Below are 51,416 nucleotides of genomic sequence, written 5' to 3'. Positions count from 1 at the left end.
CGGCGATGTCCGGCATGCCTTCAGCAAGCACGGCGGCAATTTAGGCACCGACGGCTCGGTCGCGTTCATGTTCCGCAAATGCGGGGTGATCAGCTTCGCCGCCGGCTGCGATGAAGATGCCATTACCGAAGCCGCGATCGAGGCCGGCGCCGACGATGTGGTGGTCTATCCCGAGGACGGTGCAATCGACGTCATCACCGCACCCGAGGCCTTCGAGGCCGTGAATCGGGCCATGGCCGCGGCCGGCCTGAAGTCCGAGGAAGCGGGTGTGACCTACCGCGCCGACAACGACGTGAAAGTCGGCGGCGAGGTAGCCGAGCAGGTGATCAAGCTGCTCGACATGCTGGAAGACCTCGACGACGTGCAAAACGTGTATTCCAACGCCGAACTCGATTCCTGATACGTGAGCATCCGCATTCTCGGCATTGATCCGGGGTCGCAGCGCACCGGCGTCGGCATCATCGATGTCGATGCCTCGGGACGGATTGTCCACGTCCACCACCAGCCGATCAGGCTGCTGGTCGCCGAGAATTTCGCGCTACGGCTGAAAGTCCTGCTCGACGAGCTGGATGCCTTGATCACCCGCTTCGCACCGCAGGAAGTGGCGATTGAAAAGGTGTTCATGGCGCGCAACCCCGATTCCGCGCTGAAACTCGGTCAGGCCCGTGGCGCGGCGATGTGCGCGGCGGTGCTGCGCGATCTGCCGATCCACGAATACGCCGCCAAGGAAGTGAAGCTGGCGGTGGTCGGCAAGGGCGGCGCCGACAAGCAGCAGGTACAATACATGATGGCTTTGCTTCTCAATCTGAACGGAAAGATCCAGGCCGACGCCGCCGATGCGCTGGCGGTCGCGGTCACCCATGCGCATGTGCGCGCCACGGCCGGCCGCATCGGCATACCGGCGCGTCAGGTCTGGAGCCGGAAATGATCGGTCGTCTGCGCGGAACGCTGGTCAGCAAGCATGCGCCCTGGATCGTGCTAGAAGTCGGCGGCGTCGGCTACGAGCTGGAAGTGCCGATGTCGACCTATTACGACCTGCCGGCAATCGGGGAAGCGCTGACGCTGGTGACCCATTACGCCGTCCGCGAGGATGCCGTGGCCCTGTACGGGTTCGCGACCGAGGCCGAGCGCCGGCTGTTCCGCGATGTCCAGAAGGTATCCGGCATCGGCGCCAAAATCGCGCTGGCCGTGCTATCCGGCAGCGGCGTCGATGAATTCGCGCATATGCTGCAGGCCGGCGACATCGCCGCGCTGACCAAAATCCCCGGCATCGGCAAGAAGACCGCCGAGCGCATGATCGTCGAGCTGCGCGAGCGCAGCCAGGCCATGGTCTCGGCGCCGGGTGCCGGAAGCCGGGGCGGCATGCCGGCCGACGCCGTTACCGAAGCCGGCATCGCGCTGCAGCAGCTGGGTTACAAGCCGGCCGAGGTTTCCCGTATGCTGAAAGACGCACAACCCAAAGACAGCGCCGAGGACCTGATCCGGATGGCGCTGAAAACCGCATTCAGGGGATGACATGTCCGCACACGCGCATGCCGGAACGAAAGCCTCCAAAAACGCCTTGATGTTCGGCGCCATCGGCGTGGTATTCGGCGATATCGGCACCAGCCCGCTGTACACGCTGAAAGAAGCGTTCGGCGAACATTACGGATTGGCCGCCAACCAGGCCAATATCCTCGGCATCCTGTCGCTGGTGTTCTGGGCGATGATCCTGGTGGTTACCGTGAAATACGTGATGATCATCACCCGCGCCGACAACCGCGGCGAGGGCGGCATCCTGTCGCTGATGTCGGTGGTCAACCGGGCGCTGCCGATCGCCTCGCCGCTGACCTATGCCGTCGGCATCCTGGGCATCCTCGGTACCGCGTTCTTCTTCGGCGATGCGGTGATTACGCCCGCCATGTCCGTGCTGTCGGCGGTCGAAGGTCTGGAGCTGTTGACGCCCAAGCTGCATAAATACATCATCCCGGTGGTGCTGGTGGTCCTGGCCGCGCTGTTTTCATTCCAGCGCTACGGCACCGAGAAGGTCGGCAAAGTGTTCGGGCCGATCACCACCGTCTGGTTCTTCTGCATCGCGATCCTCGGGCTGATGCAGATCATCGAGAACCCGGTCGTTCTGCAGGCGCTGAACCCCCTGCACGCCGTCAATTTCTTCATGATCAACGGCAAGGCCGCCTGGCTGGTGCTGGGCGCGGTGGTTCTGTGCGTCACCGGCGGCGAGGCCTTGTACGCCGACATGGGCCATTTCGGGCGCATGCCGATCCGCAACGCCTGGCTGTACATCGTGCTGCCGTCACTGGTGCTCAACTATTTCGGGCAGGGCTCGCTGGTGCTCGCCGACCCGTCCGCGGTCAACAACCCGTTCTACAACCTGGTGCCGGAAATGCTGTTGATTCCGATGATCATTCTGGCCACGTTCGCCACCGTCATCGCCTCGCAGGCGGTCATTTCGGGCGCGTTCTCGCTGGCGCGCCAGGCCATGCAGCTCGGCTATCTGCCGAGGCTGCAGCTCAAGCATACATCGGCGCACACCATCGGCCAGATCTACGTGCCGTGGGTCAACTACATCCTGTTCATCACCGTCATCGGCCTGGTGCTGGGCTTCCAGAGCTCCTCGGCGATGGCCGCCGCCTACGGCGTTTCGGTGACCGGCAGCATGCTGATCGACACCGTGCTTATGATCATCCTGGCGTCGCAGGGCTGGCGCGTCAAATCCTGGATCATCTGGGTGCTGGGCGTCAGCTACCTGGTCATCGACATCGCCCTGTTCTCGGCCAACGCCATCAAATTCCTGCACGGCGCCTGGGTTCCGGTGCTGCTGGGCATCGTCGTGTTCACCATCATGCGAACCTGGCGCCATGGCCGCGACCTGGTACGCGCCCAGGTCAACCGTGACAGCCTGCGCATCGAGCACTTCATCAAGAGCATCATGGTCGAGCCGCCGCTGCGCGTGCCCGGCACCGCGATTTTCATGACCCCGTCGAACGATTACCTGCCGCCCTCGATGCTGCACAACCTCAAGCACAACAAGGTCCTGCACGCGCACAACATCCTGCTCAGCGTCGATACCCTGAGCGTGCCGCGCGCCGATGACGACGAACGCTATTCGATCAGCGACCTCGGCAACGGCTTCACGCGCTGCACCCTGCGCTTCGGATTCATGGAAGACCCGGACGTGCCGAAAGCGCTGGCCACGCTGAAGAAAGCCGGGCTCGATTTCGACACCATGGACACCACCTATTTCGCCAGCCGCGAGGCGTTGACCGCCAAAGCCGACCAGGGCATGGTGCTCTGGCGCGACAAGCTGTTCCTGTTCATGTCCCGGAACGCGACGCCGGCCACCGAATTCTTCGGCATTCCCGGCGAGCGTTTGGTCGAACTGGGCACGAAAGTGGTAATTTAGGACAAGGAAGAACTGCAGGGGCGTGTGAATGGACGAGACGCGGGTAGTCAGCGGTGCCGCCGAGGGCGATGATGAGCTGATTGAGACCAGCATCCGGCCCAAGAAACTGGATGAATATCTGGGTCAGGCGGCGGTGCGCGAGCAGATGAAGATCTACATCGAAGCCTCGCGGAAGCGGGGCGAGGCCTTGGATCACGTGCTGATTTTCGGGCCTCCGGGACTCGGCAAGACCACGCTCAGCCATGTCATCGCCAATGAGATGGGCGTCTCGCTCAGGCAGACTTCCGGTCCGGTCATCGAACGCGCCGGCGACTTGGCCGCGATCCTGACCAACCTGCAGCCGCATGACGTGCTGTTCATCGATGAAATCCACCGCCTGTCGCCGGTCATCGAGGAAGTGCTGTATCCGGCCATGGAGGATTTCCAGATCGACATCATGATCGGCGAAGGCCCGGCCGCGCGCTCGATCAAACTCGATCTGCCGCCGTTCACCCTGATCGGCGCCACCACCCGCGCCGGCCTGCTGACCGGGCCGCTGCGCGATCGTTTCGGCATCGTGCAGCGTCTGGAATTCTATTCGGTCGAGGAACTCTGCCGCATCGTCACGCGTTCGGCCGGCATCCTGTCGATTGCCTGCGACGCCGGAGGAGCGCGTGAAATCGCCTGCCGTTCGCGCGGTACGCCGCGCATCGCCAACCGGCTGCTGCGGCGCGTGCGCGATTACGCGCAGGTCAAGGGCGACGGCCGCATCGATGCCGAGCTGGCGGTGGCCGCCATGGCCATGCTGAAAGTGGATCCGGAAGGTTTCGATGATTCCGACCGGCGCCTGCTGAAAATGATCATGGAAAATTTCGACGGCGGCCCGGTCGGCGTCGAGTCCCTGGCGGCGGCACTCAGCGAGGAGCGCGGCACGCTCGAAGACGTGGTCGAACCGTTCCTGATCCAGCAGGGCTTCATCATGCGCACCGCTCGCGGACGCATGGCGACCGCCAAAGCCTACCGCCACTTCGGGTTGAGCATGCCCGGCGGAAAAACCGATCCGGATCTGTTCTCGTGAGCGCGTTCGAGTGGCCGGTACGGGTTTACTGGGAGGATACCGATGCCGGCGGCGTGGTCTATCACGCCCGCTATCTGCATTTTCTCGAGCGGGCGCGGACCGAATGGCTGCGCAGCTGCGGCTATGAACAGGGCCACATGAGTGACGCCATTGACATGGTTTTTGCTGTACGGAATATGAATATTGATTTCCTGTTGCCGGCCAAACTGGATGATTTGCTGAGCGTACGCATTACACTTTCGGAATGCCGTCGTGCCAGCTTCACCGTCCAGCACGGGCTATGGCGGGGCGAAACGCTTCTGCTCACCGGCAGCGCGCAGATCGCCTGCCTGTCGGCATCCCGATTCAAACCCAGGGGCATTCCCGAGCCCCTGCTCAGCCTGATACAAGACGGAGTTCGTGCATGAGTTCAGCCATTCAAACCATCACTGCCGTGGCCCAGGGCGTTGCCGCCGATACCGATGCCGGCGGACTGAACTATCTACAGCTGATCCTGCATGCCAGTCTGCCGGTCCAGATCGTGATGCTGCTGCTGGTCGCCGCTTCGGTGCTCAGCTGGTTCATCATCTTCGGAAAATCGCGCGTGTTCCGCGCCGCCACCCTGGAAGCCAATCATTTCGAGGACCGCTTCTGGTCCGGCACCGATCTCAACCAGCTTTACCGCGAGGCGACCGACCAGAGCCGTGGCGTTTCCGGCCTGGAAGCGATCTTCGAAGCCGGCTACCGCGAGTTCCTGCGTCTGCGTCTGCAGCAGGTCGCGGTCGATGCCCGGACCCAGGTCGAGGGTGCCCAGCGCGCCATGCGCGCCACACTGGCCCGTGAAGTGGATGCGCTCGAGCACAATCTCGAGCTGCTGGCCAACGTCGGTTCGACCGCGCCTTACGTGGGACTGGTCGGCACCGTGTTCGGCATCATGGTTTCGTTCCATGGCCTGGCCAACAACAAACAGGCCACCATCGCGTCGGTGGCGCCGGGCATTTCCGAAGCGCTGATCGCCACCGCCATGGGACTGTTCGCCGCCATTCCGGCAGTCTGGGCCTACAACCGCTATTCTTCGCGTTCCGAACGCATCTCGGTGCGTTATGAAAGCTTCGCCGAAGAGTTTTCATCCATCCTGCAGCGCCAGACCAATCCCGACCGTCACTGAGGATTGAGCCGATGAGCGCCGCCAGCTTCACCCGCCGCCACAAAAAGCGCAAACTCAAATCCGAAATCAACGTCGTGCCCTACATCGACGTGATGCTGGTGCTGCTGATCATCTTCATGGTCACCGCGCCGCTTTTGAACCTCGGCGTCGACATCGATCTGCCGAAATCCAATGCCAAATCCATCGAGCAGAAGCAGGAACCGATCGTGGTGGTGGTGGATGCCGCCGGCGGCTACAGCCTGAAAATGCAGGACATTCCCCAGCAGAAGGTGGATGCCGCGGTGCTGACCGCAAAAGTATCGGCTTTCGTCAAGAACAACCCCGAGGTCGCCGTTTTCGTTGCCGGCGACCGCACCGCCAGTTATGACACCGTCTATCAGGCCATGGTCCTGCTGCAGCAGGCCGGCGTCGAGAAAGTCGGCCTGATGAGCAATTCGGCCGACTGAGCGATGGCGCAGCTTCCGCAGCAGAATTGGCAGGCATTGCTTTACACGGTGGCGCTGCACGCCGGCTTCATTGGGCTGGTCTGGCTGGCCTCGGTCTGGGTCTTTCCGCAGCAGGAGCAGGCCAGTCAGGGCGAACCGGTCGCCGCCACGCTGTCGATTTCCGCCGAAGACATGGCCCGTGCGAAAAAAGCCATCCGGGCCGCGGAATTGGCCAGTGCCAGCCAAGTGCAGCCGAAGCCGGAGCCGCGGCCGCAGACCAGTACCGATCCGCTGCAGGAGACGGCCCAGGACTGGGTCGACCGCCCCGACCAGAGCGTGCAGGAAGAAGTCAACCGCAACGCCCTGCAGCCCAGCGATGCCACCGAGGAACAGAAACTGAAACAGAAGCAGGGCCAGGTTGAATTGACCGACGACATCAAGAAAGATTCGGCCGAGGAAAACCGACAGCGCCTGATCAAACAGCAGCTGGCCGACGTCAAACGGCAACGCGCGCTTCTGCAGGAGGAAATCGAAGCCCAGAAGCTGGACGCGTTGGCCGCGGGCAGCGGCGGCAAAACGGCCGAGAAGAACCCGCAGAAGACCTCCGGCAGCGGCGCAACCGCCAATTCGGCAACCGCCAAATATCTGTCCGCCATCAATGCCACGGCGCGCGCGAACTGGAATACCGTTCAGATTCCGCCGCAGACCCGCTGCCAGGTCGAGTTCACCCAGATCCGCGGCGGCGAAGTGATCGATGTCGCCTTCCGCGCCTGCGCTCTGGACGGGCAGGGCCGTGAATCGATCGAGCGCGCCCTGTACAAGACACCCATGCCCTACGCTGGCTTTGAAAGCGTATTTCAGCGTAAAGTAAGCCTAACTTTCTGTTATCCCGATGAGGTCTGCCAATGAGAAAAATCCTGATCGCCTGCCTGCTGGCATGGCTACCGCATCTTGCGATGGCGCAGGCACTGGATGCGGGTGTGGTGGTCGGCAACGAATCGGCATTGTCGATCGCCATCGTGCCGATGCCCTATCAGGGCGGAAAGACCGCGCCGGCACACGATGTGGCCAAGGTCATCCGCGATGACCTGAACCAGTCCGGCCAGTTCAAATCGCTGGACGAAGCGGCCATTACCGAAAAGCCCTTGCGCGGTGCCGATGTCCGCTTCGCCGAGTGGAAAAAGCTGAAACAGGATTTCCTGGTGGTCGGCCGCGTCATCGACGGCGCCGACGGCAATTTCAGCATCCAGTACGAATTGATGGATGTCGCCAAACAGCAGTCGCTGCTATCGCTGAGCATGCCGGCACGCGCCAGCAATGTGCGCCGCGCCGCGCATCAGGTCGCCGACCAGATCTATGAAAAAATCCTCGGCGTGCGCGGGGCCTTCGATACCCGCATCGCCTATGTGACCGCTACCGGTCTCGGCCAGGGCATCGAGTACCGCCTGATGGTGGCCGATTCCGACGGATTCAATCCGCAGACCCTGGTCCGGTCGCGCGAGCCGCTGCTGTCGCCGGCCTGGAGTCCGGACGGCAAGCGCATCGCCTACGTCAGTTTCCAGAAGGGCAGTTCCGCGGTGTACATCGTCGAGCTTGCCACCGGCGTCGGCGCCACCGACCCGGTGTCCAGCGCCAAAGGCATCAACGGCGCCCCGGCGTTTTCGCCGGACGGAACCAAATTGGCGCTGACCCTGTCGAAATCCGGAAATCCGGAAATCTACATCATGGACATCGCCAGCCGTTCGCTGAAACAGGTCACCACCCATTTCGGCATCGACACCGAAGCGGTCTGGATGCCGGACGGCCAGTCCCTGCTGTTCACTTCCGACCGCGGCGGCAAGCCGCAGATCTATCAGGTTTCCGCCGCCGGCGGCGAAGCCAAGCGGGTCAGCTTCTCCGGCGAGTACAATGCGCGGGCGACGGTGTCGTTCGACGGCAAGAAGATCGCCATGGCCCAAGGTGCCGGCAATGTGTACCGCATCGCCGTGCTTGACCGCAGCTTCGGCGGCAGCGGGCGCTGGCAGACCATCTCGCCGGGCAATCTGGACGAGTCGCCCAGTTTCGCCCCGAACGCCAGCATGATTCTCTACGCCACCAAGCAGGGCCGCCGCGGCGTGCTGTATGCGGTGTCCGCCGACGGCCGCGTGCGCCAGCGCCTGGTGCTGTCCGATGGCGATGTCCGCGAGCCGGCCTGGTCGCCCTACCGTTGATTCCCGTTTCCCCTTTCCGTGCCAACCCGAGGTTCCCATGAAAACGCAACTGAAAATCGCCTTACTGCTGACGGCCGTGCTGCTGTCGGCCTGTAACAAGAAAGTCAAGGAAGAGCCCGCCGATCCGAATGCCGGCAGCAACACCGCCGGCCAAAGCAACGCCGGCGACCAAGGCAGCGCCATTGCCGAAGAAGGCGCGTTCGGCCCGGCCGATCTGGACAGCAATACCTGTCTGCGTCAGCGGGTGGTTTATTTCGACTATGACCAGGACATGCTGAAGCCGGAATACCAGGCCATCATCGCCTGCCACGCCAAGTACCTGCGCGACCGCCCGTCGGCCCGCATGCGTCTGGAAGGGCATGCCGACGAGCGCGGCACCCGTGAATACAACATGGCCCTCGGCGAACGCCGCGGCAACGGCGTCAATGCCGCATTCAGTGCCAATGCCGCCGATACCGGCCGCATCGAAGTGGTCAGTTCCGGCGAAGAGCGTCCGGTCTGCCTCGACAGCGACGAGTCCTGCTGGTCGCAGAACCGCCGCGTCGAAATCAGTTACAGCGTGAAATAAGCCATGCGCCTGCCCTTCGGAACCCTGTTGCTGTTGTTGACCGCCCTGCCGGTACAGGCGCAGCGCGCCAGCCTGGCGGACCGTGTTTCGGCACTGGAGAGCCAGGCGGCGACGCAGACCCAGGGCGCCGGCCAGGCCAACATGGAGCTGCTCAACCGCACCACGCAGATGCAGGATGAAATCCGCGCACTTCGCGCCATCATCGAGCAGTTGCAGAATGATCTGGAGCAGGCGCGTCAGCGCAACCGCGAGCAATACATCGACATGGACTCGCGGGTCAGTGCCCTGGAAGGCGGAGGCGCCAAACCGGTCGCGGCTGCGCCCGTTCCGGTCAAACCGGCGCCCGCGGCCAAGCCCGCACCGGCGGCGGCCGGTGAGAATGCCGACTACCAGGCTGCGTACAACAGCCTGATCAAGCAAGGCGATGCCGTTGCCGCCGCGGGACAGTTCCAGAGTTTTCTGCAGAGTTACCCGGACAGCCGTCTGGCGCCCAATGCCTGGTATTGGCTGGGTGAAAGCTATTACGCGACGGCCAGTTACGAGCTGGCGCTGAAGAGCTTCGGCATCCTGCTTGAGCGCTTCTCCGATTCCGGAAAAGCTCCGGATGCCCTGCTGAAATCGGCGTACTGCCACCTCGAACTGAAAAACACGGCGCAGGGCAAGCAGCAGCTGGAACGCGTGATCGCCCTTTATCCGGAGCACCCGGTGGCCGACATGGCGCGCAGCCGCCTGCGCGGGTTGAGTCTTGGCCAGTGAGGCCGCGGCGGGCACGGCGCCGCGCCTGAAACTGACCGAAATCTTCCTGTCCTTGCAGGGAGAGGCCCGCAGTGCCGGACTGCCGACGGTGTTCGTGCGCCTGACCGGCTGTCCGCTGCGTTGCACCTACTGTGATACCGCCTATGCCTTTTACGGCGGCGAGTGGTCGGATATCGAGGACATCGTGGCCAAGGTCAGCGCTTTCGGCGTGCCGAATGTGTGCGTGACCGGCGGCGAGCCGCTGGCGCAGAAACGCTGCATCCTGCTTCTGGATGCGCTGTTGTCCGCCGGATTCTCGGTATCGCTGGAAACCTCCGGCGCCATCGACATCGGCCCGGTCAATCCCCGCGTATCCCGCGTGGTCGACATCAAGACCCCGGATTCCGGCGAGTCCGGCCAGAACCTGTGGAGCAACATCGCGCACCTGACGCCGCATGACCAGCTCAAATTCGTCATCTGCTCGCGCGCGGATTACGAATGGGCCAAAGCCGAACTTGCCGCGCGCCGCCTGAACGAGTGCTGCGAGGTGCTGTTTTCGCCCAGCTATGCCCAGGTCACGCCGCGCGAACTGGCCGACTGGATCGTCGCCGACCGCCTGCCGGTGCGCTTCCAGATGCAATTGCACAAACAACTGTGGGGCGAGGAGCAGGGGCGATGAAAAAAGCGGTGGTGCTGGTCTCGGGCGGCATGGATTCGGCGGTCACGCTGGCCATTGCGCGCGCCGAAGGCTTCGCGTGCTATGCCCTCAGCGTCAATTACGGCCAGCGGCACGAATCGGAACTGCAGGCCGCGGACCGGGTCTGCGCCATGCTCGGTGCCGCCGCGCACAAGGAAGTCCGGGTCGATCTGCGCAGCTTCGGCGGATCGGCGCTGACCGCCGATATCGCCGTTCCCGAGTCGCCGACCAGCGGCATTCCGGTCACTTACGTGCCGGCCCGCAACACCATCATGCTGTCGGTGGCGCTGTCCTGGGCCGAGGTGCTGGGTGCCCATGACGTGTTCTGCGGGGTCAACGCCGTGGACTATTCCGGGTACCCCGATTGCCGGCCCGAGTACATCAAGGCGTTCGAGGCCATGGCCAATCTGGCCACCCAGGCCGGCATCGAGGGCAAGACCCTGCGCATCCGGACGCCGATCATTGCGCTGAGCAAGGCCGACATCGTCCGCGAGGGCGTGCGTCTCGGCGTGGATTTCGCGCAGACCGTGTCCTGCTATCAGGCCGACGCGGCCGGTCTGGCGTGCGGAAAATGCGATGCCTGCAGGCTGCGCGCTGAAGGCTTCCTGTCTGCGGGCGTGCCGGACAGCACCCGGTATGTGGCACATTGAAACCAATTTGGTTATAATGACCGTCCGTTCGATGGGTCGTTAGCTCAGTCGGTAGAGCAGAAGACTTTTAATCTTTTGGTCGAAGGTTCGAATCCTTCACGACCCACCATTTCGAACGGCGCTGACGGGTCGTTAGCTCAGCTGGTAGAGCAGAAGACTCTTAATCTTTTGGTCGAAGGTTCGAATCCTTCACGACCCACCAATTAAATCAGGCGCTTATGCTTCGGCTAAGTGCCTTTTTTGTGGCCGCTGAAAAATGCGCTGGAAAATCCAGCCGCCCGCCCCCGCAATGCTCTGACGGCAGGACTTATTTCAGCAAGGAGCGCAGCATCCAGGCGGTTTTCTCGTGCGCCTGCATGCGGGTGGTGGCCAGATCGGCGGTGGGCTGGTCATTGGCTTCATCGGCGCGCCGGAACGCTTCACGCGCGGTTCTGGCACAGATTTCATGGCCATCGACCAGTTGCCCGACCATCTCTTTCCAGGCCGGAATGCCGGTTTCTTCCTTGATGCTGGAAAGCTTGGCGTATTGGGCGCCGGAGCCGGGCGCGAAATGGTCCAGAGCGCGGATGCGTTCGGCGATTTCGTCAAGCGAAAGCCACAGTTCGTTGTATTGCGCCATGAACATGGTGTGCAGGGTGTTGAACATGCTGCCGGTCACGTTCCAATGGAAATTATGGGTTTTCAGGTACAGCGTATAGCTGTCCGCCAGCAGGTGTGAAAGTCCCTGGGCGATGTGTTTGCGGTCCTTGGCGGAAATACCGATGTCGATTTTCATGGCGGCCTCCATTAGTGGCGGGTGATACGGCCAGTGTATGCCGATGTCTGCAGTCTGTGAAGTTGCCTGTATTCGTTCCGGAATCGGCCGTCCATATATTGTTTTAGTGCCGGCAAGCCATTAAAGTAGCGTTTTAATCAGGTTCGACGGGGAAACGATGATGGGGTTCAAACGTATGTTCACGGCAATGCTGCTTCTGGCGGCGATGCTGCCGGCCGCGGCACAGCCGATTCCGGTTGAAGATTTCTGGAAACGCTCCAGTTTCCGTGATGTCAAGATTTCCCCCGACGGCCGTTATCTGGCCGCAACAGTGCCGTTCGAGAAGTTGACGGCCTTGGTGGTGATGGATCTGGCCAGCAAGCAGATCACCGGTTCGTTCAAGCCCCAGGAGAAGGCGTACATCGGGGAATTCTATTGGGTCAGCAACAAGCGCCTGCTGTTCACGTCCTCGGTGCGCGAAGGCGCCAATGCCCGTCCGTCGTGGACAGGCGCCTGGTATGCGATGAACGCCGACGGTTCGGGCGTGGGCACCGCTTACGGACGCGGCTATTACGCGCAGATCCTCGATACGCTCAAGGACGATGACAAGTACGTGCTGGTCCAGTACGCCTCCGATACCGGTTCCAGCACCTACGGGCGCATGAACGTCGAAAACGGCGATATCCTGCCCACCTTCAAGAAGCCGCCGAAAGAAGGTTACGGTGAATTCGTGACCGACAATGCGGCCAAGGTCCGTTTGTTCATCAATGCCAAGTCCTACAAGGAATCGAAGGTCTATGCCCGGGCCAGCGAAGACGCCGAATGGGTCGTGATTCATGACCAGAAAGCCACCGAGCAGGATTTCGAGTTCAAGGCATTTTCCGCCGACAACAGCGTGCTGTATTACACGCTGAGCCAGAAATCCGGCCCGAGCGCGGTATTCACCTACAGCTTCAAGACCGGCGAGAAGAAACAGATCGCCCGCGATGACAATGTCGACCCGGGCGTAGTGATGTCGTCGCCGGTGGATGACAGCGTCTACGCCATCCGTTTTGAAGACGGATTCCCGCGCTACGAATTCATCGACAAGGCCAATCCGTTCGCCCGCAACCTGATCAAGCTGCAGGCCTCCTTTCCGGACACCGACGTGTATCCGGTATCCGCCACCCGCGACGGCAACAAAATCATCTACGTGGTCGAATCCGATACCGTTCCCGGTGAATATTACCTGTTCGACAACACCACGCAGAAAGCCGAACATCTGGTATCACGGGCTTCCTGGATCGACTCCGGCAAACTGTCGTTGATGGATCCGATGAAGTTCAAAGCCCGGGATGGCCTCGACATCGAAGTGTTCGTGACCCTGCCGAAAGGTTCGACCGGCAAGAATCTGCCGCTGATCGTCAATCCGCACGGCGGCCCGTTCGGTCCTTACGACAGCTGGGGCTACAATCCGGAAGTGCAGATGCTGGCCAGCCGCGGTTATGCGGTCATGCAGGTCAATTTCAGAGGCTCCGGCAACTACGGCAAGGAGTTCCGCGAAAAGGGCTACCGCCAGTGGGGCAAGGCCATGCAGGACGATCTGACCGATGCCACCCGCTGGGCCATCAGCCAGGGCATCGCCGATCCGGACCGCATCTGCATCTACGGCGCCAGTTACGGCGGTTACGCCGCGTTGATGGGAGCGGCCAAGGAGCCGATGCTGTACCGCTGCGCGGTCGGCAATGTCGGCACCTACGATCTTCCGACGCAGTTGAACTATTCCACCAACGGCGGCGGCGGCATGAATCCGGCCAAGGCGTTCTTCGGCGATGTCGCCCAGGATGATGTGGCGCAGTTCTCACCGGCGCGTCTGGCCGGCAACATCAAAATACCGGTCCTGCTTTTTGCCGGCGAGAAGGACACCACCTGTCCGCCGGAACAGAGCAAGATGATGCATGCCGCGCTGCAGAAAGTCGGCACGCCGGTCGAGCTCAAGATCTATCCGGGTGAGGGTCACGGCAACGTGCTCAAGGAAAACCAGATTGACTTCGCCAACCGCCTGCTGGCCTTCTTCGAGAAGAATCTGAAGGAAGGCACGGTGACGGCCAGTCCGCTGAAACCGGTCAAGTAAACGAAACGGCGCCGCAAGGCGCCGTTTTTCTTCAGGGCAATCCGATAAAATGGCGGCATGTCCGCATTCCCCGAAACCCTCAGCCAGGATCAAGGCCGGCTGTACCGGCTGCAGGCCGCCGCCAAGCGCCAACCGGGCGATGCGGATGCGGCGCAGCGGCTTGCCGCCGCGCTGTCCGACAGCCGCGCGGCCTTCGCTGCCCGCGCATCCGGACTGCCCGAAGCCCGGGTCGATGAAAGCCTGCCGGTCGGACAGTATGCCGATCGGCTCCGCCGGCTGATCAGCGATCACCCGGTCGTGGTGGTGGCCGGTGAAACCGGATCGGGCAAGACCACCCAGATTCCGAAAATCTGCCTGAGCGCGGGGCGCGGCATCGCCGGCATGATCGGTTGCACCCAGCCGCGCCGGATCGCCGCGCGGGCCGTGGCCAACCGCGTGGCCGAGGAGCTGCAGACCGCGGTCGGCGGCGCGGTCGGGTTCCAGGTGCGATTCAACGAGCAGGTCGGCGAACGCACTTACCTGAAGTTCATGACCGACGGCATTCTGCTGGCCGAGATCCAGAGCGATCCCTGGCTGTCGCGTTACGACACCCTGATCATCGACGAGGCGCATGAGCGCAGCCTCAATATCGATTTCCTGCTCGGTTATCTGAAAACACTTTCCGCCCGCCGCCGCGATCTCAAGATCGTCATCACCTCGGCCACCATCGATACCGCGCGTTTCGCCGCACATTTCGCCGATGCGCCGGTGCTGGAAGTGGAAGGGCGCAGCTATCCGGTGGAAGTCCGCTACCGGGACTTCCAGAGTACCGGAGACCGGGCCGGCACCCGCGAACGCGCCGATGACCTGACGCTGCCCGAGAAGATCGCGGTCACCGTCGATGAAATCACCGCGCAGGACGGTCTCGGCGACATCCTCGTGTTCCTGCCCGGCGAGCGCGAAATCCGTGAAACGCATCTGGCCCTGTCGCGCCGGAAATACCGGGCCACCGACGTGCTGCCCCTGTATGCGCGGCTATCGGCCAAGGACCAGGACCGCGTGTTCCATCCCGACCGCGGCCGACGCATCGTGCTGGCCACCAACGTCGCGGAAACCTCGCTGACGGTACCGCGCATCCGCTATGTCATCGATCCGGGCCTGGCCCGGGTCAAGCGGTATTCGCCGCGCCAGAAAATGGACCGGCTGCAGATCGAACCGATTTCGCAGGCCAGCGCCAACCAGCGCAAGGGCCGCTGCGGCCGGATTTCATCGGGCATCTGCTACCGGCTGTACAGCGAAGACGATTTCAATCAACGTCCGCAATTCACCGATCCGGAAATCCGCCGGGCTTCGCTGGCCGGCGTCATCCTGCGCATGCTGCATCTGCGTCTGGGCGCGCTCGAGAAATTCCCGTTCATCGACATGCCGGATGCGCGCGCCATCAACGACGGCTGGCAGAACCTGACCGAACTCGGTGCCATCGACGGCCAGCGCCAGTTGACCGCCATCGGCCGACAGATGGCGCGCCTGCCGGTGGACGTCAAGCTGGCGCGGATGCTGGTCGCCGCCAACGGCCATGACGTACTGCATGAAATGACCGTCATCGCCGCTTTCATGGGCATTGCAGATCCGCGCGAACGGCCGGCCGATGCCAAGGAGGCGGCGGATAATGCGCACCGCCTGTTCCAGGATGCCGCATCGGAATTCCTCGGTGTCATCCATCTCTGGCGGGCCTACCGGACGGCGCACGAGGACCTGAGCCAGAGCCAGCTGCGCAAATGGTGCGAGCGCCATTTCCTGTCGTATCTGCGCATGCGCGAATGGCGGGAACTGCATCGGCAGCTGCTGATCAGCTGCCAGGAACTGCAATGGCCGTTGACTGCCTGGGATGCCATCGAGTCGAAACTGTTGGCCCAGTCCGCTGATGCCAAAGCCGCGTCCCAGCATTACCGGCTGATCCACCGCGCGCTGCTGGCCGGTCTGCCGACCCAGGTGGGCCACCGCAATGACAAAGGCGGCTTCGATGCGCCGCGCCAGCGCCGGTTCAACCTGTTTCCGGCATCACCGCTGGCCAAACAGCCGCCGTCCTGGTGTCTGGTCGGCAATCTGCTGGATACCCAGAAAGTCTGGGGATTGATGGCGGCGCGCATCGAACCGGATTGGCTGGTCGAGGAATGCCCGCATCTGCTGACCCGCACTTACCATGATCCGCATTGGTCGCGCCGACAGGGCCGGGTGGTCGGTCATTGCCAGATCAGTCTGCTCGGCCTGTTGCTGGTGGCCAAAAAACCCGTGCACTACGGCGGCCTGTTTCCCGAGGAGGCACGCGGTATTTTCATCCGTCAGGCGCTGCTGACCGGTGAAATCAACACGCGTGCGGGATTCGTGTCGCGCAATCTGCAGACGCTGGCCAAAGCGCATGACGAGGAAGCCAAGCAGCGCCGCAGCGGACTGGTGGTCGATGAGCACTGGCAGGAGCGCTGGTATCTGGACCGGATACCGCCGGAAATCTGTTCCTCGGAGTCGCTCGACAAGTGGTTCCGCGCCTTGCCGGAGGCGAAAAAGCAGGGTCTGCTCTGGCGAAGCAGCGATCTGATGCTGGCCGAGCAGAGCGGCATCGCCTTGTTTCCCGACTATTTCGTGCTCGGCAGCAACCGTCTGGCTTTGCATTATGCCTTTGCGCCGGGTCAGGCCGATGACGGCGTCACCCTGGATGTGCCGATCCATCTGTTGAATGCCTTGGACGAATCGCGTCTGAGCTGGCTGGTGCCCGGACTGATCGAGGAAAAGGCGGCGGCTTTGATCCGCGCACTGCCCAAGACGCTCCGGCGCAATTATGTGCCGGCGCCGGATTTCGCCCGTGCATTTTCCCAGGCGTTTCCCGAACCCGATGCCGATGCATTCGAAGGGGCGTTGGCCCGCTTCCTGACCCGCAGCACCGGCGCCCCGGTGACGGCCTTGGATTTCAAGGAAGCCGTTCTGGAGCCGCACCTGCAGATCAATCTGCGTCTGGCCGACCGCAACGGACAGGTTCTGGCCCAGTCCCGCAATCTGGCGGAATTGCAGCAGCGCTATTCGGCGCTGGCCGAGCGGGCCTTTTCCGAACAGGCCGGGCAGGGCTTTGGCGATGCCGCCTTGGCCGGCTTTCCGGACCAGGCCATTGCCGCGGAATTGACCACCGCCGAAGGCCTGACCGCTTATCCGGCCTTGGTGCTGGAAGACGGCGCCGTGCATCTGCGCGCCGTGGCGTCACGGCCCGAAGCGCAGCGCCTGCACTCGGCGGCGGTCCGTCACTTCCTGATGGAAAGCCTGCGCGACAAACGCAAGTCCGCGGCCAAGCAGTTGCCGGTCGATCCGCGTCTCGGGCTGCTGTATGCCACGCTGGAATCGGCTGAACGCCTGCGCGCCGATTGCGTGCAGGCCGCCTGCAATGCCCTGATGCAGGGCGATTATGCCGAAATCCGCAGCCGCGCCGAATTCGATGCGGTGGCCAAGACCCTTGCCGCGGCCTTGTTCGGCGAGAGCATGAGTGTGCTGACGCTCCTGCAGGACTGCATGGCCACCACCGCGCGCATCCGCGCGCAGCTCAAACCCGAACTGATGGGCTGGGCCAGCGGCAATCTGGCCGATATCAAAGCGCATCTGGAGCGCTTGGTGTTCCCGGGCTTTCTTGCGGCGCATCCGGCGGCGTTTCTGAAGCAACTGCCCCGGTATCTGAAAGCCCTGCAGCTTCGTCTGGAACGGGCACTGCTGGATCCGGTCAAGGACCAGGCGCGTCTGCTCGAGGCCAAGCCGTTCAACGATGCGGTGCTCAGGATGCTGGTCCGATCTGCGGATACGGCCGAAAGCCGACGGTTCCGTCAGGACGTCGAAGAACTGAATGTGCAGATTTTCGCGCAGGAACTGGCACTCAAGGGCGCGGTTTCCCGCAAGCATCTTTCCCGCCAGATGGACCTGCTTACTTGATGCGGCGGACCTTGACCCAGCTGTTGTAGCCTTCGACCTGAAGCTTCCAGCCCGACATGTAGCTGTGCACGATGCGCACTTTCGGGTTGGTCAGCTTGCTGGTGTACAGTTCGCCGGACGCCGCCTGCATCCAGACCTGGCCGTTGGCCAGAGTGAATTCGGTGTAGCCGCGCCAGCCGCGGAACTCGCCGACCAATGCGCTGTTGATGTCCGAGAAATCCTCGGCCGGTTTTTCGACCTGTTTTTCAACGACCTTTTCAACCACGACGGTCTTGACCCCGGCAATCCAGTTGTCGAGCTGCTTCAGCTCGTCGGCGCTGAGTTTGTCCAGCCCGGCGGCTTTGAACTGCTCCGCGCCCATGCGTTCGCGCAGGGAGGCGGCATCGGTCTGCTGCGCAAGGGCATTGCCGAGCGGGAAAAGAAGCAGGGTAAAAAGAAGAAAAGGTTTCATGCCGGCCCCCGGATTTTTGTCATACTGTCCTAGTGTAATGTATTTTTCCGGACCCCCGTGCCCAAAGCCGCCGCCAACCTGTCCCAACGACTTGCCGCCTGGCAACAGAAGCCGGAATTCGCGGCGGTGGCGGCAAGTGCCGCCCTGAATCTGGATGCCGCCGGCCAGGAAGACCTGCTGGCGCTCTGGGAGGTGCTGTCGGGATTGTCCGCCGATGCCGACATGCTGCTGGCGGCCGCCGTCTATCTGGCACCGGCACTGCAGTCGGAACAGTTCAGCCTCAAGCCCGAGCAGCTCCGGCTGCTGGACGGCCTGACCGCCTCGCGCAAGGTCTGGGACATCTACCGCCAGCACGGACGCAGCGGCAATGCCGAGGGACTGCGCCGTCTTTTGCTGGCGATTATTCTGGATCTGCGCGTGTTGATCGTGCTGCTGGCCTGGCAGCTGGTGCAGATGCGCAAGGCGGTGTCCTGGCCGGAACCGGAGCGCCTGGCGTTGGCGCACCTGACCGCCGACATCCATGCGCCGCTGGCCAACCGTCTGGGCATCTGGCAGCTGAAATGGGAGCTGGAGGATCTGGCATTCCGGATCATGAAGCCGGAGCAGTACCAGGCCATCGCACGGCAGCTGCAGGAAAAACGCGGATTGCGCGAACGCTACATCGAGCAGGCCGCGCAGCAGATCCGCGCGGCGCTGGCCCAGGCCGGCATCGACGCCGATGTCGCCGGCCGGCCCAAGCACATCACCAGCATCTGGAAAAAGATGCAGCGCAAGAATCTGGACTTCGAAGGGCTGTACGACATCCGTGCCATCCGCGTGCTGGTCGACGATGTCGCCGCTTGCTACAGCGTGCTGGGCCTGGTGCACCAGCTGTGGACCCCGATTCCCGGCGAATTCGACGATTATATCGCGCAGCCGAAGAGCAACAATTACCAAAGCCTGCATACCGCGGTCATCGGCCCCGAGGGCTTGGGTCTGGAAGTGCAGATCCGGACCCGGAAAATGCACGAACATGCCGAGATGGGCGTGGCCGCGCACTGGCGCTACAAGGAAGGCGGCAAGGCGCAGGGCGAGTTCGAAAAGAAAATCGCGCAGATGCGCCAGCTGCTGGAGAACAGCCGCGGCGCCGACGATACCGTGCTGATGGCCGGACTCGGCACCGAACTGGTCGAGGACCGCAAATACCTGCTGACGCCGAAAGGCGAGGTCATCGATCTGCCGGCGGCAGGCACCGTGCTTGATTTCGCCTATCACGTGCATACCGATGTCGGTCACCGCTGCCGCGGCGCCAAAGTCAACGGGCGCATCGTGCCGCTGGAATTCCAGCCCAGTTCCGGCGACCGCGTCGAAATCATGACCGGCAAGACCGGTGCGCCCAAACGCGACTGGCTGCTGGCGGCCAACGGCTATCTGGCCAGCTCGCGCTCGCGCGATAAAGTGCGCGCCTATTTCTTCCGGCTCGACCGCCAGCGCAACCTTGAAGACGGCCGCGAGCTGCTGGAAAAGGAGTTGCGTCGCGTTGCCCTGATGCAGGCCGATCTCAAACCGGCACTCGAGAAGTTCAAGCTGCCCGACCGCGACGAGCTGTGCATCGCGCTGGCGCTTGGCGATATCAGCCCCAGCCTGATCACCCGCGCCCTGCATGAACACCTGCAGCCGGCGGCTGAGGCCGCGCCGGTGCGCAGGGCTCCCGCGCCGCGCAAGGAGACCGGGCGCAGCGACATGACCGTGGAAGGCGTCGGCAACCTGCTCATGCAGCTCGCGCGCTGCTGCCAGCCGGTGCCCGGAGACGCCATCGTCGGTTACCTGACCAAAGGCAAGGGGGTCAGCATCCACCGGTCCAACTGTGCCAGTGCGGCCTACCTGATCGCCCAGCATCCGGAACGGGAACTGCCGGTCAACTGGGGTAGCCGCGAAGACGGCCGCTACGAGGTGTCCATCCTGATCCGCGCCTATGACCGCAAATGGCTGCTCAAGGACCTGACCAATCTGATCGCGCAGGCCAACGTCAACATCGCCGGGGTCAACACCTTGTCGCAGGGCGGTCCGATGGCTGAATTGAAAATGAACCTCAAGGTCGCCGATTTCGGACAGCTCAGCGCGCTTCTGGGTAAGCTGGATGCCGTTCCCGGCGTGTTGGAAGTCCGGCGCTTCTGAGGCGCACGCGCGCTGTCGCCACCTGATAAAATGATCCGAACCCGGCCATAGAACTCCCGTGAATACAACCGACAACGAAGCGGCACCCAACGGATCCATGCTCAAACGCGGGGTGTGGCGGCTGCTGTTCCTTGCGGTCGGTCTCGGCATCGGCATCGGCGTTCCCTACATCTGGTACCTGGACAAACAGGTCCGCGACCAGTTTGCCCAGCTCAACTGGCAGGTTCCGACCAAAGTCTTTGCACGGCCGCTGGTGCTCAAACCGGGGCTGCCGCTCGATGGCAGCAGCTTCGAGCTCGAACTCCAGGCCGGCGGTTACAAGGATGACGGCCGCGGTGCGCTGGTCGGAAGTTACGGCCGGAATGGCGGGCGATTCCGGCTGACCACCCGTGAATTCTTCGATGTCAACGGCAAGGTACCGTCGCGGCATCTCGAGGTACTGCTGGTCTCCGGCCGCGTGGCGGTCGTGCGGGATGCCGAAACCCGGCGTGGTCTGGCGTCGGCCAAGGTCGATCCGGTCCGCATCGCCACGCTTTACGGCAACAACACCGAAGAGCGGCGTCTGGTCAAAATCGACCGGGTTCCGAAACTGCTGGTCGAGGGCCTGCAGGCGGTCGAAGACCGCAATTTCCAGAATCACATCGGCATCGATCCGATGGGCGTGGCGCGCGCCATCTATGTCAATATCCGCGAAGTCGGATTCGAGCAGGGCGCCTCCACCCTGACCCAGCAATTGGTGCGCAGCCTGTTTCTCAGCAATACCAAAACCATCACGCGCAAGGTCAAGGAAGCGCTGTATGCGCTGATCATCGAAGCGCGCTTCGACAAGAAAACCATTCTCGAGGCCTACCTCAACCAGGTCTATCTGGGCCAGGTCGGCGACCAATCCATTCACGGCATCGCCGCCGGTGCCGATTTCTGGTTCGGCCGCGATGTCTCGCAGCTGCAGGACCACGAAATCGCCTTGCTGATCGGTCTGGTGCAGGGCCCGTATTACTGGGATCCGCGCAAGCATCCGGAGCGCGCGCTCAAGCGCCGCGCCATTGTCATCCACGAGTTCGTCGAAGCCGGACTGCTCACGCCCGAGCAGGCCGAAAAAGCCAAGGCCGCCCCCTTGGGCGTGGTGGCGAAACCCATACTGGCCCGCAACCGCGCGCCGGCCTTCCTCGATATCGTGCGCCGGCAGCTGGCCAAAGACTACGACAACGATGATTTGAGCGGGCAGGGTCTGACCGTGTTGACCACCTTGTCGCCGTCGGCGCAGACCTATCTGGAAAAAGCGGTCACCGGAACCTTGTCGCGCGTGCAGCGTGACAAGGGGCCCGAACTGCAGGCCGGCGCCATCGTCACCGAAGCCGCCACCGGCAATATCGTCGCCGCCGTCGGCAACCGCAATGTCAGCGCGCCCGGCTTCAACCGCGCCGTGGACGCCAAGCGCCCGATCGGCTCGCTGATCAAACCCTTCGTGTTCATGCTGGCGCTGGCCCGCCCGGATGACTGGTCACTGTCGAGCTGGATCAGCGACGCCCCGGTCGCGGTAAATACCGAAGACGGCAAGATCTGGGAACCGAAGAATTCCGACCGCAAAAGCCATGGCACGGTCACGCTGTCGTCGGCGCTGGCCAATTCCTACAACCAGGCCACGGTGCGTCTGGGCATGCAGGTCGGTCCGGAGCGCGTGGCAGAATTGACCCACGCCCTGACCGGTGAAAAGATCAAGGCACGTCCTTCGCTGCTGCTCGGTTCGGTTGATCTGTCGGTTTATACCATGTCGCAGATGTACCAGTTCCTCGCCTCCGGCGGCCGCGTGCAACCGCTGCAGTCGGTGCGTGCGGTCCTGGATCCGCAGGGCAAGGCGCTCAGCAAATACGAAAAAGAGCCGGTCAAAGCGCAGAGCGGCGATGCCATGGCCGCACGCCTGCTGGCTTTCGGACTGCAGCAGACGGTCACCTCCGGTACCGCACGCGCTTTGCTTTCGGAAGGTCTGGGCGACTTGCAGTCGGCCGGCAAAACCGGCACCAGCAACGACTCGCGGGACAGCTGGTATGCCGGCTACACCGGCGATCATCTGGCGGTGATCTGGGTCGGCAACGACAAGAACGAACCGACCGGACTGTTCGGCGCCACCGGTGCCATGCGGGTCTGGGCCCAGTTGTTCAATCGTTTGCCGAGCCGGCCCCTGCGCATCTCCGGCGAGGGTCTGGAATGGGCCTATCTGGATGCATCGCGTTTCGCCACCACCGAAGATTACTGTCCGGGCGCGCGCCGCGCGGTGTTCATCGCCGGTTATCTGCCCGCCGACAATGTGTCCTGCGGCGAACGCCCTGCCGCCGAAGCGGAATCGGGCTCGTGGCTCGATTGGTTCACTGGCGACAAGCAGCCGCCCGCCGAGGAAACGCCGCCCGCACCGGACGTCCGGAACCGGCCATGAAGCGGCTTGCGACGATGCTGGGGCTGGCACTGGTGCTTGCCGCCTGCAGCCGGACGGAAACGACCACCGTGCCGGCCAGCGACCTCAGTCCGGAGCAGATGCTCGATAAAATCCGTGCCCAGCCGGAAGTCGGCAACGAGGTCGTATTCCAGGCCCTGGCCGACGAGGCCATCGTCGATCTGCACACCGATGCCCTGGCAGCCGAAGCCGGCGGCGACTACGCGCTGGCGGAAAAGCTGTTGGACCAGGCCCTTCAGATGAATCCGTCCGATCCGCAGGTGTTGCAGAGCCGTGCCGAACTGGCCATCCGCAATCAACATTGGATGCTGGCCGAGCAATACGCGCAACGTTCCTTCGATTCCGGCGCCAAGCTCGGCAGTCTGTGCCGGCGCAACTGGCTGACCCTGCATTACGCCCGGATGGCGCAGGGCCGGAGTCTGCCGCCGCCGCAGCTGGCCAAGAACCTCAACGAGTGCACGCTCGTTCCTCCGGCGCGCCTGTAATGTCGGAATGGACGGAACAGTGCGCCGTGGCGCTCTCGGCCGACGGTCTTCTGGCCCGCGGGCTGCAGGGTTTCGCGTTCCGTGAAAGCCAACAGGCGCTGTCGCGTGAAATCGCGCAGGCCATCGAAGACCGGGCGGTGCTGATTGCCGAAGCCGGAACCGGTACCGGTAAAACCTATGCCTATCTGGTGCCGGCTTTGCTGTCCGGCAAGCGCGTGATCATTTCCACCGGCACCAAAGCCCTGCAGGACCAGCTCTATCACCGCGATCTGCCGCGCATCAAACAGGCCCTGTCGACGCCGGTGCATTCCGCCTTGCTGAAAGGGCGGGCCAACTATCTGTGCCTGTTCCGGATGGATCAAGCCAAATCCGAAACCTTCGCCAGCCGTGAAGCGACGCAGCATTTCCAACGCATCGTGCAATGGGCCGGCAAGACCAAGCGCGGCGATCTGGCGGAGCTCTCGAGCATTCCCGAAGACAGCCCGGTCTGGCCGCAGGTCAGCTCCACCGCCGACAACTGCCTGGGCAGCGAGTGCCCGTACTGGAGCGAGTGCCATCTGGTCAAAGCGCGGCAGGAAGCGCAGAGCGCCGACATCGTGGTGGTCAACCACCATCTGCTGCTGGCCGATCTGGCCATCAAGCAGGAAGGCTTCGGCGAAGTCCTGCCCGGCGCCTCGGTGTTCATTCTCGATGAAGCGCATCAGATCCCAGAACTCGCCATGCAGTTCTTCGGCGAGTCGGTCAGTACCCGGCAGTGGCTCGATCTGGGCAAGGATGTTCAGCTGGAATCGGGCAAAATCACTGGCAGTTCGGTGTTGTTGGCGTCGCCGGTCAAAGCGCTCGAGCTGCGCATCAAGCAGCTACGCGCCGAATGCGAAGCCGTTCCCGGAAAGGCCTCGGCTGCGGTTCTGGCCGCACAGCCGAAAATCCTCGCCGCGCTGCAGGATGTCCGGGAATCCGCCGAGGAGCTGCTGGCCGCCCTGCAGTTGCAGGCCGGTGCTTCGGCGGCGCTGGATCAATGCACGGCACGCGCCGAGGCGCTGCTGTCGCGCTGGTGCGTGTGGTGCGGCGGTCTGAACCGCGAAGCGGATGCCGATGTGCCCGCAGCAGCGGTGCGTTGGTATGAACTCAGCCAGCGCGGCATCACCCTCAACGCCACGCCGATGGACGTCTCGACGCCGCTGCGTCAGTACCGCGAGCAGAGCCAGGCCGCGTGGATCCTGACCTCGGCAACGCTTGCGGTCAATGATTCGGTCGATCATCTGGCGGCAAAACTCGGCTTGAATGAGCCCCGTGTCTTGGTGCAACCGAGCCCGTTCGACTGGCAGAACCAGGGCCTGTTCTATCTGCCCAATCCGATGCCGGAACCGTCGAGCCCGAATTTCGTCAACGCGTTGATCGATGCCGCACGTCCGGTACTGGAAGCGTCCGGCGGCCGTGCCTTTTTGCTGTTCACCTCGCACCGCGCCCTGAAACAGGCCGCGCAGCTGCTCGAAGGCGGGCCATGGCCGCTGTTCGTGCAGGGCACGGCACCGCGCATGGAACTGCTCGAACGTTTCCGCACTTCCGGCAACGGCGTGCTGCTGGGCGCCGCCAGTTTCTGGGAAGGCGTGGATGTCGCCGGCGATGCCCTGAGTGTGGTCATCATCGACAAACTGCCGTTCGCTTCCCCCGATGACCCGGTCCTGGAAGCGCGACTGGAATCGGTGCGCCAGCGCGGCGGCAATCCGTTCATGGAAGAGCAGGTGCCCTCCGCGGTCATTGCGCTCAAGCAGGGCGTCGGCCGTCTGATCCGCACCTTCGAAGACCGCGGCGTACTGATGATGGGCGATACCCGTTTGGTCAACAAACACTACGGCAGAACCTTCATCCAATCCCTGCCGCCGTTTCCACGCACCCGAAAACTCGACGATGTCCGCGAGTTTTTTGCTAAAGTGCCGGCATGAATCTTCTTGTCCTGGATACCAGCACCGAAGCCTGCGCCGTGGGCGTTGCGGCCGGCGGCCGGCATTTCGGCCGCTTCGAACTGACCCCGCGCCGGCACACGGACTGTGTGCTGCCCTGGAGCGATCAACTGCTGGCGCAGGCCGGACTGAGCAAGTCCGCACTGCAGGCCATCGGCGTGGGAATCGGTCCGGGCGCTTTTACCGGTGTGCGTTTGGCCGTCTCGTTGGCGCAGGGCATGGCCTTGGCCTTGAATCTTCCGGTGGTACCGATTTCGACCTTGGCCGCGATTGCCCAAGCGCAGGATCATGACGGTCCGATGGCGGTGGCCATGGACGCACGCATGGGCGAGTGTTATGTCGGTTATTACCAGAAGCGCCAGGGCATTGCCGAGGCCCTGGTTCCGGAGCGTCTGCTCAAGCCGGATGACATCGCCTTGCCGTTTGCCGGCGATTGGATTGGCGTCGGCTCGGCGTTTGGGGCGTATGCCGCATTGCTGCCCACAGCCTTCACCGCCGTCTTGCAGCGAATTGATGCGGACGCATTGCCGCAGCCGGAAGCGCTATTGCAGTTAACCGAATTCGCGTACCAAAACGGACGGGGATTACCGCCCGAGCAGATTGAGCCGACCTATCTGCGCGATAAAGTCGCCTTGACCCTGGTCGAGCGTGCGGGCAACTGAGCGCCTTGTCTTATACTGTCGTCATGTCCGCCCCGACTAAGGAGAAGTGCAGTGAACAAATTGATCTTGGTGCTTCTGATGACCTTGCTGTCCGCCTGTGATGGCGATGAGCGATGTATCCGGCAAATGGCAATTGACCAGTCTGCATGGCCAACCCGCACCGACCGCCATGCGCGAAGGCGGCGTGACCCTTGAAATCCAACCGGACGGAAAGTTCGCCGGTCAGGCCCCGGTCAACCGCTACTTCGGCCAACTGAAAATCGAAGGCGAGGCCATCATTGCCGCACCGGTCGGTTCGACCATGATGGCCGGACCGCCGGAACTGATGCAGGCCGAGCAGGATTTCTTCAAGACCCTCAATGCCGTCAAGGCCATGAGCGTGAAGGACGGGACACTGGAAATCCAAGGTGCGGACGGTCGTCGATTGGTGTTCAAACGCGCTCAATGATTTCGCTGCGCTTGAAGCGTAAAACACGCCGGTGGTTTTAGCGGCGAATGAACCAGATCCAGAACGCCGCATTGAGCAGCACCGTCACCCCGAACATGCGCTGAAAAGCGCGTTTTCCGGTTTTGTGGTGGAACAGCCGTTGCGCCACCGCGGCGCCCGGCCAGCCGCCGAGCAGTGCCAGCAGGTGCAGAATGTTTTCGGGGATGCGACGCCGGCCGTTTCGCGCCGCGATTTTATCGAGGCCATAAAGCAGTGCCGTGAACGCGTTCAGGGCTGCCAAAGCCAACGGCAGGCGGCTCATGTCAGCATCCGATCGCTAGAGTTTGAACATGGGTCGCAACGCGATGCCGGCGCGGTTGCCGATCAATGCGAACACGATCCAGACCCAGCCGTGCACACTGCCGGAGGCGATGCCGCTGAAGAACGCCCCGATGTTGCAGCCGTAAGCGATGCGTGAGCCGTAGCCGAGCAGCAGGCCACCGACAACGCTGGCCAGCAGATGCGATGCCGGAATCCGCCAGACCGGCAGGAATTTTCCGGCCAGTCCCGAGGCCAGCAATGCACCGAGCACGATACCGAAATCCATGACCGAGGTGATGTCGGCCAAGGGACCGGCGGCCAGTGCGGTTTGCATGGCCGGCGTATCGAACCCGGACCAGCTGCCCACGGGCACACCGAAGCCCTGCAGAACCGAACCACCCCACAGTGCGAAGGCCGAGGTAACGCCCCAAGGACGCCCTGCCAGTGCCAACGTGGCGAAGTTGAGTACGGCCAACGCCGCGGCGCCGGCCAGCAACGGCCAGGGTCCGCGCAGCCAGGATGCACTGCCCTGATCGGTGATGCTTTGTACCGTGCCGTGGCGTCGGCGTTCGATTCGCGCCGCAGTGGTATACGCCAAGGCGAATACGCCGAGATTGAGCAGCAGGGCGGCCGGCCAACCCAGCATATCGATCATCGATGCGGGTGCCATGGCCGGCAGTGTTTTCCACCAGGCCAGATGGGTCAGGCCCAGCATGGCGCCAAGGATGAAAAACAAAAGCGTGACCAGCATGCGCGTACTGCCGCCGCCGACGGTAAACAAGGTCCCCGATGCGCAACCGCCGCCGAGTTGCATGCCGATGCCGAACAGAAACGAACCGATGACTACCGAAACACCTGCCGGCGACACGAAACCCTGCACCGGCTGGCCGAACAAGGTGCCGCCGGCGAGTGCCGGAAAAAACAGCAGGCAGGCGCTGCCCAGCATCACCATCTGGGCACGGAAACCCGCGCTGCGCTGTTCGGCCAGAAGCAGTCGGAATGCGGCGGTGAATCCGAATACGGAGTGGTACAGGGCGATGCCGAGCAGGCTGCCGACCAGAAACAGGGCCAGCAGCGGTGCTTCGGCATTCTGCCCGCTGATTAGCATGGCCATGATGGCCATGACCGTCAGTGCGGCAAGAACCAGGGGAATCTGTGCCGGTGCGCGGGCCGCGGTGCTCATTTAAGCCGGGCTGCCGACCAGGATCCAGGTGCCCAGGCCGAGGAAGGCCAGGAAGCCCATCACATCGGTGACGGTGGTCACCACCACGCCGCCAGCCAGTGCCGGATCGATATCCATGCGTTTGAGCAGCAAAGGCACGGCCACGCCGGCCAGTGCAGCGACGACCAGATTGATCAGCATGGCGGCGGCAATCACCATGCCGATTTTCGGCTCGAACCACAATGCCGAAATAACGCCGACCACCAGGGCCCAGACGATGCCGTTGATGAAGCCGACCAGGGTTTCCTTGTTGAACAGGGCTTTCAGATTGCCCAGGCCGACCTGGCCGAGCGCGATGCCGCGCACCATCAGGGTCAGGGTCTGGGTGGCGGCCACGCCGCCCATGCTGGCCACGATCGGCATCAGGATGGCGAGCGGTACGATTTTCTGCAGGGTGCCTTCGAACTGGCCGATGACCCAGGAGGCGAGAAAGGCGGTGGCCAGATTGATGCCCAGCCACAGCGCCCGGCGTTTGGCGGCACGCGGAACCGGGCTGAACAGATCTTCGTCCTCGTCCAGGCCGACCGCGCTCAGGGCCTGATGCTCGGCCTGGCCGCGGATGATATCGACTACGTCATCAATGGTGATGCGGCCGAGCAGGATGTTGTTGGCATCCACTACCGGCGCCGAGATCCAGTCATGGTCGGAGAACTGCGTGGCCACTTCGTTGTCCGGCGTTTCCAGCGGGATGCCCGGCTGTTCGTCGTCGATCAGTTCGTTGATCGCGGTCGACGGGTCCTTGGTCAGCAGGTCGCTGACCGAGATCCGGCCCATGTACTGGTTGCGGCGCGAGACGACATACAGGTAGTCGGTGTGTTCCGGCATTTCGCCGCGCAGGCGAAGATAGCGCAGCACCACATCGATGTTGACGTCGGCGCGTACGGTGATGACGTCGGTGTTCATCAGTCGGCCGGCCGAGTCCTCGGGATAGGACAGGGCCTGCTCGAGGCGTTCACGGTGGTCGCGGTCCATCGACTTGAGCACTTCTTCGATGACCGTATCCGGCAGATCGTCGATCAGGTCGGCCAGATCGTCGAGGTCGAGATCTTCCACGGCCGCGATGATTTCGTCCTGGTCCATTTCCGCAATCAGACTTTCGCGCACATCCTCGCCGACATGCACCAGCACTTCGCCGTCATCTTCCGGATCGACCAGACCCCAGACGATGTTGCGTTTGGCGGCGGGCAGGGATTCCAGCAGGTTGCCGATTTCGGCCGGCGACAGGATGTTGACCAGACGCCGCACCGGTCCCAGACGGCCCGAATCGAGCGCGTCGGAGAGCAGGCGCAACTGCTGCGCCGTCTTGGTGTGGCGGACGTGTTCAACCATGCAGTGCCCTCCCGGTAATCCGGGTATTATCCGCGCAATCGGCGGCGGTGAAAAGACGGAAAGCGCTTAATCTTCGAAGCGCCGCAGAAACAGGGCTTCCAGTGCGTCCAGCGCCTTATCGGCATCTTCGCCATCGGCACGCGCGGTGATTTCGCGGCCCGGTCCGGCCGCCAGCAGCATCACGCCCATGATGCTCTTGGCATTCACTTCGCGGCTGCCGAGCGTGAAGCTGACGTTGCAGCCGAACTGGCTGAGGATCTGCACGACTTTCGCAGACGCCTGCGCATGCAGTCCGTTGTCCGCGCTTACCAGGAGTTTACGTTCCGCCATGGTCACTCCAATTCCCTGTGGTACACCATTACCTTATCATGCCCGCCGGCACTGCAGTGCCGGGCCAGGCTTTCGGCCAGATAGACCGAGCGGTGCTTGCCGCCGGTACAGCCGAAAGCCACCGTCAGGTAGCTGCGGGTCTCGGCCTCGAAGCGGGGAAGCCAGGTGTCGATGAATCCGGTGATCTGCCGCAGATAGGTACCGACCTGCGGGTCGGCCTCGAAATAGGCTTTCACCGCCGCATCCTTGCCGGACAGCGGTCGGAGCTCGGGTACCCAGTGCGGATTCGGCAGGCAGCGCGTATCGAACACGAAATCGGCGTCCGGCGGCACCCCGCGTTTGTAGGCGAAGGACTCGAACAGGATCGAAATGCTGCTGCGGGCATGGCCCTGTACTTCATCGAGCACGCGTTTGCGCAGCTGGTGCACATTCAGTTCCGTGGTATCGACCACCAGATCGGCCAGCGCCACCAGCGGCTGCAATTGCCGGCGCTCTTCGGCGATGGCGTCGGACAGCGGCAAGCCCTGCATGGACAGCGGATGTTTGCGGCGGGTTTCGGAAAACCGTTTGATCAGCACCGCATCGTCGGTGTCGAAGAACACCAGCTTGGTATCGAAGCCCTGGGCCTTGACCCGGGTCAGCAGGTCGCCGATCAGGCGCAGGTCGTTGGTCAGGTTGCGGACATCGATGCCGACCGCGACCCGATGCCGGCGCAGGTCGTCGCTGGCCATGTTCTGCACCAAGTCCGGCAGCAGGTTGGCCGGCAGATTGTCGACGCAGTAGAACCCGAGATCTTCCAGCGTACGCAGCGCCACGCTCTTGCCGGAGCCCGACAGACCGCTGACGATGACCAGGCTGGACGGCATGCCGCTCATGAGGATACATCCGTGTTGTCGAGCAGCTGCTGGTGACGCGCCATGAAATCGTTGGCCGGGTCCTTGCCCTGCTGGCGCAGCATCTGCAGACGCACCGCCACTTCGGTCAGTACCGCCAGATTGCGGCCGGGCGCTACCGGCAGGTTGAACACCGGAATATCCATGTCGAGCACGCGCTGCGTCGAAGCGGTGCCGGTCAGACGGAAATCAGCGTTGTTGTGTTCGGGCCGGAAGTGCAGCAGGTTGATGATGAGTTTCAGGTATTTGCTGCTCTTCACCGAGGTGTCGCCGAACATCTGGCGGATGTTCATGATGCCCAGGCCGCGCACTTCCATCATGTCCTGCAGCAGCGGCGGGCAGCTGCCTTCGAGGATGCTGGGCGTGATCTGGGTGAATTCGGGCGCGTCATCGGCCACCAGGCGGTGGCCGCGGCTGATCAGTTCCAGTGCCAGCTCGCTCTTGCCGGCACCGGCTTCGCCGGTGATCAGCACGCCGAACGAGAAGATTTCCATGAACACGCCGTGCAGCGAGGTCTGCGGTGCAAGGCGCACCGACAGGAAATGCTGGAGCAGGTTCAGGCATTCGAAACCGCGCCGGTCCGACACCCACAGCGCGACCTGCGCGTCTTCGCAGGCCTGCTGCAGATCGGCCGGGCAGGGCTGGCTCTGGCTGATGACCAGTGCCAGTGGGTTCTGTTCGATGATCCGGCTGATGTTCTCCCAGCGCAGGCGCGCATCCAGCCGATCGAGCCAGGCCAGTTCGGCCAGGCCGAGGATCTGCACTTTGTTGGGATGGATGACATTCAGATAGCCGGCCAATGAGGGCCGTTTGGAAGTGACTTCATTGCGGTCGGTGCGGACATCCTTGCCCGACTTGCCGGCCAGCCAGCGCAACGCGAGCGTCTGCTGCAACTGGTCGAACAGCTCGCGGGCGCTGATGCTGGTGTTCATGGGCAGCCGATAAGGGAAACTGCCTTCATTCTAGCCAAATTTTTCCATCTTTGCCGCGCTTTCGCCGCGGTGATGGTCCTTCATTTTTTCCTTGTTCTTGACCACCATCCGGTCCAGTTTGTCGGCCAGCAGATCGATGGCGGCGTACATGTCGGGCGCGGTGGCGAAAGCGAAGTGATTCTTGCCGGGCGTATGCAGCGTGGCTTCGGCTTTCTGCTCGAGCTTGTCCACGGACAGGATCATCTTGATGTCGAGATGATGGTCGAAGTGTTTGCCGATGCGGGCCATTTTTTCTTCCGCGTAGCTGCGGATGGCGGGGGTGACGTCGACCTGGTGTCCGGTGATGTGCAGTTGCATGGTGACCTCCTTCTTTGGTTTTCATCACCACGCTATCACAGGCGGTGTTAAAAAAGAATCAAACCATCAGGGCCGTTTACTGCGGTTTTTTCCGGAGATGTGAAGGCGGTATGCCGAGGGCTTCCCGGTACTTGGCAATGGTCCGGCGCGCCACCGGAAGGCCGCGGTCGGTCAACAGCTGTTCGAGCTTGGCATCCGAGAGCGGCTTGCCGGCGGTTTCGGCCGCAATCAGGGCGGCGATCTGGGTCTGTACGGCACCCGCTGCCTGAACGGTTCCCGAATCATCGGTGATGCCGGAGCCGAACAGACTGCCCAATTCGAGCATGCCGTGCGGCGTGGCCAGCCATTTGCCGCTGCAGGCCCGGGATACCGTCGATTCATGCAAGCCGATGCTTTCGGCGATTTCGCGCATGCTCATGGCCTGCAGCGCCGCGGGCCCGGAATCCAGAAACGGCGTCTGTTTGCGGACCACCGCCTTCACCACTTTCAGCAGGGTGTCGCGGCGGGAGGCAATGCCGGCAATCAGCCAGCGCGCTTCCTGCAGATACTGGGCCAGATGGGCGGCATCGGCGCCCCGGCTGTTGCGGGTCAGCTTGAGGTAATAGGCATTCAGGCGCAGATGCTGGCCGGCATCGCGCAGGCTGTGTACCTGCCAGCCGTTGCGTTGGGCCACGATGGCAAAGTCGGGCTCGACGTACTCGGTGCGCGAATGCTGGAACAGGGCACCGGGTTTGGGATCCAGGGTTTTCAGCAGGGCCACGGCTTCGGCGGTACGCAGCGGATCGAAGCCGCCGGCCTTGGCCACCGCGGCCGCGCCGCCTCTGGCCAGAACATCCAGATGGCGCATGGCGATGTCGGTGGCGAGCGTCAGCAGATCCGGATCCGCGGCAATCTGCGTCAGCTGCACCTGCAGGCATTCGGACAACGAGCGCGAGGCGACGCCGACCGGGTCGAAGCGTTGGATCAGATGGCGTACCGCTTCGATTTCGGCATCATTGGCCGGCGGTACCAGTGCGCTGGCGGTGCGCAGATCTTCCGCGCCGGCCTGGCAGTAACCGTCCTCATCAAGGCTGTCGATCAGGGCTTCGCCGATGGCCAAGTCGCGTCGGCTCAGGGCGCTCAGCTGCAACTGCTCGCCGAGATGGCTGCGCAGGGTCTTCGGTTCGGGCAGGGCGTCCCAGAGCGATTCTTCCGCTTCCGGGGCCGCGGTATGCGGGAAATCCGTCTCCGCGTGTACGTCTTCAACGTCGGGGCCTTCTCCGGCAAACTCGGCCGGTGCATCATTCAGTGCCGTGGTCTCGGTGTCGGCCTCGACGCGTTCCAGCATCGGATTGGCGGCCAGGGCGTTTTCGATTTCCTGCTCGAGTTCGGTCTGCGTGCATTGCAGCAGTTTGAGCGCGAGCTGCAGCTGCGGAGTCAGCTTGGTGCTTTGCCGGGGCGAGAGCTGCGCACGGGCCTTCATGCGCGGATTACAGCTTGAACTGCTCGCCCAGATAGACGCGGCGGACGTCGGGATGGTCCATCAGATAGGCCGGTTCGCCTTCGGCCAAGGCCGTGCCTTCGAACAGGATGTAGGCGCGGTCGCAGATGCCGAGCGTTTCACGCACGTTGTGGTCGGTGATCAGTACGCCGATGCCGCGCTGTTTCAGCTGCCGGATGATGGTCTGGATGTCGAGCACGGAAATCGGATCGACGCCGGCGAAGGGTTCGTCGAGCAGGATCATGCGCGGATTGGCGGCCAGGGCGCGGGCGATTTCGACACGCCGGCGTTCGCCGCCGGAAAGACTGGCGCCCATCTGGGTGGCGACATGGCCGATCTGCAGTTCATCGAGCAGGGCGTTCAGTGCCGCATCGCGACCATCGGCATCCAGATCGGCGCGCAGTTCGAGCACCGACAGGATGTTTTCCGACACCGACATCTTGCGGAACACCGAAGCTTCCTGGGGCAGATAGCCCAGACCAAGGCGGGCACGTTCGTGCATGGCCAAGCCGGTAATGTTGCGGCCGTCGAGTTCGATGCGGCCGGCATCCGCGGCGACCAGGCCGACGATCATGTAGAAGCAGGTGGTTTTGCCGGCGCCGTTCGGGCCGAGCAGACCGACCACTTCGCCCGGCTTCAGGTCGAGCCCGAAATCATGCACGACCGCCCGTTGTTTGTAGGACTTCTTCAGTCCGCGTGCGCTGAGCATCAGTTGCCGGCCCCGCCGGCGGGATTCAGGCGCATCTGCACGCGCCCGCCGTTGCCGCCGCCGGTCAGGCGTCCGGTCTTGAGATCGTAACGGATCGACTCGCCGCGCATGCTGCCGCGGGCCTGGTCGATGATGACGCCGCCGCTGAGCTGGATCTGTTCGCCGCTGATCAGGTACACAATCTGCTTGGCCGAAGCCTTCATCACATCGCCGTTGTCGTTGGTCTGCTGCATGCGCGTGGGCGCGCCGCTGAGGGTCACCTTCACCACATCGCCCTTGACCCGCGAAATCACCGCCTTGTCGGCTTCGATCTTGAGCGTACCCTGACTGATCACCACGTTGCCGTTGATGCTCGACTCGCTGGTGTCGGTCAGCAGGGCATCGGTGTTGTCGGCGCTGATGTCCATCGGCTGCTTGCGGTCGCTGCTTTTGGCATCGGCGGTGCCGGCGACCAGGGCAGCGAGGAGAAAAGCGGGGAAGAGGTTATTCAGGCGCATAGCGGGCAGTGACCTTGGCGAGTAATCGGACGCGGCGTTGTTTCATGTCGGCTTCGAGGCCGGTTCCGCTCAGTATAGAACGGCCGTGGTTGACGGTCACCACGCCATTGCTGTGCAGCCGGTTTTCCTTGGGGAAAACGCTCAGTTCGGCGGCGCTGAATTCGGTTTTCAGGCCCTTCGGTGACACCGGGCCGGTGACCCGGACGTTGTCCTGCAGGCGGATTTCACGGGCGCGGTCGGAGACCCAGGCGCTGTCGGCGACCGCACCCCAGTTCTGTCCCGCCTCGTCGCCGGGAAACACGAATACCGGCTGCGCGATGGTCAGCGATTTGCCGTCCGGGTCGCGTTCAAGCAGGGGCGATCGCAGCGAAAAGGCGGTCCGGCCGTCTTCATTGAAGGCGTGCATGCTGAAATCCTGCAGGCGGTAGTCGGAGCGTGCGGTTTTTTCCGCCTGCTGGTCGCGGTCACCGCGCATGTCCCAGACCACCATGGCCAGGGCGGCCACCGCGATGCTCATGGCCAGCGTGGCTTTGCGGTAATTCACGGCGCACCGAACCGGCGCAGCAGCTCATCGTCCTTGCCCTGGATGGACAGGATGAAATCGCAGAATTCACGGGCGGCGCCATGGCCGCCGTTGAAACGGCTGGTCCACAGGGCATGGGCCTGGATCGGGATCAGCGCATCGGCCGGACAGGCCGGCAGGCCGACCAACTGCAGGCAGGCCAGATCCGGGTAGTCATCGCCCATGTAGGCGACTTCATCGAGGGTGATGCCTTCGGCAGCGCAGACCTGTTTCACCACCGCCAGTTTGTCGGTAACCCCATCGAACACGTGCTGCAGACGCAGATCGCGGCCGCGGGCCTGCACGATGCGGCTGTTGCGCGCGGTTATCAGCGCCACCCGGATGCCGCAGTCCTCGAGCAGGCGCAGGCCCTGGCCGTCGTGGACATGGAAGGATTTGGTCTCGGCGCCATGTTCGTCGAAGCTCAGGCGGCCGTCGGTCAGGGTGCCGTCGACGTCGAAGCAGACCAGACGGATGTTCTTGGCGCGGGCATCGGCACTGGCCATCAGACCACCCGTGCCTGCAGCAGATCGTGGATGTTGAGCGCGCCGACGCAGCGGCCCTCGGCATCCAGCACCAGCAGGCCGTTGATGCGGTGCTGCTCGAGCAGGTGCGCGGCTTCCACCGCCAGGTGGCCGGCCGGCACGGTCTTCGGATTTCGGGCCATCAGGGCCGAAACCGGGGTGCTGTTGAAATCGATCGGGCCGTTGCCGAGCGCACGGCGCAGGTCGCCGTCGGTGAATACGCCCAGCAGACGGCGGTCGGCATCGAGCACGGCGGTCATGCCCAGACGCTTCTGGCTGATTTCCAGCAGGGCTTCGGTCACGCTGGCATCGGGGCCTACCGCTGGCAGGTCCTTGCCCTGATGCATGAGGTCATCGATGCGCACCAGCAGGCGGCGGCCAAGGCTACCGGCCGGATGCGAACGGGCGAAATCCTCGGAGCTGAAGCCGCGGGCTTCCAGCAAGGCCACGGCCAGGGCGTCGCCGAGGGCGAGGCTGACCGTGGTGCTGGCGGTGGGCGCCAGGCCGTGTGGACAGGCTTCTTCCGGAACGGCGACATCCAGATGCACATCGGAGAAGCTGGCCAGGCGTGATTGCGGCCGGCCGGTCATGCTGATGATGAGGTTGCCTTGGCGCTTGAGCACCGGCATGATCATGTTGATTTCATCGGACTCGCCGGAATAGGACAGGGCCAGCACCGCATCGGCATCGGTGATCATACCCAAATCGCCGTGGCTGGCTTCGCCCGGATGCACGTAGAACGCGGGGGTTCCGGTGGAGGCGAGGGTGGCCGCGATTTTGTTGGCGATATGGCCGGATTTGCCCATGCCGGTGCAGACCACACGCCCGGTGCAGGCCAGCAGATGCCGGCAGGCTTCGGCAAAGGCGGCGTCGAGCCGGCTTTCCAGATGCTGCAGGGCCCGGGTTTCGACCGACAGCACCCGGCGCCCGGCGGTGATCCAGGCGGCATCGCTCGAAAATTTTTCAGCGCTGTGAAGGGTCATCGGCCGTCTTTAGCGGTATCATGTCGCCTTATTGTACGACTTATGATGCGAGCGTGTGCGGATGTCTCCCGAGACCATAGCCCAGATGATTCAAGCCGGTCTGCCCGGTGCCCAGGTCGAGGTATTCGGTGATGACGGCGTGCACTTCGAGGCCCTGATCGTGCACGAGGCCTTTGCCGGCAAACTGCCGCTGGCCCGTCACCGCATGGTGTATGCCACGCTTGGCGACAAAATGGGCGGTGAAATCCACGCGCTCGCCCTCAAAACCCTGACCCCGGCCGAAGCCGGACGTGCCTAAGGACAGCCATGGCCAAGATCATCATCAACGGCGGCGACGTACTCAACGGCGAGGTGCAGATTTCCGGCGCCAAGAATGCCGTGCTGCCCATCCTGTGCGCCACCATTCTGGCCGACGAGCCGGTGACCCTGTCGAATGTGCCGCACCTGCACGATGTGACCACCACCATCAGCCTGCTCGGCGCCCTCGGTGCCAAGATCACGGTCGATGACCACCAGACCCTGCACATCGATCCGCGTTCGGTCAACCAGACCGTGGCGCCGTATGAACTGGTCAAGACCATGCGCGCCTCGATTCTGGTGCTCGGCCCCTTGCTGGCGAAGTTCGGCCACGCCGAGGTCTCGCTGCCCGGCGGCTGCGCCATCGGTTCGCGCCCGGTCGATCTGCACATCCGCGGCATGCAGGCGCTCGGCGCCGAAGTCACCGTGGAAAACGGCTTCGTCAAAGCCAAATGCGACCGGCTCAAAGGCGGCCGTTTCGTGTTCGACATGGTCAGCGTCGGCGCCACCGAAAACGTTCTGAGCGCTGCGGTTCTGGCCCAGGGCACCACCATTTTGGAAAACTGCGCGCAGGAACCGGAAATCATCGATCTGGCCCTGTGCCTGCAGACCCTCGGCGCCCGCATCGACGGCATCGGCACCAGCACGATGACCATTGAAGGCGTTGAGCGCCTGCATGGCGGCAGCTATCAGGTCCAGGCCGACCGCATCGAAACCGGCACCTTCCTGGTGGCCGCGGCAATGACCGGCGGACGCGTGGTCTGCCGTCGCGCCCGTGCCGATTACATGGACTCCGTGTTGCAGAAGCTGGCCGAAGCCGGCGCCGACATCAGCACCACCGCCGACAGCATCACGCTCGACATGGGCGGCCGGCGTCCGAAAGCGGTCAACATCACCACCGCGCCGTATCCGGCCTTTCCGACCGACATGCAGGCCCAGTTCGCCGCGATGAACTGCATTGCCGACGGCGTCGGCGTGATCAAGGAAACCATTTTCGAAAACCGCTTCATGCACATGAACGAGCTGCAGCGACTGGGTGCCGACGTCAAGATCGACGGACATACCGCCATCGTGCGCGGCGTGCAGACGCTGACCGGTGCGCCGGTGATGGCCACCGACCTGCGCGCTTCGGCTTCCCTGGTGCTGGCCGGTCTGGTCGCCCAAGGCGAAACCGTCATCGACCGCATCTATCACATCGACCGCGGCTATGAAAACATCGAAGAGAAATTCCGCGGGCTGGGCGCCCGCATCAAACGCGTGAGCTGATCAGCGCACCGACAGGATGCGCATCTCGATGTTGTCGCCCTTGCTGTTGAGTTCCTGGATCAGCACCGGCGCGTAATCCAGCGATTTGGCGAAATAAATCCGCGTACTGCGGCCATCACTGCTCTCGCGGATGCGGTCGATGCGCACGGTATCGAGCTTGCCCAGCGCGGTGTCCAGTTTCTGTTCGCCGACGCGCTTGAAGGTATAGGTCTCCAGGCGGCCTTTGTTGATGATCCGGTACACGAACTGCGGCCCTTTGCCGGCGCGCAGGTCTTCCAGAAGTGCCAGGGTCAGGCTGTGCTGATCGAGCAGGCCGGGCGCATAGGGCACCTGACGGCGGTCTTTGCCGTCGACATATTCGTAGATTTTCGCGCCCTTCTGCAGTGCCGTGGATTTGGTGCTGGTCTTCCAGGCCACCTTGGTGTCGATGCGGCTGCTGACCAGTTCCAGTTCGCCGTTGCGGCGGATCAACTGGCTGGTTTCGGTCACGCCGGCGCCGGCCAGACTGGCCACGCCATCGGTGCCGTTGGTGCGGGTGATGAACTGCGAGAAGCCGTCGTCCTTGAGCACGTACTGCATGTCGGCGGTGCCCAGACCGGAGCCGTTGCGGTACACGCGTAATTTATAGCCGAAACCGTCCAGACTGTCGGCAAGTCCGGTGGCACTGAAGCTCAACAGCAGCAAACCGAGGGCAACACGGCGCATGGTCATTCCAGTTCGAGACGGTGATTGAGCCATGATACCCGAGTGTCCGCGCCCTCAGACAAGGTGATGCGACCCTCGGCGATGGCCCGTACAGTCGCGATTAAGAGTGGGTGTTCGATGGCAAGCACCCGTTGTGCCAGCCGTTCGGGCGTGTCATCGGGCATCACGGCGATTTTGGCCTGGCTCAGGATCCGGCCGCCGTCGAGCACGGCCTCGACCCGGTGTACGCTGGCGCCGTGTTCGGCATCGCCGGCCGCCAGGGCGCGGGCATGGGTATGCAGGCCCGGATATTTGGGCAACAGCGAAGGGTGGATGTTGATCATCGGGCAGGCTGCGGCGCGGATGCCGGTTTCCGAGATGATGCGCATGAATCCGGCGCAGACGATCAGATCGGGCGTGACCGCCGCTGCTTTCTGCATCAAGGCCGCATCGAAATCTTCGCGCGTGGCAAACGATTTCGGATCGAGGTGGCTGTGCGCAATGTGCTGCGCTTCGGCATAGGCGATGGCGCCGGAACCGGCTTTGTCGGAGAACACACCAACCAGTTGGGCGGGCAGGGCGTCATGCGTGATGGCCCGGTGCAGGGCCTGCAGATTGCTGCCGCGGCCCGAAGCGAACACCGCGATGCGCAGCGGCCGGACTTCAGGCGATGCGGGTGCGCTCATCGCCGCTGCGGGTCACCACCTGGCCGATGGTTTTGTGGCCCAGGCCCAAGGCATCGAGTGCGTTGCCGACGGCCGCCGTCTGTTCGGGGTGCACGACCAGCACGAAACCGACGCCACAGTTGAAGGTGCGCCACATTTCCGGCGCGGCGACATTGCCTTCGCGCTGCAGCCAGTCGAACACCGGTGGCAGCACCAGCGTGCTGGCTTCGATGTCGAGGCCGAGACCGTCGGGAATGACGCGGATGATGTTTTCGCTCAGACCACCGCCGGTGATGTGCGCCATGGCCGGAATGCGGTGCTGCTTGAGCAGGGCCAGAATCGGTTTGACGTACAGCTGGGTTGGTGCCATCAGTGCATCGATCAGGCGCACGCCGCCCACATCCAGATCGGCAGGACGGCCGGCGCGGTCATAGATCTTGCGGACCAGCGAATAGCCATTGGAGTGCGGGCCGGAGGAATCGATGCCGATCAGGATGTCGCCGGCGCGCACGTCGCTGCCGTCGATGATTTCGGATTTTTCCACGGCGGCTACGGTGAAGCCGGCCAGGTCATACTCACCGGGCGGATACATGTCGGGCATTTCCGCGGTTTCGCCGCCGATCAGCGCGCAGCCGCTCAGTTCGCAGCCTTTGGCGATGCCGCCGACCACGGCGACCGTGGTCTCGACATCGAGTTTGCCGGTGGCGAAGTAGTCGAGGAAGAACAGCGGCTCGGCGCCCTGCACCAGCACGTCGTTGACGCACATGGCGACCAGATCGATGCCGATGCTGTCGTGGCGGTTCAGCTGCTGTGCCAATTTCAGTTTGGTGCCGACGCCGTCGGTGCCGGACACCAGCACCGGTTCGCGGTAACGGCCGGACAGATCGAACAGCGCGCCGAAGCCGCCCAGCCCGCCCATTACTTCGGGACGGAAGGTTTTCTTGACCAGCGGTTTGATGCGTTCGACCACGGTGTTGCCGGCATCGATGTCAACGCCGGCGTCGCGGTAGCTCAGAGGGGTGTTTTCCGGGGTCACGCCATCATTCCGAAAAAAGAAAGTCGTATTCTACCAGTTAAGCGATAATAGACGGTGCAAAACCCGAAAAACTGAGGCAAGATACCTCCATGATGTCCCGTCAATTCGCCCGTATCGCCCTGTTTTCCCTGCTGATGGCGGGTGCCGGCCTGCTTGCCGCGCAGAGCGCGGGGCCGGCCAAACCGCCTGCCGCCAAAACCGCGCCCTCCGCCAAGTCGGCAATGCCGCCGGACACCGCAGAAGCCGCGCCGGTTGAACGCAAGCGTCCGGTACGCAATCCCGAACTGTACAGCACCACCGTTGAACTGCTGTCGCAGGGCGAGGCGGCGCGCAATGCCGCCTACGCACGGGCATTGGTGCAGGTCGTCAATCAGCTCACCGGCCGCACCGATACCGGCGGCAATCCGGTCATCCGCGGTGCGCTGGCCAATGCCCCGAAGTGGGTGCAGAACAGCAACGCGAGTCAGGCCGCTTCCGATACCGAGGGCAATACCCTGGTCGGCGGTGCCCCGGTGCTGAAAGCCTCGCTGCGGGTCAGCTTCGATCCCAATCCGGTCGATTCGCTGATCGCCGCCGCCGGATACCGCTACTGGACCGGCGAACGCCCGAAACCGATGCTGTGGCTCAGCATCGATGACGGCCGCGGTCCGCGTCTGGTGACCTCGCAGCAATTGAACGTGATCAAATCCCTGGCCGACCGCGGTCTGGAACGCGGCATCCGCTTTCTGGTGCCGCAGGGCACGCCGGCCGATCAGGCGGCGCTGCCGGCCATCCAGAATCTCGATGGCAAGGCCTTGGAACCGATCAATGCGCGCTACCGCAACACCACCATGCTGATCGGCAAGGTTTACCGCTCGGTCAGCGGCTGGTCGGCCTGGTGGCTGCTCTGGCAGGACGGTGCGGAACTGTCGCGCTGGCCGGTCACCGAGGCCGACGCCCGCAAGGTCATCGCCACCGGCGCCGACCGCACCGCGGACTATTTCGCCAAGCGCGATGCCCTGCCTCTGGATGCCGGCCGCGCCGGCGTGGTGCGCATGGAAATCAGCGGCGTGAACAGCCTTGCCGATTACGTGCGTGCCCTCGGATTCCTGCAGACGCACGCCTCGGTGCGCGGGGTCGATGTCGACGTCGCGATGCCCGGCAAGCTGCTGCTGCGGGTGGATCTGCGCAGCGGCGTCAATGCTTTCCGCGGTCTGATGCGCACCAACAGCACGCTGCAGCCGCTGGGCGCGGTCAGTATCGCGCTGCCGGCGGCTCCCGGCGATGCCGGCGAAGGCGTTCCGCGCACTGAATCCGTCGAACGTTATCTGTTGCGGAACTGAAGCCGATGATTCCGCTGAAATGGCAATTCCCGCTGCTGCTGACACTGCTCTGTGCCGCGGTCTGGCTGCTCAGTCCGATCCTGTCGCCGTTCATCTTCTCGCTGGTACTGGCCTGGATGGGCCTGCCCTTGGTCCGTCGTTTCGAGCGATGGGGCCTGAAGCATGACAATGCCGTGCTGTTGGCGCTGGCGGTGTTGTTCGGCGGCCTGATCCTCGGTCTGCTGATTCTGATTCCGCTGCTGTGGATGCAGCTGTCGTCGCTGGTCGACGGCGTGCCGCGTTTTCTGGTCTGGGTGCGCGAAGCGGCCTTGCCGTGGCTGGCGCATCATCTGCGCATCGATGTCGTCAATTTCTCCGACCGTGAACATTTCGAAGCCTGGATTGAACCCTACAAGAAAGATATCGGCAATGCCGCCGCCAATGTCATTGCCTATCTGACCCAGTCCTCGGCCGCCATTCTCGGCTTTCTGTCGAACATGCTGCTGGTGCCGCTGATCACCTTCTATTTCCTGCGCGACTGGCATCTGATCCTGGCCAAACTGCACCAGGCCATTCCGCGTCCGTATGAGGCCACCGTGGCACGGCTCAGCCGGGAATCGAACAGCGTGCTGGGCGGGTTCATCGACGGCCAGTTCCGCGTCATGCTGTGTCTGGGCGCGCTGTATGCCGGCGGCCTGTGGCTGGTCGGCATCGACTCGGCGCTGCTGATCGGCTTCCTGTCCGGCGCCCTGAACTTCGTGCCGTACATGGGTTTCGTGGTCGGCATCGTGCTGGCCGCCATCGCCAGCATCATCCAGTTCGGCGATGTCCAGCATCTGATCTGGGTCGGGGTGGTGTACGGCATCGGCCAGTTCACCGAGAGTTTCATCCTGACCCCGCGCATCGTCGGAGACCGCATCGGTTTGAATCCGGTCATGGTGATTTTCGTGCTGATGGCCGGCGGTCTGCTGTTCGGCTTCCTCGGCATTCTGCTGGCCTTGCCGGTCTCGGCCGTGCTCAACGTGGTGTTCAAGTACCTCTACGAAGAACGCTATCTGAAAAGCCGCATGTATGCGGCCGAACCGGCGCCGCCCAGCGCCGACCCGCCGCCAAGGCCGGACGTGTGAACGCGCAGCTGCCCTTGGCCTTCAAGGCCGGCACCGATCACCGCTTCATCGATTTTCTCGGCCAGGACGCGCTCCGGCACGCGTTCGAGCAGGCGGCGGAAGGCAAAGCCGAACATCACATCTTTCTGGTCGGTGCCCAGGGCGCCGGCAAAACCCATCTGCTGCGTGCCAGCGCCAGCCATGCCCTGGCGCTGGGCCGGAGTGCGGTGTATGTGCCGTTGACCCGTGCGTCCGGAATGCTGGGCGATGTGCTGGACGGCTTGAACGGTCTGGCACTGGTGTGTCTGGACGATGTGCAGGCATTGGCCGGCAACCGCGCCGCCGAAGAAGCCCTGTTCCATTTCTACAATCGTGCCGGTGCCGAGGGCATGCGTCTGCTGTTCGCCGCCGATGCCATGCCGGTCCAGCTCGGCATCACCCTGCCGGACCTGGTGTCGCGCCTGGAGCAGGGCCTGCGGCTGAGCGCCGAGGTGCTCGATGAACACGGCAAGCGCCGCGTGCTGCAGCGCCGCGCCGCCGGCCGCGGCCTGCAGATGGACGATGCGGTGCTGGATTATCTGTTCAGCCGCGTCAGCCGCGATCTGCATGCCCTGAGCCAACTGCTGGATCGGCTCGATCACGCCAGTCTGGCCGCGCAGCGGCGCCTGACGGTGCCGTTCATCAAGTCGGTGTTGAACAGCGCCGATTAGCCGCGTCGCGAATCCGCGCGCAGGCTTTGATCCAATTCCGCCAAGCGTTCCGGGGTGCCGACATCGGTCCATGCCCCGCGATGATGTTCGCCGGTAATTTTTCCGGCATGCATGGCGGCGCGCAGGATCGGAGCCAGTTTGAAGCGCGGGTGCGCCACGCCGGGTTGCTGCCAGTCGTTTCGGCAATCCAGCAGCAATTCCGGGCGGTAGAGGCCGATGCCGGAGAAGGTCAGCCGTGATTCGCCTTCGGAGGCCAAACGGCCATCGGCCTGCAGCGCGAAATCCCCTTTCGGGTTGTGCCCGGGATTGTCGACCATGACCAGATGCGCCAAGCCTGCGGGAGCGTGCGGCAGTCGGGTGAAATCATAGTCGCAGAACACATCGCCGTTCACCGCCAGAAACGGCGCGCCGTCCATCTGTCCGATGGCCTTGGCCATGCCGCCGCCGGTCTCCAGCGGCTCACGGCCTTCATACGAATACACCAGCTCCAGACCCCAACGGCGGCCATCGCCGAGCGCGGGTTCGAAACACTCGGCCAGCCAGGACGTGTTGATGACCGCCCGGCGCACGCCGATGCCGGCCAGTTTTTCCAGATGCCATTCGATCAGGCGCTTGCCGCCCACGGCGAGCAGGGGCTTGGGCGTGGTTTCGGTCAGCGGGCGCATGCGCTCGCCTTTGCCGGCCGCGAAAATCAGCGCGTCCATCAGGCGCTCGGCAGACGCAGATCGCGGCCGCCGATGGCCTGTTCGATCAGATCGATCAGCGCCGCGGTTTCCGGATACTTGCGGCCGATGTCGCGGGTGTACTGCCAGACCAGCGGCAGGTCGTTGAGGTAACCGGCTTTGCCGTCGCGGTAATACAGGCGGCAGAAAATGCCGAGCACCTTGATGTGGCGCTGCAGGCCCATCAGATCGAAGGCGCGCAGGAAGCGTTCCGGACCGCCGGTGCGCAGGCCGGCGGCTTCGGCGCGTTCGCGGTAATGCTCGACCCAGGTTTCCACCCGCTCGATCGGCCAGGCGATGTAGCAGTCGCGCAGGATCGACACCAGATCGTAGGTCATCGGGCCGCGCACGGCATCCTGGAAATCGAGGATGCCGGGTTTTCCGGAGTCATCGATCAGCAGATTGCGCGAATGGTAATCGCGGTGCACGAACACCTGGGTCTGCGCCGTGGCGCTGGTCACCAGGGCGCGGAACGCGGTTTCGATCACATCCCATTGCCCGCAACTCGGGGTGAAACCCAGGTGGCGTTCGAACAGCCAGGTCGGCATCAGTTCCATCTCGGTGACCAGGCGCGCTTCATCGTAGGGCGGAAGATCGTCGCAGGCCACGCGGGTCTGCATCTCCAGCAGGGCATCGAGGGCCTGCCCGTAAAGCGTGTTTACCGTCTGTTCATTGAGTTCCGGCAGAAACAGGCGCGTGCCCAGATCGCTCATCAGCACGAAACCGTTTTCGGCATCCACGCCGCGGATCAGCGGCGCATTCAATCCGGCATCGGTCAGGCGCTTGGCCATCGCCAGCCACGGCCCGGTGTCTTCCTTGTCCGGCGGCGCATCCATCACGATCCAGGTGCGGCCGCCGCTGTGGCCGCGCCAGTAACTGCGGAAGCTGGCATCGGCCGACGCGCTTTCCAGCTGCAGCGTGGCGTCGTCGAGGACGGTCTGGGCCCAGAGCAGGCGTTGGGCGGGACGTTGGAAGGCAGTCATGCGTGGCTAGGAATTTCTCAGGTGGGAGCAGGGGCGGAATGGTGGTTTAATAGACATGATACTGGAAGCTGTAGGGAAGTACCGATGAATTCGATCACGCCGGTGATATTGTCCGGGGGCTCCGGCACCCGTTTGTGGCCCTTGTCGCGCGAAGCGCACCCCAAACAATTCCTGCCGGTCATCGGCGCACATTCCTTGCTGCAGGCGACCGCATTGCGTCTGCGCGGGCTGTCGGCGCAGGCCCCGATTGTGGTCGCCAACGAAAGTCACCGCTTCCTGGTCGCCGAACAGCTGCAGGCCATCGGTGTGCCCGCCGGCGCACTGTTGCTGGAACCGGTCGGCCGCAATACCGCGCCGGCCATCGCCGCTGCTGCGTTCCAGGCGCTGAGCGCCGATGCCGAGGCGGTGCTGCTGGTGATGCCGTCCGATCACGCCATTACCGATGTCGAGGGCTTTCAGGCCGCGGTGGTTCAAGCCTTGCCGGCCGCAGAAGGCGGCGCCGTGGTCACCTTCGGTATCGTGCCGGAAGCGCCGGAAACCGGCTTCGGCTACATCAAGGCCAAGGCCGGGGAGGGCGTGCGCGGCATCGAGCGCTTTGTGGAAAAACCCGACATCGCCACTGCCGAAGCATATGTGGCCTCCGGCGATTATTTCTGGAACTCCGGCATGTTCCTGTTCAAGGCCCGCGTCTATCTCGACGAATTGGCCAAGACCCATCCCTTGATGGTGGAATTGGCCGAGACCGCCGTGGCCAAGGCGCAACGCGATGCCGACTTCATCCGTCTGGACAAAGATGCATTCAGCGCCATGGCCTCGGATTCGATCGACTATGCGGTCATGGAAAAAACCCGCGCCGGCTTCGTGCTGCCGATCCGCGTCGGCTGGAGCGATGTCGGTTCCTGGCAGGCGCTCTGGCAGGTGGCCGAGCAGGACGGCGACGGCAACGCCCATCACGGCGATGTGCTGGCCCTGGATTGCCGCAACACCCTGGCCATGGGCGAAAAGCGCCTGCTGGCCCTGCTGGGATTGGATGACATCGTGGTGGTCGACACCGACGATGCCGTGCTGGTCGCGCACAAGGACCGCGTGCAGGAAGTCAAAGACATAGTCGCGCGGCTGAAAGCCGAACAGCGCCCGCAGGCGACCTGGCACCGGAAAGTGTTCCGGCCCTGGGGCAATTACGATTCGGTCGATGCCGGCGCGCGCTTCCAGGTCAAACGCATCGTGGTCAAACCCGGCGCCGCGCTCAGTCTGCAGATGCACCACCATCGCGCCGAACACTGGATCGTGGTCAGCGGTACCGCGCGGGTGACCTGCGACGACAAGGTGTTCATGCTTTCGGAAAACCAGAGCACCTATATTCCGCTGGGCAGCGTGCACCGCCTGGAAAATCCCGGCAATATCCCGCTGGAGCTGATTGAAGTGCAGTCCGGCGGCTATCTGGGCGAAGACGACATCGTGCGCTTCGAAGACGTCTACGGCCGTTCACCGGACACCCAGAGCCCGTGATCGATCTGCACTGCCATATCCTGCCCGGCATCGACGACGGTGCGCCGGATCTGGCGGTGGCGCTGGCCATGGCGCGTTGCGCGGTGGACGACGGCATCACCGTCACCGCCTGCACGCCGCACATCTATCCGGGCCTGTATGAAAACAGCGCCGACGGCATCCGCGCCGCCATCGCCGCGTTCCGCACGGCGCTGGCCGAAGCCGGCATTCCGCTGCGGCTGGTGGAAGGCGCCGACACCCATCTGGCCCCCGATCTGCTCGACGGATTGCGCGCCGACCGCATTCCGCGCCTCAACGGTTCACGCTATTTCCTGTTCGAACCGCCGCATCACGTGGCGCCGCCACGCCTGGAAGAATCGGTGTTCGCCCTGGTGGCGGCCGGCTATGTGCCGGTGGTCACCCATCCCGAGCGGCTGACCTGGATCGAGGAGCATTACCCGGTGTTCAAGCGCTTGGTGGCTTCCGGCGCCTGGATGCAGCTGACTTCCGGCAGCCTGACCGGCCGCTACGGGCCGCGCCCGAAATACTGGGCCGAGCGCATCCTCGACGAGGGCTTCTGCCACATCCTCGCCACCGACGCCCACCATATCGACCGTCGGCCGCCCCTGCTGGCCGAAGCCCGCACCGCCGCCGCCCGCCGCCTGGGCGCCGAAGCGGCCACGCATCTGGTGGTGACAAGACCCCAAGGCATCCTTGATAATGTGCCAGCCCCTTTGTTGCCGCCCTTGCCGGAGGCCCGGGTCGCCGATGGCCCGGAGCGGCCGTTCTGGCGCGGTCTGTTCCGACGCAAACCCCACTGAGTGAACGGAATCCCATGAAACGACTTGCCCGATCCCTGATTCCCGCACTGCTGCTGGCCGCCGGCCTGGCCTCGGCCGCCGATCCCGCGCCGGCGGTGCCGGTCAAGAAGGTCGCCGAATCGGTTGAATTGGCGCTGCCCGACAATATCTCGATCAAGGGCGTGTACAGCGGCAGCACCGAGTACCGTATCGGTCCGCAGGATCTGCTGGAAGTGTCGGTGTTCCTCAATGAAGACCTCAAACGCGAAGTGCGGGTCAACAGCGTCGGGCAGATCTCGCTGCCGCTGATCGGTACCGTGCTGGCCGGCGGCAAAACCGTGGAAGAACTCGAGCAGGAACTGATGGCGTCTTACGGCAAATCGCTGCTGCAGAATCCGCAGATCAACGTGTTCATCAAGGAATTCACCAGCCAGCGGGTCACCATCGAGGGCGCGGTCAACAAATCCGGCATCTACCCGATCAAGGGCAAGACCAGTCTGCTGCAGGCCATCGCCCTGGCTGAAGGCATCGACATGAATCTGGCCCAGCTCGATTCGATTCTGGTGTTCCGCACCGTCAACGGCCAGCGCATGGCGGCCAAGTTCGATCTGAACCTGATCCGCAAGGGCGATGCCGCCGATCCGCAGATCTTCGGCGACGACATCATCGTGGTCGGCGTGTCCAACCGCAAGTGGGCCTACCGCAAATTCCTGGAAAGCATTCCGCTGGTGAATGCCTTCATCCTGTACTGATCCGCGCCGCATCCACCGAGACTTCGCATGACGCAGAATTCCGATCCGTCCGACAGCCCCAGCGGCAACGCCCTGCCGATCCGCCGCGACAGCACCGGCGGCGAGCTGGCGGCGTACGCGCCGGGCGTGCTCAGCACCGATGTGCTGAACGCCGACCAGGACGAATTCAACATCGACCTGATGGGCCTGTGGCACATCCTGATGAAACGGCGCTGGACCATCGCCGCCACGGTCGGCATCGTGTTCGTGTTCGCGCTGGTGGCCTCGCTGATGATCACCCCGGTGTACCGGGCCACGGCTTCGGTGCAGATCGACCGCGAGCTGATGAACATCACCAACAACGATGCCAACCCGATGGCGGGTTTCATCAACGACCCGAACTACCTGAACACCCAGTACCAGCTGCTGCAGAGCCGCGAACTGGCCTCGCGCGTGCTCAGCGATATCGGATTCCAGAACCAGAAGCGTTTCGAAAGCGTGTTCCAGCCCTCGGCCGCCAGCCAGATCAAAAGCTGGTTCGGCGCCGGCGCGCCCCCCGGAAAGACCGACCCGGCCGCGGAAAAGGCCAAGGCCCTGCGCCGCGTCGATGCCTTCAAGAGCGGCTACACCATCGAACCGGTGCGCAACACCCGGCTGGTCAAGATCCACTACAACAGCACCGATCCGGGATTTGCCATCCTGTCGGCCAACAGCCTGGCCGAGGCGTTCCAGAGCCGCAATCTGGAAACCCGCTTCGAGACGTCCAGTTACGCCAAGAGTTACCTGGAAGACCAGCTCAAGCAGCTGAAAATCAAACTGGAGGATTCCGAGGCGCAGCTGGTGCGTTTCGCCGCCAAGGAGCAGATCGTCAGTTCCGGCGATGAGGCCGACGGGACCCTGCCGGAACAGAACCTCGGCGCGCTCAATGCCGCGCTGGCCAAAGCCAAGGAAGAACGCATCCGCGCCCAGTCGCAGTGGTCGCAGGCGCAGTCCAGCGTCGGCATGGTCACCTTCGGAGCCACCGGCGGCAATTCGATCGTGCGCTCCTTGATGGAATCGCGGTCCAAGCTGATGGCCGATTACCAGAACAAGCTCAGCCAGTTCAAGCCGGGCTACCCGGCCATGCTGCAGCTCAAAGCGCAGATCGACGAAACCGACAAGCAGATCGCGGCCGAAATCGCCGCCATCAAATCGGCCATCCGGGCCGAATACGAGGCCGCCCAGCAGAACGAAAACATGATCGTGGCCCAGATCGGTTCGCTCAAGGGCGAAGCGCTGGATCTGAAGAGCCGCTCGATCCAGTACAACATCTTCAAGCGCGAGGTCGATACCAACCGCCAGCTGTACGAAGCCACCCTGCAGCGCTACAAGGAAATCGGCGTAGCCGCCGGCGTCGGCCTGAACAACATCCTGATCGTCGACAAGGCGGTCAGCGCCAATAAATACCGCCCGAACATTCCGCTCAATCTGGCGGTGGCGCTGTTGCTCGGGCTGGTGCTCGGCCTGCTGTTGGTGCTGCTGCTGGAATACATGGACGACACCCTGAAGAATTCCGAGGACGTGGAAAAACGCCTGAGTCTGGCCGTGCTCGGGGTGATTCCGAAACTCAAGGCCGGACAGACCCTGGAGGCGGTCACCGCCGATGTGCGCTCGGCCTTCGCCGAGGCCTACCGTTCGGTGCGCACCGCGCTGCAGTTCGCCACCGCCACCGGCGTGCCGCGCAGCCTGCTGATCACCAGCGCCTCGCCGAGCGAGGGCAAGACCACCGCGGCGGTCACCATCGCCCGCAACTTCAGCCAGATCGGCAAGCGCGTGCTGCTGATCGACTCCGACATGCGCAAGCCCTCGATGCACAAGAAGATGGGCATCGACAACGAAATCGGCCTGAGCAATTACCTGGCCGGCGCCGCTACGCTCGAAACCATCATCCGCGAGACCGACTATCCGGGACTGCGCGTGGTCACCACCGGGCCGCTGCCGCCGAATCCGGCCGAACTGCTGCACGATGACAACATGCGCCGGTTGCTGGCGCACGGTCTGCAGCATTTCGACCAGATCATCATCGACGGTCCGCCGGTGATGGGTCTGGCCGATGCGCCGATTCTCTCTTCGGGGGTGGAAGGCGTGCTGCTGGTGATCGAGGCCGGAGTCACCCGCAAGGTCATCGCCGCCAACGCGGTCAAGCGCCTGCTCTCGGCGCGTGCGCGTCTGGTCGGCGTGCTGATCAACAAGTTCGAAGCCAAGCATGCGGCCTACGGCTACGGCTATGGCTATGGTGCCGACTACGGGGCCTACAACTACTACAGCTACGGCGGCAATACTCCGAAAAAACTGACCCGATGAGTGCATCCACGGCCCTGCAGCAGGCATTGCGGTTGCGCGATCAGCCGGACCTGCTGACGGGCCTGCAACGCGCGCCGCTGCCGCCGGAAATGACGGCGCTGATCCGCACCGCCACCGATGACGGTACTTCCACGCCAACGGAGCGTGCCGCCGCGGCCGCATTCCTGCAGCAGGTCTGCCTGCATGCCGGCGCCGATGCCCGCCGCTGTCTGGGGTTGCGCGCCGACGACGATCTGACGACCGCGCGCACGCACCATCGCCTGCTGATCCGCTGGCTGCATCCGGACCGCAATCCCGATGATCAAGTGTTGGCCGAGCGCGTCAACAGCGCCTGGACCGCGTTGAAGCATCCGCCGCCTTCGCCTCCGGCCTTGCCCGAGGCCGGCATGCCGCCGCAGGGGCAGGCACGCAGCCGCTTTCCGGTTTTTCTCGGACTCCTGCTGGCGGGGGCCTTGCTGCTGTTGGCGGTCAGTCTGCTGCCCGAGGCGCCGGTGTATGTGGCGCCTACCGACAAACCGACGGCGGCATCGGCCACTGTGGAGGCCTTGCCCGCCGCGGCATGGCCCGCGCCGATCATTCGCCCAACGAAGACGCGCCCCGCACCGCCCCCGGTGGCGTCCCGCGCCGCGCCGGCTGCGACAGTGGCAGCGCCGGAAAAAAAACCGATAGTGCCGGCCGCGCGGCAAAACCATGCGCCGCCTTCAACGCTGAAAACCGCGACCGCCATGCCGCTGCCGAAACCGGTTCCAGTTGCCGCGCCGGTGCCGGAAGCAATCAGCGCCGAAGAAGCCGAGGCCTTGCTGCAGCAATACCAGGCGCACTACAGCGCCGGCAATCTGGCCGGGT

52 protein-coding genes and 2 tRNA genes are annotated in these 51,416 nt (G+C 63.5%); 34 read left to right on the top strand and 20 right to left on the bottom strand.

From position 1 onward, the window contains the following. The 16 genes from Q0W88_RS05235 to Q0W88_RS05160 form a co-directional block, all read left to right on the top strand. On the top strand, positions 1-400 hold a 400-nt coding region (locus tag Q0W88_RS05235; protein WP_297800800.1), incomplete at its 5' end, for a YebC/PmpR family DNA-binding transcriptional regulator. Positions 401-409: 9 nt separating this feature from the next. After that, positions 410-928: a crossover junction endodeoxyribonuclease RuvC gene (gene ruvC / locus Q0W88_RS05230; protein WP_297800805.1), complete on the top strand. Its 519-nt coding sequence runs from the start codon at positions 410-412 to the stop codon at positions 926-928. After that, positions 925-1,515, top strand: a complete 591-nt coding sequence (gene ruvA / locus Q0W88_RS05225; RefSeq protein ID WP_297800797.1) for a Holliday junction branch migration protein RuvA — start codon at positions 925-927, stop codon at positions 1,513-1,515. The genes ruvC and ruvA overlap by 4 nt, the downstream gene beginning before the upstream one ends. A gap of 1 nt (position 1,516) precedes the next feature. Next, a complete protein-coding gene (locus Q0W88_RS05220; protein ID WP_297800795.1) occupies positions 1,517-3,403 on the top strand; it encodes a potassium transporter Kup in 1,887 nt (628 codons plus the stop codon). 28 nt (positions 3,404-3,431) lie between these two features. After that, complete coding sequence (gene ruvB / locus Q0W88_RS05215) at positions 3,432-4,460, top strand: Holliday junction branch migration DNA helicase RuvB (protein ID WP_297800793.1); 1,029 nt, start codon at positions 3,432-3,434, stop codon at positions 4,458-4,460. Further along, positions 4,457-4,867, top strand: a complete 411-nt coding sequence (gene ybgC / locus Q0W88_RS05210; protein ID WP_297800791.1) for a tol-pal system-associated acyl-CoA thioesterase — start codon at positions 4,457-4,459, stop codon at positions 4,865-4,867. The genes ruvB and ybgC overlap by 4 nt, the downstream gene beginning before the upstream one ends. Then, positions 4,864-5,607 (top strand): protein TolQ, encoded by a 744-nt coding sequence (gene tolQ, locus Q0W88_RS05205; protein WP_297800788.1) that lies wholly within the window; start codon positions 4,864-4,866, stop codon positions 5,605-5,607. Before ybgC ends, tolQ begins: the two co-directional genes overlap by 4 nt. An 11-nt stretch (positions 5,608-5,618) precedes the next feature. Then, positions 5,619-6,053, top strand: a complete 435-nt coding sequence (tolR, locus tag Q0W88_RS05200) for a protein TolR (RefSeq protein ID WP_297800786.1) — start codon at positions 5,619-5,621, stop codon at positions 6,051-6,053. 3 nt (positions 6,054-6,056) lie between these two features. Next, positions 6,057-6,941 (top strand): hypothetical protein, encoded by an 885-nt coding sequence (locus tag Q0W88_RS05195; protein ID WP_297800784.1) that lies wholly within the window; start codon positions 6,057-6,059, stop codon positions 6,939-6,941. A 47-nt stretch (positions 6,942-6,988) separates the two neighbouring features. After that, positions 6,989-8,242: a Tol-Pal system beta propeller repeat protein TolB gene (tolB, locus tag Q0W88_RS05190; RefSeq protein WP_297800802.1), complete on the top strand. Its 1,254-nt coding sequence runs from the start codon at positions 6,989-6,991 to the stop codon at positions 8,240-8,242. Between the two features lie 37 nt (positions 8,243-8,279). Then, positions 8,280-8,810: a peptidoglycan-associated lipoprotein Pal gene (pal, locus tag Q0W88_RS05185; RefSeq protein WP_297800782.1), complete on the top strand. Its 531-nt coding sequence runs from the start codon at positions 8,280-8,282 to the stop codon at positions 8,808-8,810. A 3-nt stretch (positions 8,811-8,813) separates the two neighbouring features. After that, positions 8,814-9,566 (top strand): tol-pal system protein YbgF, encoded by a 753-nt coding sequence (ybgF, locus tag Q0W88_RS05180; RefSeq protein ID WP_297800780.1) that lies wholly within the window; start codon positions 8,814-8,816, stop codon positions 9,564-9,566. Then, a complete protein-coding gene (queE, locus tag Q0W88_RS05175) occupies positions 9,556-10,224 on the top strand; it encodes a 7-carboxy-7-deazaguanine synthase QueE (RefSeq protein WP_297800778.1) in 669 nt (222 codons plus the stop codon). Before ybgF ends, queE begins: the two co-directional genes overlap by 11 nt. After that, positions 10,221-10,892 (top strand): 7-cyano-7-deazaguanine synthase QueC, encoded by a 672-nt coding sequence (gene queC / locus Q0W88_RS05170; protein ID WP_297800776.1) that lies wholly within the window; start codon positions 10,221-10,223, stop codon positions 10,890-10,892. The genes queE and queC overlap by 4 nt, the downstream gene beginning before the upstream one ends. Positions 10,893-10,925: 33 nt before the next feature. Next, positions 10,926-11,001 (top strand) — tRNA-Lys (locus tag Q0W88_RS05165). Between the two features lie 17 nt (positions 11,002-11,018). Next, a tRNA-Lys gene (locus Q0W88_RS05160) sits at positions 11,019-11,094 on the top strand. 105 nt (positions 11,095-11,199) lie between these two features. On the opposite strand, the gene Q0W88_RS05155 is transcribed toward Q0W88_RS05160, so the two are convergent. Then, complete coding sequence (locus Q0W88_RS05155; protein ID WP_343212532.1) at positions 11,200-11,667, bottom strand: Dps family protein; 468 nt, start codon at positions 11,665-11,667, stop codon at positions 11,200-11,202. Positions 11,668-11,827: 160 nt separating this feature from the next. Here Q0W88_RS05155 and Q0W88_RS05150 point away from each other — a divergent pair, with 160 nt between their 5' ends. Then, positions 11,828-13,759 carry a S9 family peptidase gene (locus tag Q0W88_RS05150; RefSeq protein WP_297800772.1) on the top strand — a complete coding sequence of 644 codons (1,932 nt, stop codon included), beginning with the start codon at positions 11,828-11,830 and terminating at the stop codon, positions 13,757-13,759. A gap of 57 nt (positions 13,760-13,816) precedes the next feature. Beyond that, positions 13,817-17,704: an ATP-dependent RNA helicase HrpA gene (gene hrpA / locus Q0W88_RS05145; RefSeq protein WP_297800770.1), complete on the top strand. Its 3,888-nt coding sequence runs from the start codon at positions 13,817-13,819 to the stop codon at positions 17,702-17,704. Here the strand turns inward: hrpA and Q0W88_RS05140 are convergent. Then, the gene (locus Q0W88_RS05140) at positions 17,697-18,155 is read right to left on the bottom strand and encodes a hypothetical protein (RefSeq protein WP_297800768.1); all 459 of its coding nucleotides are present in this window, start codon (positions 18,153-18,155) and stop codon (positions 17,697-17,699) included. The genes hrpA and Q0W88_RS05140 overlap by 8 nt on opposite strands. Before the next feature lie 57 nt (positions 18,156-18,212). Here Q0W88_RS05140 and Q0W88_RS05135 point away from each other — a divergent pair, with 57 nt between their 5' ends. The 6 genes from Q0W88_RS05135 (at position 18,213) to Q0W88_RS05110 (ending at position 26,320) form a co-directional block, all read left to right on the top strand. Continuing rightward, positions 18,213-20,312 carry a bifunctional (p)ppGpp synthetase/guanosine-3',5'-bis(diphosphate) 3'-pyrophosphohydrolase gene (locus Q0W88_RS05135; RefSeq protein ID WP_297800767.1) on the top strand — a complete coding sequence of 700 codons (2,100 nt, stop codon included), beginning with the start codon at positions 18,213-18,215 and terminating at the stop codon, positions 20,310-20,312. Positions 20,313-20,370: 58 nt separating this feature from the next. Continuing rightward, entirely contained in the window at positions 20,371-22,743 is a 2,373-nt protein-coding gene (gene mrcB / locus Q0W88_RS05130) for a penicillin-binding protein 1B (RefSeq protein ID WP_297800766.1), read from the top strand. Next, positions 22,740-23,246: a hypothetical protein gene (locus Q0W88_RS05125; protein WP_297800763.1), complete on the top strand. Its 507-nt coding sequence runs from the start codon at positions 22,740-22,742 to the stop codon at positions 23,244-23,246. The genes mrcB and Q0W88_RS05125 overlap by 4 nt, the downstream gene beginning before the upstream one ends. Then, positions 23,246-25,192: an ATP-dependent DNA helicase gene (locus Q0W88_RS05120; protein WP_297800761.1), complete on the top strand. Its 1,947-nt coding sequence runs from the start codon at positions 23,246-23,248 to the stop codon at positions 25,190-25,192. The genes Q0W88_RS05125 and Q0W88_RS05120 overlap by 1 nt, the downstream gene beginning before the upstream one ends. Further along, the gene (tsaB, locus tag Q0W88_RS05115) at positions 25,189-25,872 is read left to right on the top strand and encodes a tRNA (adenosine(37)-N6)-threonylcarbamoyltransferase complex dimerization subunit type 1 TsaB (protein WP_297800759.1); all 684 of its coding nucleotides are present in this window, start codon (positions 25,189-25,191) and stop codon (positions 25,870-25,872) included. The genes Q0W88_RS05120 and tsaB overlap by 4 nt, the downstream gene beginning before the upstream one ends. A 106-nt stretch (positions 25,873-25,978) precedes the next feature. Further along, complete coding sequence (locus Q0W88_RS05110; RefSeq protein ID WP_297800757.1) at positions 25,979-26,320, top strand: META domain-containing protein; 342 nt, start codon at positions 25,979-25,981, stop codon at positions 26,318-26,320. Positions 26,321-26,357: 37 nt separating this feature from the next. Here the strand turns inward: Q0W88_RS05110 and Q0W88_RS05105 are convergent, their stop codons facing one another. From Q0W88_RS05105 to Q0W88_RS05045, 13 genes are all read right to left on the bottom strand, one after another. Beyond that, positions 26,358-26,621 carry a DUF1294 domain-containing protein gene (locus tag Q0W88_RS05105; RefSeq protein ID WP_297800755.1) on the bottom strand — a complete coding sequence of 88 codons (264 nt, stop codon included), beginning with the start codon at positions 26,619-26,621 and terminating at the stop codon, positions 26,358-26,360. Between the two features lie 15 nt (positions 26,622-26,636). Further along, positions 26,637-27,803 carry a YeeE/YedE family protein gene (locus tag Q0W88_RS05100; RefSeq protein WP_297800753.1) on the bottom strand — a complete coding sequence of 389 codons (1,167 nt, stop codon included), beginning with the start codon at positions 27,801-27,803 and terminating at the stop codon, positions 26,637-26,639. Beyond that, a complete protein-coding gene (mgtE, locus tag Q0W88_RS05095; protein ID WP_297800751.1) occupies positions 27,804-29,171 on the bottom strand; it encodes a magnesium transporter in 1,368 nt (455 codons plus the stop codon). Positions 29,172-29,237: 66 nt separating this feature from the next. After that, the gene (locus tag Q0W88_RS05090) at positions 29,238-29,501 is read right to left on the bottom strand and encodes an HPr family phosphocarrier protein (protein WP_297800749.1); all 264 of its coding nucleotides are present in this window, start codon (positions 29,499-29,501) and stop codon (positions 29,238-29,240) included. 2 nt (positions 29,502-29,503) lie between these two features. Then, complete coding sequence (gene rapZ, locus Q0W88_RS05085) at positions 29,504-30,376, bottom strand: RNase adapter RapZ (protein WP_297800747.1); 873 nt, start codon at positions 30,374-30,376, stop codon at positions 29,504-29,506. Beyond that, positions 30,373-31,326: an HPr(Ser) kinase/phosphatase gene (hprK, locus tag Q0W88_RS05080; protein WP_297800745.1), complete on the bottom strand. Its 954-nt coding sequence runs from the start codon at positions 31,324-31,326 to the stop codon at positions 30,373-30,375. Before hprK ends, rapZ begins: the two co-directional genes overlap by 4 nt. A gap of 30 nt (positions 31,327-31,356) precedes the next feature. Continuing rightward, positions 31,357-31,683 (bottom strand): ribosome-associated translation inhibitor RaiA, encoded by a 327-nt coding sequence (gene raiA, locus Q0W88_RS05075; RefSeq protein ID WP_297800743.1) that lies wholly within the window; start codon positions 31,681-31,683, stop codon positions 31,357-31,359. A 76-nt stretch (positions 31,684-31,759) separates the two neighbouring features. Further along, positions 31,760-33,145, bottom strand: a complete 1,386-nt coding sequence (gene rpoN, locus Q0W88_RS05070) for an RNA polymerase factor sigma-54 (protein WP_297800741.1) — start codon at positions 33,143-33,145, stop codon at positions 31,760-31,762. Positions 33,146-33,152: 7 nt separating this feature from the next. Next, complete coding sequence (gene lptB, locus Q0W88_RS05065) at positions 33,153-33,872, bottom strand: LPS export ABC transporter ATP-binding protein (RefSeq protein WP_297800739.1); 720 nt, start codon at positions 33,870-33,872, stop codon at positions 33,153-33,155. After that, a complete protein-coding gene (gene lptA / locus Q0W88_RS05060) occupies positions 33,872-34,369 on the bottom strand; it encodes a lipopolysaccharide transport periplasmic protein LptA (RefSeq protein WP_297800737.1) in 498 nt (165 codons plus the stop codon). Before lptA ends, lptB begins: the two co-directional genes overlap by 1 nt. Continuing rightward, a complete protein-coding gene (gene lptC / locus Q0W88_RS05055; protein ID WP_297800735.1) occupies positions 34,356-34,913 on the bottom strand; it encodes an LPS export ABC transporter periplasmic protein LptC in 558 nt (185 codons plus the stop codon). The genes lptA and lptC overlap by 14 nt, the downstream gene beginning before the upstream one ends. Beyond that, on the bottom strand, positions 34,910-35,437 hold the full coding sequence (locus Q0W88_RS05050) for an HAD hydrolase family protein (protein ID WP_297800733.1): 528 nt from the start codon (positions 35,435-35,437) through the stop codon (positions 34,910-34,912). The genes lptC and Q0W88_RS05050 overlap by 4 nt, the downstream gene beginning before the upstream one ends. Beyond that, on the bottom strand, positions 35,437-36,438 hold the full coding sequence (locus Q0W88_RS05045) for a KpsF/GutQ family sugar-phosphate isomerase (RefSeq protein ID WP_297800729.1): 1,002 nt from the start codon (positions 36,436-36,438) through the stop codon (positions 35,437-35,439). Before Q0W88_RS05045 ends, Q0W88_RS05050 begins: the two co-directional genes overlap by 1 nt. 61 nt (positions 36,439-36,499) lie before the next feature. Here Q0W88_RS05045 and Q0W88_RS05040 point away from each other — a divergent pair, with 61 nt between their 5' ends. Both Q0W88_RS05040 and murA read left to right on the top strand, forming a co-directional pair. Further along, positions 36,500-36,736, top strand: coding sequence for a BolA/IbaG family iron-sulfur metabolism protein (locus tag Q0W88_RS05040; protein ID WP_297800728.1), 237 nt, complete (start codon positions 36,500-36,502; stop codon positions 36,734-36,736). Between the two features lie 8 nt (positions 36,737-36,744). Next, positions 36,745-38,001 (top strand): UDP-N-acetylglucosamine 1-carboxyvinyltransferase, encoded by a 1,257-nt coding sequence (murA, locus tag Q0W88_RS05035; protein WP_297800725.1) that lies wholly within the window; start codon positions 36,745-36,747, stop codon positions 37,999-38,001. Here the strand turns inward: murA and Q0W88_RS05030 are convergent, their stop codons facing one another. From Q0W88_RS05030 to purM, 3 genes are read right to left on the bottom strand one after another with little or no spacing between them, the layout of a single operon-like run. Beyond that, positions 38,002-38,706, bottom strand: coding sequence for a DUF3108 domain-containing protein (locus Q0W88_RS05030; RefSeq protein ID WP_297800723.1), 705 nt, complete (start codon positions 38,704-38,706; stop codon positions 38,002-38,004). It abuts the gene before it with no gap. A 2-nt stretch (positions 38,707-38,708) separates the two neighbouring features. After that, entirely contained in the window at positions 38,709-39,371 is a 663-nt protein-coding gene (gene purN, locus Q0W88_RS05025; RefSeq protein WP_297800720.1) for a phosphoribosylglycinamide formyltransferase, read from the bottom strand. Next, the gene (purM, locus tag Q0W88_RS05020) at positions 39,349-40,386 is read right to left on the bottom strand and encodes a phosphoribosylformylglycinamidine cyclo-ligase (protein WP_297800718.1); all 1,038 of its coding nucleotides are present in this window, start codon (positions 40,384-40,386) and stop codon (positions 39,349-39,351) included. The genes purN and purM overlap by 23 nt, the downstream gene beginning before the upstream one ends. A gap of 89 nt (positions 40,387-40,475) precedes the next feature. Here purM and Q0W88_RS05015 point away from each other — a divergent pair, with 89 nt between their 5' ends. Genes Q0W88_RS05015 through hda form a run of 3 tightly spaced genes read left to right on the top strand, consistent with a single transcriptional unit; the run spans position 40,476 to position 43,503 of the window. Continuing rightward, positions 40,476-41,708, top strand: a complete 1,233-nt coding sequence (locus tag Q0W88_RS05015) for a DUF2066 domain-containing protein (protein ID WP_297800715.1) — start codon at positions 40,476-40,478, stop codon at positions 41,706-41,708. Positions 41,709-41,713: 5 nt separating this feature from the next. Further along, complete coding sequence (locus tag Q0W88_RS05010) at positions 41,714-42,814, top strand: AI-2E family transporter (protein ID WP_297800711.1); 1,101 nt, start codon at positions 41,714-41,716, stop codon at positions 42,812-42,814. After that, the gene (gene hda, locus Q0W88_RS05005; protein ID WP_297800709.1) at positions 42,811-43,503 is read left to right on the top strand and encodes a DnaA regulatory inactivator Hda; all 693 of its coding nucleotides are present in this window, start codon (positions 42,811-42,813) and stop codon (positions 43,501-43,503) included. Before Q0W88_RS05010 ends, hda begins: the two co-directional genes overlap by 4 nt. On the opposite strand, the gene murU is transcribed toward hda, so the two are convergent. Both murU and Q0W88_RS04995 read right to left on the bottom strand, forming a co-directional pair. Beyond that, positions 43,500-44,207, bottom strand: coding sequence for an N-acetylmuramate alpha-1-phosphate uridylyltransferase MurU (gene murU / locus Q0W88_RS05000; protein ID WP_297800707.1), 708 nt, complete (start codon positions 44,205-44,207; stop codon positions 43,500-43,502). The two genes, hda and murU, sit on opposite strands and share 4 nt — an antisense overlap. Then, the gene (locus Q0W88_RS04995) at positions 44,207-45,208 is read right to left on the bottom strand and encodes a phosphotransferase (RefSeq protein ID WP_297800705.1); all 1,002 of its coding nucleotides are present in this window, start codon (positions 45,206-45,208) and stop codon (positions 44,207-44,209) included. Before Q0W88_RS04995 ends, murU begins: the two co-directional genes overlap by 1 nt. An 84-nt stretch (positions 45,209-45,292) precedes the next feature. Between Q0W88_RS04995 and Q0W88_RS04990 the strand changes: the two genes are divergently transcribed. The 5 genes from Q0W88_RS04990 to Q0W88_RS04970 all read left to right on the top strand — a co-directional run. Next, a complete protein-coding gene (locus Q0W88_RS04990; protein ID WP_297800702.1) occupies positions 45,293-46,717 on the top strand; it encodes a mannose-1-phosphate guanylyltransferase/mannose-6-phosphate isomerase in 1,425 nt (474 codons plus the stop codon). Then, positions 46,714-47,517 (top strand): CpsB/CapC family capsule biosynthesis tyrosine phosphatase, encoded by an 804-nt coding sequence (locus Q0W88_RS04985; RefSeq protein WP_297800701.1) that lies wholly within the window; start codon positions 46,714-46,716, stop codon positions 47,515-47,517. The genes Q0W88_RS04990 and Q0W88_RS04985 overlap by 4 nt, the downstream gene beginning before the upstream one ends. 14 nt (positions 47,518-47,531) lie before the next feature. Then, positions 47,532-48,248: a polysaccharide biosynthesis/export family protein gene (locus Q0W88_RS04980; protein ID WP_297800699.1), complete on the top strand. Its 717-nt coding sequence runs from the start codon at positions 47,532-47,534 to the stop codon at positions 48,246-48,248. 27 nt (positions 48,249-48,275) lie between these two features. After that, positions 48,276-50,570, top strand: a complete 2,295-nt coding sequence (locus Q0W88_RS04975) for a polysaccharide biosynthesis tyrosine autokinase (protein WP_297800696.1) — start codon at positions 48,276-48,278, stop codon at positions 50,568-50,570. Beyond that, positions 50,567-51,416 (top strand): J domain-containing protein (locus Q0W88_RS04970; RefSeq protein WP_297800692.1); only part of this gene is annotated, 850 nt, incomplete at its 3' end. The genes Q0W88_RS04975 and Q0W88_RS04970, both read left to right, overlap by 4 nt.

This window comes from Arenimonas sp. GDDSR-1, assembly GCF_025980345.1.
Lineage (GTDB): Bacteria > Pseudomonadota > Gammaproteobacteria > Xanthomonadales > Xanthomonadaceae > Arenimonas.
This window is presented reverse-complemented; position numbering and strand designations above follow the sequence as displayed.

Excerpts from the sequence above, each read along its gene's own strand:
- ruvA (WP_297800797.1), top strand. The coding sequence starts at position 925 with ATGATCGGTCGTCTGCGCGGAACGCTGGTCAGCAAGCATGCGCCCTGG.
- Q0W88_RS05220 (WP_297800795.1), top strand. The coding sequence starts at position 1,517 with ATGTCCGCACACGCGCATGCCGGAACGAAAGCCTCCAAAAACGCCTTG.
- ruvB (WP_297800793.1), top strand. The coding sequence starts at position 3,432 with ATGGACGAGACGCGGGTAGTCAGCGGTGCCGCCGAGGGCGATGATGAG.
- tolQ (WP_297800788.1), top strand. The coding sequence starts at position 4,864 with ATGAGTTCAGCCATTCAAACCATCACTGCCGTGGCCCAGGGCGTTGCC.
- tolR (WP_297800786.1), top strand. The coding sequence starts at position 5,619 with ATGAGCGCCGCCAGCTTCACCCGCCGCCACAAAAAGCGCAAACTCAAA.
- Q0W88_RS05195 (WP_297800784.1), top strand. The coding sequence starts at position 6,057 with ATGGCGCAGCTTCCGCAGCAGAATTGGCAGGCATTGCTTTACACGGTG.
- tolB (WP_297800802.1), top strand. The coding sequence starts at position 6,989 with ATGGCGCAGGCACTGGATGCGGGTGTGGTGGTCGGCAACGAATCGGCA.
- pal (WP_297800782.1), top strand. The coding sequence starts at position 8,280 with ATGAAAACGCAACTGAAAATCGCCTTACTGCTGACGGCCGTGCTGCTG.
- ybgF (WP_297800780.1), top strand. The coding sequence starts at position 8,814 with ATGCGCCTGCCCTTCGGAACCCTGTTGCTGTTGTTGACCGCCCTGCCG.
- queC (WP_297800776.1), top strand. The coding sequence starts at position 10,221 with ATGAAAAAAGCGGTGGTGCTGGTCTCGGGCGGCATGGATTCGGCGGTC.
- Q0W88_RS05155 (WP_343212532.1), bottom strand. The coding sequence starts at position 11,667 with ATGAAAATCGACATCGGTATTTCCGCCAAGGACCGCAAACACATCGCC.
- Q0W88_RS05150 (WP_297800772.1), top strand. The coding sequence starts at position 11,828 with ATGGGGTTCAAACGTATGTTCACGGCAATGCTGCTTCTGGCGGCGATG.
- hrpA (WP_297800770.1), top strand. The coding sequence starts at position 13,817 with ATGTCCGCATTCCCCGAAACCCTCAGCCAGGATCAAGGCCGGCTGTAC.
- Q0W88_RS05140 (WP_297800768.1), bottom strand. The coding sequence starts at position 18,155 with ATGAAACCTTTTCTTCTTTTTACCCTGCTTCTTTTCCCGCTCGGCAAT.
- Q0W88_RS05125 (WP_297800763.1), top strand. The coding sequence starts at position 22,740 with ATGAAGCGGCTTGCGACGATGCTGGGGCTGGCACTGGTGCTTGCCGCC.
- Q0W88_RS05120 (WP_297800761.1), top strand. The coding sequence starts at position 23,246 with ATGTCGGAATGGACGGAACAGTGCGCCGTGGCGCTCTCGGCCGACGGT.
- tsaB (WP_297800759.1), top strand. The coding sequence starts at position 25,189 with ATGAATCTTCTTGTCCTGGATACCAGCACCGAAGCCTGCGCCGTGGGC.
- Q0W88_RS05110 (WP_297800757.1), top strand. The coding sequence starts at position 25,979 with ATGAGCGATGTATCCGGCAAATGGCAATTGACCAGTCTGCATGGCCAA.
- Q0W88_RS05105 (WP_297800755.1), bottom strand. The coding sequence starts at position 26,621 with ATGAGCCGCCTGCCGTTGGCTTTGGCAGCCCTGAACGCGTTCACGGCA.
- Q0W88_RS05100 (WP_297800753.1), bottom strand. The coding sequence starts at position 27,803 with ATGAGCACCGCGGCCCGCGCACCGGCACAGATTCCCCTGGTTCTTGCC.
- mgtE (WP_297800751.1), bottom strand. The coding sequence starts at position 29,171 with ATGGTTGAACACGTCCGCCACACCAAGACGGCGCAGCAGTTGCGCCTG.
- Q0W88_RS05090 (WP_297800749.1), bottom strand. The coding sequence starts at position 29,501 with ATGGCGGAACGTAAACTCCTGGTAAGCGCGGACAACGGACTGCATGCG.
- rapZ (WP_297800747.1), bottom strand. The coding sequence starts at position 30,376 with ATGAGCGGCATGCCGTCCAGCCTGGTCATCGTCAGCGGTCTGTCGGGC.
- hprK (WP_297800745.1), bottom strand. The coding sequence starts at position 31,326 with ATGAACACCAGCATCAGCGCCCGCGAGCTGTTCGACCAGTTGCAGCAG.
- raiA (WP_297800743.1), bottom strand. The coding sequence starts at position 31,683 with ATGCAACTGCACATCACCGGACACCAGGTCGACGTCACCCCCGCCATC.
- rpoN (WP_297800741.1), bottom strand. The coding sequence starts at position 33,145 with ATGAAGGCCCGTGCGCAGCTCTCGCCCCGGCAAAGCACCAAGCTGACT.
- lptB (WP_297800739.1), bottom strand. The coding sequence starts at position 33,872 with ATGCTCAGCGCACGCGGACTGAAGAAGTCCTACAAACAACGGGCGGTC.
- lptA (WP_297800737.1), bottom strand. The coding sequence starts at position 34,369 with ATGCGCCTGAATAACCTCTTCCCCGCTTTTCTCCTCGCTGCCCTGGTC.
- Q0W88_RS05050 (WP_297800733.1), bottom strand. The coding sequence starts at position 35,437 with ATGGCCAGTGCCGATGCCCGCGCCAAGAACATCCGTCTGGTCTGCTTC.
- Q0W88_RS05045 (WP_297800729.1), bottom strand. The coding sequence starts at position 36,438 with ATGACCCTTCACAGCGCTGAAAAATTTTCGAGCGATGCCGCCTGGATC.
- Q0W88_RS05040 (WP_297800728.1), top strand. The coding sequence starts at position 36,500 with ATGTCTCCCGAGACCATAGCCCAGATGATTCAAGCCGGTCTGCCCGGT.
- murA (WP_297800725.1), top strand. The coding sequence starts at position 36,745 with ATGGCCAAGATCATCATCAACGGCGGCGACGTACTCAACGGCGAGGTG.
- Q0W88_RS05030 (WP_297800723.1), bottom strand. The coding sequence starts at position 38,706 with ATGCGCCGTGTTGCCCTCGGTTTGCTGCTGTTGAGCTTCAGTGCCACC.
- purN (WP_297800720.1), bottom strand. The coding sequence starts at position 39,371 with ATGAGCGCACCCGCATCGCCTGAAGTCCGGCCGCTGCGCATCGCGGTG.
- Q0W88_RS05015 (WP_297800715.1), top strand. The coding sequence starts at position 40,476 with ATGATGTCCCGTCAATTCGCCCGTATCGCCCTGTTTTCCCTGCTGATG.
- Q0W88_RS05010 (WP_297800711.1), top strand. The coding sequence starts at position 41,714 with ATGATTCCGCTGAAATGGCAATTCCCGCTGCTGCTGACACTGCTCTGT.
- murU (WP_297800707.1), bottom strand. The coding sequence starts at position 44,207 with ATGGACGCGCTGATTTTCGCGGCCGGCAAAGGCGAGCGCATGCGCCCG.
- Q0W88_RS04995 (WP_297800705.1), bottom strand. The coding sequence starts at position 45,208 with ATGACTGCCTTCCAACGTCCCGCCCAACGCCTGCTCTGGGCCCAGACC.
- Q0W88_RS04990 (WP_297800702.1), top strand. The coding sequence starts at position 45,293 with ATGAATTCGATCACGCCGGTGATATTGTCCGGGGGCTCCGGCACCCGT.
- Q0W88_RS04980 (WP_297800699.1), top strand. The coding sequence starts at position 47,532 with ATGAAACGACTTGCCCGATCCCTGATTCCCGCACTGCTGCTGGCCGCC.
- Q0W88_RS04975 (WP_297800696.1), top strand. The coding sequence starts at position 48,276 with ATGACGCAGAATTCCGATCCGTCCGACAGCCCCAGCGGCAACGCCCTG.